We start from the raw sequence: 57,295 nt of genomic DNA on the forward strand, positions 1-57,295 counted from the left end.
GGTCGAAGCTGAATTTGAGCAAATCTGGGCTCAACTGCAGCAGGAAGCCGCTAAGGAAGAAGACCCAGAAGCAGCGATCAAAGAGATTGAAGCTGAGAAGGACGACTATAAGACCATCGCTGAACGCCGCGTGCGTTTGGGCCTTTTGCTTTCCGAAATCGGTCAGGCAAACGGCGTCGAAGTCACCCAGCAAGAGATGCAAATGCTGGTCCAGCAAGCAGCGCAACAATATCGCGAAGAAGATCGCGAGCGCTTCATGCAGTACATTCAGCAAGAGCCAATGGCAGCAGCTCAACTGCGCGCACCGCTTTATGAAGACAAGGTTGTCGACTTCCTGTTCGACAAAGCCGAAGTCACGGAACGTGAAGTGACCTTGGAAGAACTCCAAGCGGCTATTGAAGCGGACGAAGAGGCCGAGGCTGAAAAGGCCAAGGCTGCTCCGAAGAAGAAAGCCGCAGCGAAAAAGCCTGCTGCGAAAAAGGCACCTGCGAAAAAGGCTCCGGCCAAGAAAGCAGCGGCTAAGGACGCGGACGAAAAGCCAGCAGCCAAGAAAGCGCCTGCCAAGAAGTCTCCAGCAAAGGAGCCTGCTGCTAAAACGGCTGAAAAGAAGCCAGCGGCGAAAAAAGCTCCTGCCAAAAAGGCACCAGCGAAAAAGGCTCCGGCTAAGAAGCCAGCTGCCAAGAAGTAATCATTCGGGACCAGTGCCCAGAAATTCAAAGCCCCGCTTGGATTCAGGCGGGGCTTTTTCGTTTTAGCCTTCGGGTGACCAGCGCTTAAAGCTTGGTGTCGGCAACTCAGCGGTGCGAGCCCGTTCGTAAGCCGCGCCTACTTTTAAAACGTCATGGTCCGCCCATTTCGCGCCGAAAAAGCTGATGCCAACGGGTAGGCGCTCCACCGCGCCCATTGGTACGGTGAGATGCGGATAGCCCGCAATCGCTGCCGGTGAACCAAACCCGATGGAGCCGTTGAACTGGTCGCCAAGCACAAGGTCGCTCATCCACGCAGGTCCGCGCGTCGGAGCAACAAGGAAGGCGACGTCATGCTCTTCCATGAGGGCATCGAGCGTTTCTTCGCCCGCGATCCGCACCGCTGTCTCGCGCGCTTTTTCGTAAGCTTCGCGGTCGGTGGTGCTTTCGGCTAGTTCAAACAAGCTTTGATCAAACCACCGCATTTCGGTCGTGGCATTTTCCTTGTTGAACGCAATCAAATCGGCAAGCGAGCGCGGCGCGACGTCGCTATCGGTTTCGCCTCGGCCTCCTGCAATCGCTGGAATGCCTTCCAGATATTTGCCCATTTCTTCGCGCAGCTCGTACATCAGCACAGTAAAGCTGTTGCCGTACATCTCGTCGTTCACTTCGTGCTCGATATCGACAATGACCGCGCCAGCCGCCTCAAGGTCAGCAAGTGCGGTTTCGAAAACTTCGGCAACCTGCGCATTGTCCCCGATCTGCCCTCGCATAACGCCAATGCGCACGCCTTGGAGCGAATAGTCAGAAAGCCCTGCGGTGTAATCGTTCACCCGAATTGCATCCAATGTGGCGCTATCGGCGGGGTCTTCGCCAGCGATGGCTGTAAGCAGCAAAGCGGTGTCATAGACTGTCTTTGTCATTGGCCCCGCGGTATCCTGCGTGCTTGAGATCGGCACGACATGGGTACGGCTGACAATGCCGACGCTGGGCTTAAAACCTACAACGCCGTTGATCGCGGCAGGGCAGGTGATCGAGCCATTGGTCTCTGTCCCGATCGCGCCCCATGCAAAGCCAGCGGCGACCGCTGATCCGCTGCCCGAGGATGAGCCGCAAGAATTGCGGTCAATTGCATGAGGGTTGCGGGTAAGGCCGCCAATCGCGCTCCACCCGCTGGTAGAGTTGTTACTGCGGATGTTTGCCCATTCCGACAGATTCGCTTTACCCAGAACCACGCCGCCGTTTCTACGCATATTGGCGACCAAGGGCGCATCGCGGCGGGTAAAATTGTTTTTGAGGGCAAGGCTTCCCGCAGTGGTCGCAAATTCCTCTGTTTCGATATTGTCCTTCACCAACACTGTACGCCCTCGCAAAATGCCGATGTCGGACATTTCGCGCGCCTTGAAACCGGCAGTGTGGGAATAGGTAATGACCGCATTCAGGCCGTCTTCTCCATCATTGTACCGTTTGATGCGCTCAACCTGCTCACCGGCCGCATCGACCGCTTCGTAATCCTCAGGGGTTTCCTCAGCGCTGAGCGTCACAGGTCCAAGCGCAAGCGAAAACGCAAATAGCGAAACAAGTGATTTTTTCATGGGAGAGAACCTCGCACTTTTCGCCCTTTTGCCCAAGAGCAAAGTTAACGCCCTTGAACATTGCGAACATCCGCCCGACATAGGACGCCGCCCCTTGGGGTATTGGTATTCTGAATGAGGAAATAACTCGATGATCGATCTGTTCGGCAATTCTGGCGAAACCTATGGCGCTCAAGGGCAGTTTGGGCACGACCCCGTAACCGGCGCTCTGGTTCCAACCGTGGTCGAGCAATCGAGCCGGGGTGAGCGCGCTTTTGACATCTTCTCTCGCCTTTTGCGCGAACGGATTGTGTTCGTGACGGGTCAGGTTGAGGACAATATGGCCTCTCTGATTGTGGCTCAGCTATTGTTCCTTGAGAGCGAAAACCCGTCCAAGCCGATTTCAATGTATATCAACTCGCCCGGCGGTGTTGTGACCGCTGGCATGGCGATCCATGACACGATGCAGTACATCAAACCGCGCGTTTCAACCGTGTGTATTGGTCAGGCCGCTTCCATGGGCTCGTTCCTGCTCGCAGCCGGTGAGCCGGGCATGCGCGTCGCGCTTCCAAACGCGCGGATCATGGTGCACCAGCCATCAGGCGGCGCGCGCGGTATGGCATCGGACATCGAAATCCAGGCCCGCGAAATCCTGCGCATTCGCACCCGTTTGAACGACCTTTATGTGAAATACACCGGCCAAAGCCTCGACGATATCGAAACGGCGATGGACCGTGACACTTTCCTTGAAGCAGAAGAAGCCAGGAAGTTTGGCCTCGTCGACAAGGTCTTTGAAACCCGCCCAGAGGCAGGTGATGAAGCGAGCGAAGGCTCAGATGAAAAGGGATCAGGCGGCGCGCCTGAATAAGAAGTAAGGTGAACGCGTCCCTTCGCCCCATTGCGGGACGAGGGGGCTCGTCGCTTAAGGCCATGTCCACTATTTGCCCGGTATTATCGGCATAGCGGACCAAAAATGCACGTCCATGAGTTGATTCATATGGGCAGCTAGATACACTCTGCGAATCCGCTGGCGTCTTTTCAGAGATGATTGCCCCGGATTCGAGGAACTTTAGGAATGACCAAATTGAGCGGATCTGACAGCAAAAGCACCCTCTACTGCAGCTTCTGCGGTAAGTCGCAGCATGAGGTGCGCAAGCTTATCGCTGGGCCCACTGTGTTCATTTGCGATGAATGTGTTGAACTTTGCAACGACATCATTCGCGAAGAAACCAAGGCTGGAATTGCCGGTAAGAAAGAGGGCGAGGTTCCAACCCCGTCTGAAATCTTTGCAACGCTCAACGATTATGTGATCGGTCAAACCAGTGCCAAGCGCAATCTCTCGGTCGCTGTGCACAATCACTACAAGCGTTTGAAGCACTCCGGGAAAGCTGGCGAGGTTGAGCTTGCCAAGTCCAACATCCTGCTCGTAGGCCCAACCGGCACGGGTAAGACCTTGCTTGCGCAAACTCTGGCGCGCACTTTCGATGTGCCGTTCACAATGGCGGATGCAACGACCCTGACCGAAGCGGGTTATGTGGGCGAAGATGTCGAGAACATCATCCTCAAACTGCTTCAGGCATCCGATTACAATGTGGAGAAAGCTCAGCACGGCATCGTTTACATCGATGAGATCGACAAGATCACCCGTAAGGCCGAAAACCCTTCTATCACCCGCGACGTGTCGGGTGAGGGCGTACAGCAGGCTCTGCTCAAGCTGATGGAAGGCACCACAGCCTCTGTGCCTCCACAAGGTGGCCGTAAGCACCCACAACAGGAATTCCTGCAGGTGGACACGACCAACATCCTGTTCATCTGCGGCGGCGCGTTTGCGGGTCTTGATAAGATCATCGCTGACCGTTTGGAAAAACGCTCCATCGGGTTTGGCGCGCATGTTGCCGACCCTGAAAAGCGCCGGATTGGTGAGCTCCTTGAAAAGAGTGAGCCTGAAGATCTGCTCAAGTTTGGTCTGATCCCGGAATTCGTGGGCCGTTTGCCAGTGATTGCGACCTTGCACGACCTTGATGTCGATGCGCTGGTGACGATCCTTGGGGAACCAAAGAACGCTTTGGCGAAGCAGTATAAGAAGCTCTTCGAACTCGAAGACGTGGAACTGACCTTTACCGACGAAGCTCTGAGAGCCATCGCCGAACGCGCGATCAAGCGTAAGACGGGTGCTCGCGGTCTTCGCTCAATCGTGGAAGGCATCTTGCTCGATACGATGTTCGACCTTCCCGATATGGAAGGCGTGACCGAAATCGTGATCGATGAAGACGTTGTTGGCGGCAAGAAAGACCCCGTCCGCGTCCACGGCAGCGATGAGGCGAAGGAAGAGGCGGCCTGATACGGCGAGCCGCGCAGCTTTGGCTGAGCAGCAATTCTTTGCAGCGGCGGTTTTTGCCATCCTCGGCTGGTTGGCGACTTGCGCGCTTGCTATAATTCGGTCCAAAACCCTCGTCTCAGACAGCTCGAAAACACTGTGCTGGTTTGTCCCAGCTATCGGCCTGCCCTTCATTATCTATCTAGTTTATGAAGGCCTCTACGGTCCGGCTGGCGGCTTCCGGTATTTTGCGATGAGTGTAGTTGGCATCGCCTTTTATGCCCTTTGCATTCTTCTGCCATTCCTCCAGCTTCTGGTCGGGCTTATTGCAAAGGCGATTGACCAAAGCGGCGAGTGAGTCTCCCACTCGTGGGACGCTCGTGAGGGAAGCGAAGCGATGAAAACCATCGGCATTATCGGCGGAATGAGCTGGGAAAGCTCGGCGCAATATTACGCATTGATCAATCGCGGGGTGAGGGATCAGTTGGGGCCGGCTCATTCGGCACAGATCCTCATGCATAGTCTCGACTTTGGGCCCATCGCTGATGCGCAAAGCGCAGGGGACTGGGATCAGCTTGCAGAGGTGCTGGCAGAGAGCGCACGTTCGCTTGAGGTGGGCGGGGCGGACTGCGTGCTCCTTGCCACCAACACGATGCACAAGCTTGCAGACGTGGTGGAAGAGGCAACAGACCTCCCGTTCCTTCATATCGCCGATTGTGCAGCGGACGCGGTGTGCGACGCTGGGATCACTCGGGTCGCCCTGCTTGGCACGGCTTTCACCATGGAAGGACCATTCTACCGCGAGCGATTGGACGAGCACCACGGCCTTGATGTCATTGTGCCAGAGGCCGAGGACCGTGCCGAAGTGCACCGGATCATCTATGAGGAACTCATCGCGGGGCAAATAATCGAAGAATCGCGCGAAGCTTACCGAGACATCATTGCGAAGCTTGTGGGTGAGGGTGCAAAGGGGATCATCCTGGGCTGCACCGAAATCGGCCTGCTCATCGACCAGTCCGACAGCACGGTGCCCCTGTTCGACACCACACAATTGCACGCGCAGGCAGCTGTCGACTTTGCTTTGAGCTAGCGCGCTTTTGCACAACTCTCAAAAAGAAAACCCCGCCTGGCTCGGGGGGAGAGCCAGGCGGGGCAGATGCCAGCGCCTCTTCGATTTTGGGAGGGGGAACGGTGAAGAGCCGCTTGCAGGTGTTGATGGCTTTTACGCGGGCAGGAACACGCCGTCCGTCACGTGGATGACGCCGTTCGAGGTTTGCACGTCCGCAGTCGTTACGGCTGTCGCACGGCCTTTGGCATCGGTGATGATGATATTGTCGCCTGAAAGGCGTGCAGTAAGGTTTTGGCCTGCGAGTGTTTCAATGGTCGCTTCGCCGCCATGTTTGTTGATGAGCTTAATCAGATCAGCCGAGGTGACCGAGCCTGATACGGCGTGATAGACGAGGACGTTGGTAAGCGTGCCCTTGTTTTCCGGGCGAAGCAGTGTGCTCACCGTGCCTTCGGGAAGCTTGGCGAATGCGGTGTCGGTTGGGGCGAACACGGTGAAGGGGCCTGGGTTAGACAATGTACTTGCCAGATCAGCCGCCGTAACCGCTGCGACAAGTGTGTTGTGAACGCCGGTGCTTTGGGCGGTCTCGACGATGTTGGGGGCTGCGGCCTCCTTGTGCTCGTGCGCGGCCAGCGGTGTTGCGCCAACTGCAATAATACCAGTCGTGGCAGCGACAGCGGCGAGGATTACAGTACGGAAGGTCTTGAAATTCTTGGACATAGGGGGTCTCCAGTTGATGCAAGTTCTCCCGGACTTGCATTGAAAATTACGCAAGGCTTTTGCTAGCGGATGCGCTGGGGACCAAACTTTTTTCACAAATTTCACCAAAGACACTATTTTTGGAAGGTTTTTCGTCGTCCAGCCGCGATGGGTTAAACCTGCGAGAACGTACCTTGAGCCACTACAGGGCCCGCATCTTGGCCCTCAGGCTTACCGCCAATCGGTTCGCGAGTAAGCACAAGGGTTACCCCGTCGCCCATATTGGCAGTGATTTCTCGCGAAAGCTCTTGGCTCAAAACCTCGCCGGGTACCACAACGCCCAAGGATTGCAGCGCACTCCCATCTTCCGGGACAAGCCACAATTCATGGTCGTGCACACCGTCGGCAGTAAGGCCAATCGCACCGACCAAAAGCTTTTCGCTTTCAGGAATATAGGTCACGTCCAAACGCAGACCCGTGTTACCAATCGGGACTTGCGCTACCAGCGGATCGGCGGCTGCAAAGACGGGGCTATCAGGCGCAGGCGCAATCGAACCGGGCTCAGTCCCGGGGCTAAACACCATAACCGCAAGCACTATGGCAGCGGCCGCTGATGTGATCGCGGCAGTCCACTGCCAACGCTTAAGTCGCGCCGTTAGGTCAATGACATTGCTGTTGTCCACGTTAGCGGCAGAGCTGACGTTTGACGCATTGATCTGAGCGCTGATGCGCGCCCACACGGCATCGCTTGGCTGAGCGCCAGCGACTTCGTCACTCCACGGAACGAACCAATTGTCCCACCATTCCTTGCGCGCAGCATAGTCTGGATCGCTTGCAAGTTTCCCGCGTGAAGCAAGCAATTCCTCGCCTTCAAGAAGGCCAAGAGCGTGTTCGGCAGCCTTCATCGCATCGTCACGCTCGCCATCGTCGAAGGGTGTTTTTTCACTGCTCATGAGGCCTCGCTCGCCTCCAAACACACGCGCAGTTTTTGCAAACCACGTCGGATCCAGCTTTTCATCGTACCAAGTGGAACATCAGCGCGCGCTGCCAGCTCGGCATAGGTGAAGCCGTCGAAAAAGGCGCTGCGGATATGTTCGCGGGTGCGTTCATCAAGCCCCTGAATACAAATGTGTATCTGTGCGGAACGTTCTGCATCCACCATAAGCGCATCAGCCAGAGGGGTGTTGTCGGGAAGAGGCAAGGCTTCTTCGACAGGAACAGCGCCGCCGCGCACTTTCCCGGTACGCAGACGGTCGATCGCCCGATTGCGCGCAAAGGTCGCAAGCCACGAAATGGGGCTCGCTCGTTCCGGATCGTACCGGTCGGCTTTTTGCCAAAGGTTGATGTAAACGTCTTGCAATGCGTCTTCTGCTTCTTTTGTATCACCCAAGATACGCAGACAAATTCCAAAAAGCTTCACCCTCGTTGATTGGTATATTTCCTCTAGCGCTGCGCTATCGCCATCAGCCAAGCGTATCATCGCCTGTTTCAAACGTTCGCGCGCGGCATTTGCCGCAAGATCAGAGCGACTATCGGCCATCAGAGCGAGCGCCTCGCACCCGCTTGAAAGGCGGCACAGCGAAGATTGGCTTCTGACAAAATCGGCTTATATCGCACGGTGTAACTGTTCCTCACTGCGCGCCCCTTTGAGCGCTAGGATGCTCGAGCAAGGAAATGCTTGAGCACCGGGACAAGGCTAGGTCAATCCTTGCATCAATTGCAATGGGGACGCGCAGCAAAACAAAAGGTTCCTAGTCAAAGACACAGGCGGCAAGACCGCCTTGTTTTACGTCCGCAATGCTACGTTCGATCCGGTTGCCATGGCGCAGGAGCCAGCCGCCGGGGTTCACGACAGCGCGCTTTTTAGGCTGCGGGAGGGCAACGGCGATCCGGCTCGCCTCATCGGGTGAAAGCCGCGCGGCTGAATGACCAAAATACCGCTGTGCACCAGCCTCTGCACCGTAAGTGCCAATGCCGGTTTCTGCGACATTAAGGTACACTTCCATGATGCGTTCCTTGCCCCAAACCGCCTCGATCCAGAAGGTAAACCACGCCTCTAGGCCTTTGCGAAAATAACCTCCGCCTTGCCACAGGAACACGTTCTTTGCCGTTTGCTGGCTGATGGTTGAACCGCCTTTGATCCGCCCGCCTTTGGCATTGTCTAGTGCAGCTTTTTCGATGGCCTGAGCGTCAAACCCCCAGTGTTCACAGAACTTTGCATCTTCTGCCGCGATCACGGCATAGGCAAGGTTGGGGTCGATATTCTCAAGCGCCTCCCAATCCTTTGTGACGGAGTTTTCATCCATGATCATGGTGGCGGTGATGGGCACCGGGACCCATTTGAATGCAATCACCAACAGGAGGCTCACCCCCACGAACCAGAGGATGATCTGTGCCAAAATACGTAAGGTGAAAATACCAATGCGCTTCATCGTTCGGTGCATTTAGTGCGCGCGCGGTCAAGGTGCAATTGCGCTTGGAGCTTGCGCACAGATGATGGGCATGCTTTTTGGCAAAAAAATGATCGCAGGAGACGCTTCCATGAATATTTTCCGCACTGCCGCTGCAACGATTGCCCTGACGCTCGCGACATCGCCAGCGATTATTCTGGCAGACAATCACGCGGTTGATCATGATGCGATCAAAGCGGCGGTTGAGGCCGACTACGATAGCTATCTTGCGCCGCTATTCGTGCATTTCCACGAAAATCCCGAGCTGTCCTTCCTTGAGAATGAAACCGCTGCGCGCATGGCTGAAGAACTTCGCCAGGCTGGCGTCACGGTGACGCAAGGCGTGGGCGGCACTGGCGTTGTCGGGATGCTCGAGAATGGCGAAGGGCCACTGATCCTTGTCCGTGCGGATATGGACGGGCTTCCCGTGGTTGAAAAATCGGGCCTCGAATACGCTTCTACGGCCACGCAGGTGGGTCAAGACGGCAAGGAATATCCCGTCATGCACGCGTGCGGACACGATGTGCACATCACCTCGCTTGTGGGAACAGCGCGTAAGCTGGTTGAGATGAAGGACAAGTGGTCGGGCACGATCATGTTCATCGTCCAGCCCGCCGAAGAGCGCGTTGGCGGAGCAAAAGCGATGCTCGCCGATGGCCTTTACGAACGCTTTGGCAAGCCCGACTATGCGCTTGCCTTCCACGTTGCCTCGGTCCTGCCCACGGGCAAGGTGTCCGCGGCAGAAGGCATCCAATATTCCAGCGCGGACAGCGTTGACATCAAAGTGCCCGGCATCGGCGCACACGGTGCAAGCCCTCACGCAGGACGTGATCCCGTTTATATCGCGTCACAGATTGTAACCGGACTTCAATCCATTATCAGCCGCGAGGTTCAACCCTTGCAGCCTGCGGTCATCACTGTGGGTTCATTCCATTCCGGCTCCAAGCACAATATCATTTCAGATCTGGCTGAACTCCAACTCACCGTCCGGGCCAATGATGAAAAAGTGCGAGCGCAATTGCTGGATGCGATCAAGCGGATCGCCGTCAACACAGGCAAAGCGCATGGGCTTCCCGATGATATGCCGGTCGAAGTGGTTGTCAGCGAGGGCACTCCTGTGACCTACAACAACGTGGCGTTGGCCAAGCGTTTGAACGGTGTGATGAAGCGCGACCTTGGTGAAGAGAGCTTCCTCGAATTTCGTCAACAGGGCATGGGCGCCGAAGATTTCTCATACTTCGTGGCGGAAGATATGGGCGTCCCCGGATATTATTTTGCAGTGGGTGGAACCCCGCAGGAAGCGTTTGACGCGGCAGAAAATGGCGGGCCTGCTGTGCCAAGCCACCATTCGCCATTGTTCAAAGTTGCTCCGCGGCCCAGCGTGACACTGGGCACGCGCGCGATGATTGCAGCGGTGCTTGATCTGGCACCTGCGGACTAGGGATTAGCTGCCAATTGTGCCCAGGCCACCCGGCGTAAGGGTCCGGGTGTGCTTGAGCCGAAGGGGTAGCATGTGGTGAGCGCCAAGAGGCCACCATCACCGATGCTGCGTCCATCATGCGGATGGGTAAATTCGTCCCAGCGCACCGTCTCCAGATGGGTGATGCGATAGGCGGTACGCGTGCCGTCCAGCCGCTCCATCTTCACCAGATCGCCGGGCACCAAATCCTGGACGAACTCAAAATGCGTATCCCTGTGCGCTGCCAGGATCGTGAGCGCGCGCGCCGGATCATCGACCAGAGCGGTCGGCCCAAATGCCATCGCCTCGCCTGACCCGCCTGAAAGTACCACTTCGCTTTTGCCAAGTCGTGGAACCGTGATGCGGGCAATGGGCGCGGTGTCGGCCCAGCTCCACGGCTTGACCGGACGGCCGCTTTCGACACTGACGTTAAAAGCGCGGGTTAGCATGACCTGTGCCACTTGGGCCTTGACCGGGATGTAAAGCGCCTTTGCGGTCACCGCAGCGCCGCTCAAAAGGAGCCCTACGATGACCAACAAGGGAAGAGCGCGCATGAATGCTCCTTTCCGATGCGCGCGCTCTTCACGGGTGACCGGATATCGGGCGAAAACGGTCTGCATCAGTGGGCCGCCAGCTGGAGGCCGTGGCCGCCCGTCCGATTGCTACCTGTCCGATAGGCAAACCTTTCCCGCCGCCACCACACCGCGCCAGCCATCCCTGAGAGTAGCAAGGTCAGGCCAATCGCGAGGGTGAGTTGATATCCGGTGAAGGTGTTGGGCAGTTGCAACTGTTGGCGTTCTTCAGAGTCGCGTGTGGGCACATCGCGGGCGGCTCCTGAAAGTTGCGCACCGAACAGTTGGTCAAAGTCCCAACCCGCAGGCAAGAGCAGCGGCAGCTCTTCGCGAACCAAGCGCGCACCGTCCGGACGGCTGGGCGTTTCATCAACCGCGATCAGGCTGGTGCGGCTGGTGACAAGGTGAAAGTCCATCCCCAGCTCCTCGATCGAGGCATCGGCGCGTTCGTATGATGTTTCGCCCGAATATCGTTCCGCCTCAACCTCGGCGATCCGGCGACGCGCCCAAAGCTTGGCAACAGCATCACTTTGGCTTGCCTCGGAAAGGTCGACTTGCTGGCTCCAGGGCTTGCCCGCAATCGTGCCGCTGACGGTGAGAGTGCCTGCAAGGTTCTTTGTCCGGCCAAGCAGGACGAGCGGCTCGCCAGCATAAAGGTCAGGCAGATCGCGCGGGGCAAGATCAAGATTGCCGCCTGACACACTTGCGGTCAGATTGGTCGCAATCGGCTTGCTCAAGCGGTCGAGGAGGCGCTGCATTTGCGGCTCTGCCTCATCGCCATACCCCACGTTGGTGAAGGTCCCGCGCCCTGCCTCTGCCATACGCCGCATCAGGTAGTTGTTGGGAGCCGACCCAATGCCAACCATGAACACACGGCTGCGACCGCGGCTTTGGGTGATCTCGCGCATCATATCGGCCTCGTTTGAGAGAGAGCCATCGGTGAGGAAGATGATCTGGCGAAGGTGCGTCTCGCTTGCGCGCGCGCTCAAAGCGGCTTGCAAAGCGGGGAGCATCTCGGTGCCGCCATCGGCTTCTAACCCGTGGGTGAAGCTCTTGCCGATTGCGATGTTTTCATCCGTGGCCGGAACCGCGCCAACGAACAACTCGTCCATGGTGTGGTCGAACCGAATGATGTTGAACCTGTCCTGCGGGCGCAGTGTTTCAAGCGCGTAGAGCAGGCTGCGGCGGGCAGCTGGCATGGAGTCCCCTGCCATGGAACCCGAATTGTCGATCACAAAGATCATTTCGCGCGGGGGCACCACGGGATCCGAAGGCTCGGTGCTTGGCGGGGTAATGGTGGCCATCACATATTCGAGCGTCCCGTGGGCCTGTTTGAACAATCCCAATTGAGGTGCCGCATCGCCTGCGCTCCAACGCAGTTCAAAATCGCGGTTGGCAGGCACCGCCCCGTCTTTAAGCGTGATCGTGCGCTTCTCCCCTTTGCCGGCAACATTGACCGCGTGATAGGGGCTGGAGATATCTTGGGCCGTAAAACCTGGGTCAAGGTTCACCGTGATCGAGACAGGGTTAAGGCCGCTGCCAGCCTTCGCCACCATGTCGGGTTCAGCGGTGGGCGCAAGGATATCGCTGGAACCTGCAAGGAGCGCTGCTCTGGTGAGCGAGCCGCCTGCATTGGCGGTGCCAGCCACATAGCGCGGGCCCACGACCAGCGGCATTCTCAATGAATAATCGCCCTGGATCTGCTGGATCGGCGCCTGAAATTCTATCTGGACGAGAACAGTCTCGCCCGGTCCGACATTGGCAATCGAATTGCGGAACATATTGGGGCGGTGCTGCTCGACAAGGCCTGCTTTCTGGCCGTTGGCCTTTGCTTCCTCGTAAATCTGCTTTGCCTCTTCCTTTGGCTTGATCTTGCCAGAGAAGATCCGGTCACCGACCACCATTTGCAGGGTATCGACCGCGCCATTTTCTGGGAGGGGATAGAGATATGTCGCCTCCATCCATTCATCCGACGTATTGCGGAACGCCTGCGTCACCGTAACCCGCGCAGTCTGACCCGACACATCAGCGACAATATCGGTGCCGAGGCGCACGGCTGGCACGCTGGCCGCGACGCCTTTGCCGTCCGATGAGCGCAGCATCAGCCCGCCATCTGACGAAGTCTGAGTGAAGTTTGCGCGTTCAGCTTGCGGAGTTGTCGGGGCCGGCATCGTGCTTGCATTGTATTGGGCAGCAGAGGAGTTGGCAGCCGGACCTGCCACCGCGCGTGAGCTCAACGATATTACAGTCAGCGAAAAAAGGGCGAGCACCCCTAAAACGCCCATAAGGATCAGTACCTCTCGGTTCGAGTGTGCTGCAATTCGTCGCATGTAAGCCTCCATTCATCGGTGAACTGTACCTCAGTAGCGACGAATTGAGCCGTGCCACCACAGCCAATTCCAGCCAATTTCTGCCGGTTTGGCGCACAGCCATCTGGCAAACGGCAAAAATGTGAGGGTTTGTGCGGATATGTCCGGCAAAAACGCGACGAGAGCGAGACAAGGTCAAGACATGGGAGGATGTGATGGGGTATGAGTTTGGAATTGGAGGGGTGATGAGCGATTTTGACGATGCGAGTGTGGCGGCGCGCCTGCGTGAAGAGATCGCGCGGCAAAGGCTGTCGCGCGCCGGTTTGGCGCAGTCCGCGCGGCTCTCTGTGTCGACGCTGGAAAAGGCATTGTCTGGTCGCAGACGCTTTACTCTTGCGACGATTGTGCGGCTTGAAGAAGCTCTGGGCGCGTCTCTGCGGGGGAGTTTGGCCGCAGAACCTGCCGTTTCGCCGCCTGCGTCCATGCACGCGCCGGAGCACATGGGTTCTTACTCGCGTCCCGCTGTCCGCTGGATCGAAGGCGAATACCTTACCTTGCGCGCAAGCTTTGGCGAGGACGGCGCGGTCTATGCGTACCGCACGGTCATTGTCTGGGATGATGCGAAGGGTCACCTTGTCTTCTCGGAAAGCGACCGTCTGGATGCAGAGTTCGAGCAGGGCGGCTTTGTCTCCATGCCGCATTTGTCGGGTCACACCTATCTGATGACGAGCGAGGAGGGCCAGTACCGCATGATTATGCTGGGAAGAGCCACCCGCGAGGCGCGAATGTTTGGCCTGCTCTCGACCCTGCAAGTGGGGCAGGGCTCACAATTGGTGCCGGTGTCATGTCCCGTCGCTTTTGTGCCATTGGAACAGATCGCAGAGCCGGTTTTCGGCTTTGTGGGAGAGGATGCGGTGAGGTTCGCAGAATACCGCACAGTGCTCAACACCGCTATGGGCGATGACTTTTGCCGATTGAGGCAGTGAAGACAAGCAGAGCAGCCGTCATCCTGAACTTGTTTCAGGATAACTGCCGCAAGCGCTTACCTAGGTCGATAGGTTTATCCCGGATCAAGTCGGGGATGACGTGTGGGGTTAGGCAGAACGAAAAAAGGGCGACCACTCGGGCCGCCCTCTTCAATCTCGTGTTCGTTAAGCCTTACGCCACCCCAGGCAGCAGCCGCTCGCCAGCAATCCGCTGCATCGCTTTCTGCAGCTTCTCAAAAGCGCGCACTTCGATCTGGCGGATACGCTCACGGCTTACGTCGTAAACCTGTGAGAGCTCTTCCAATGTCTGTGGGCTTTCCGTCAGGCGGCGCTCGGTCAGGATGTGCTGCTCACGCTCGTTCAGGCTATCCATCGCCTCGACCAGCATTTCGTGGCGCACGTTGGCTTCTTCAGCATCGGCAACCGTCTCGTCCTGAAGCGGACGATCATCGGTCAGCCAATCCTGCCATTCACCGGCACCCTCTTCACCATTGCGCATCGGAGTGTTGAGCGAGCCATCGCCGCCCATCATCATCCGGCGGTTCATATTGACGACTTCCTGTTCTGGCACGCCCAGATCGGTCGCGATTTTCGCAACGTCATCAGGGTGCAGATCGGAATCGTCGTAGGCTTCGAGTTGCTTTTTCATCCGACGAAGGTTGAAGAACAGCTTTTTCTGAGCCGCGGTGGTGCCCATTTTGACAAGGCTCCACGAACGCAGGATGTATTCCTGAATGCTCGCCTTGATCCACCACATCGCGTAAGTCGCGAGGCGGAAGCCGCGGTCGGGTTCGAATTTCTTGACGCCCTGCATCAGGCCCACGTTCCCTTCGGAAATCAGGTCCGAGACGGGCAGGCCATAACCGCGATAGCCCATAGCGATTTTCGCCACGAGACGAAGGTGCGAGGAAACCAGCTGCGAGGCGGCCTCAGGATCTTCGTGTTCGGCGTAACGCTTGGCGAGCATATATTCCTGCTCGGCGGTCAATACGGGGTATTTCTTGATTTCCGACAGATAGCGGTTGAGGCTTTGCTCGCCGCTGAGTGCCGGAACTTTTGCTTTAGTGCTCACGTAATTTCCAACCTTTCTTGCGTCGACCTCGACTTTTCGGACCCCTGATGGGCATCCGGAGTTACGGGCCACATGGTTACATATATGCGAGTTTCTCTCGTTTTGCAGTGCATTTCATCGATTAGAACGGCCAAGTTCGTCGATTAGTTCCCTCATATCGGGCGGTAAATCCGCAGAAAACCTTAGTTCTTGCCCCAAAACGGGATGGTGGAAACCCAATTCAGCCGCATGAAGCGCCTGCCGTGCGAATCCAAGCTCTGTAAGGAGCGGCTTAAGGGCTTTCGGCGTTTTACCGTAGAGTTGGTCTCCTAATAACGCATGGCCGATTGATGCACAGTGAACGCGCACCTGATGCGTTCGGCCAGTTTCCAAACGGCACTCGATCAATGAACTCGATGAGAGCCTCTGAAGCGTATTATAATGGGTAATGGCGTGTTTTCCGCGTGAGGAATTCTTGTCCAGCACAGCCATTTTCTTTCGGTTGTGGTCCGAGCGGCCCAATCTCTCATCAATCGTACCCGATGAAGGGGTAGGGTGCCCGGCGCAGACTGCCAAATAGCGGCGGTGAACCGAATGTTCGGCAAATTGCGCGGCAAGGCCTTCGTGTGCGGCATCTGACTTGGCGACCACCAGCAGACCCGAGGTGTCTTTATCGATCCGGTGGACGATACCAGGGCGTGCGACACCGCCAATGCCAGAAAGGCTGCCGTCACAGTGATGGAGAAGCGCGTTCACCAAAGTCCCATCCGGATTGCCGGCAGCCGGATGCACCACCATGCCAGCAGGTTTGTTGACGATGATGAGGTGTTCGTCCTCAAACGCGACATCAAGGGGGATATCCTGCGGGCGCGCCTTTGCCTCGGTCGCGGCTGGCACGGCAATACGAAACGCGGCCCCTTGCGCGACCTTGGCGTTGGTAGAGGAGGCGGGCTTGCCGTCTACTTCGACACAGCCTTCGCTGATGAGTGCTTGCACCCGCGCCCGCGACAAATCGGTCGCCTCTGCCAAAGCCTTGTCGAGCCGGGCAGATATTGTGATGGTGCCTTTGATGACTTCTTTGTCGGACATGAGTAAACCCATGGGCTATGACTATTGAGGTGACAAGAGAAGTGCTTGATGCGTTGGGCAAAGCCTCATTGCGCGCTTATCCCAGGGAAGCCTGCGGCATATTGCTGGGCGAGGGGGCGCGGATCATGCGGTTCGTGGAGGCCGCCAATGTGCACCAGGCACCAGAAACGCACTTTGAAGTGGACCCGCAAACTCTTATCGACGCGCACCGATCCGCACGCAAGGGCGACCTGCGAGTGCTAGGCTATTTCCACTCTCACCCCAAGGGGCCAGCAAAGCCTTCAAAAACCGATCAGCGATCAGCGGCAGGAGATGGCAAAATCTGGGCCATTGCAGGCGAGGGAGAAGAAGGAGGCAGGGTTACGTTCTGGCGTGATCAGGCGGGCGGGTTCGAGCCGCTTTCCCACGCCCCGATTGATGGGTAATAAAAGCCACACACAGCGCGCACCCGTTCATTTTTTGAGCCGCTTTGGTGGAACTTTCGAACCCGCCTGTGGCCTGATACATTTTTTGGCTTTAGACAGTGTGCCAAACGTGCCAAACTTTCCACGGACAAGGGCCTAAATGACTTCACAAACCGATCTCGCCGCGCTTTTGTGTTCGCGCCTGTGCCATGATTTATTGTCGCCAGTAGGAGCGCTTTCCAACGGGATTGAACTTCTGGCAGATGAAACCGATCCGGAAATGCAAAAACGCTGTATGGAATTGCTTGAACAAAGCGCCAAGACCAGCACGGACAAGCTCAAATTCTTCCGCCTCGCCTTTGGCGCCGCTGGCGGATTTGGCGAATATGTCCCTGTCGAAGAAGCGCAGGAAGTGATCGGATCATTGGCTGCCGATGCAAAACGGGTTGAGCTCAATTGGGCGATCTCCGATGCGAAACTGCCCAAGGCCGCGATCAAGGTCATGCTCAACCTTGCCCAGATCGCGCTGGACGCTTTGGTGCGGGGCGGCACATTGGACATCGGGGCAGAGCGGACCGGCGGCAATGTTGAAATCGTCGCGCGGGCAACGGCTGAAAAACTCGCCTTTGATGAAACCATCGGACAGGCCTTGCAGGGCGAACTCCCCGATGCCGACATCTCGAGCCGCACTGCGGCCGCTCACATGATTGCCTTGCTGGCCAAAGAAATGGGTGGCGGGCTGCAATTCGCAATGGCGGACGGCGCGCTTGTTCTGGGCGCGGTTCTGCCGGAGCCCGAGGGGATGATTGGGTGAGCGATAGGCTCCCTGCTGTCCCGCCACTGGGCAAGAAACCCAAGGGCGAATGGCGCGATATGGAGGTGAGCGAACTTGTTCACCGGGTTCAGCCATCGCCCAATTTCGGTGAGCGCGGGTTGCCGATCACCATGTTGGTGATCCATTACACCGAGATGAAGCCGGTCGAAACCGCGCTTAACCGGTTGACTGATCCCGAAGCGGGCGTTTCTGCGCATTACCTCATCACCGAAGAGGGCGAGGTTATCCAATTGGTGAGTGAGGCAAAGCGCGCCTGGCATGCTGGCGCGTCGTACTGGCGGGGCATCAAGGATGTAAATTCGGCCAGCATCGGGATTGAGCTTGACCATCCCGGCCATGACCCGGCGAACGGCGGCTATCGCGGCTTTGCGGAAAGCCAGTTCGAAGCGCTCCTGCCTCTAGTCGCGCGGATCATCAAAGACCACGATATCGCACGCGCCAATGTGGTGGGGCACTCAGACGTTGCCCCCATGCGCAAATTGGACCCCGGCGAGCTCTTCCCGTGGGAGCGATTGTCAGAATACGGCCTGTGCCTGCCGACACCCGCGAGATTTGAGAAAGGCGATCCCTTCGATAATGATGGGGCCTTCCTTCTCGCGTTGGAGCGTTTTGGATACGATATCACTGAAGGGATCAAGGCGATTGAGGCGTTTGAGCGGCGTTGGCGCCCGGAACGCATTGAGGGCAAGCCTGATGCGCAATTGGGCGCGATTCTTTGGCAATTGCTGCTTGAGCGGGATCAGGGGCTGACGCGATAGTCCGAAAAAGGACGGGTGTCAGACCGATTTGGGGGAGGATAAAATGAGATCGATTTCTGCATTGCTTGGCGCGTGTGCATTGTTGTCCTTGGTGGGCAACGCTCCTCCACCTCAAGGTGTCGCAAGTGAGCAAACTGCCTCTCACAATTCAAGCGTTGCGCAACGCTTGCCGCTGACCAGTGATGAGGATTTCAAGAACGCTCGCCGTGGTCTTTTGGCTCAGCTTGAGGGGGACATCCTCAATGACGATGGTACCACTGCCTGGGCCATCCCTGATTTCGACTTCCTGAATTCTGAGTCCCCCTCAACAGTCAATCCATCGCTTTGGCGGCAAAGCCAGCTGACCGCGATCCACGGCCTGTTTGAAGTAGTGCCCGGCATCTATCAGATACGCGGCTATGACCTCTCGGTAATGACCTTGATCGCAGGGGAAAGCGGCTGGATCGTGATTGACCCGCTGCTTACCCCGGCACCCGCAAAGGCAGGGCTTGCTCTTGCAAATGCAACCTTGGGGGAGCGTCCCGTTGTTGCCGTGCTTTACACCCACAGCCATGCTGACCATTTCGGCGGCGTTTTGGGCGTAACTTCGCGCGAAGCTCTTGCTGCTGGCGAGGTTGAGATCATCGCGCCCGCCGGCTTTACAGCCGAGACCGTCGGCGAAAGCGTCCTTGCAGGCGCTGCGATGGGACGCCGCGCGCAATATCAATTTGGCGCAAACATTCCGGTGGGTGCGCAAGGTGTTGTTGGCGTGGGGCTTGGCCCAAAGCTTTCAACCGGTCCGATCGGCCTGCTCCCTCCCACGCGCGAGCTTGGTACCCAAAATGAGCGGCTTGAGCTTGACGGCGTTGTGTTCGAATTCCTCGATGCTGGCGGGACCGAGGCGCCATCTGAGTTCGTGTTCTACCTCCCGCAATATGGCGCGCTTCATGTTGCCGAAGTTGCCACCCGCAATTTTCACAATATCCTGACACCGCGCGGCGCTCTGGTGCGAGACAGCCTTAAATGGAGCCGCACGCTCGATGATATCCTGATGCAGTTTGGCACGGGATCGAAAGTCATGCTTGCCTCGCACCACTGGCCCATATGGGGCAGCGAACAGGTGCGCGAGGCGTTGCGCAATCAGCGCGATATGTATCGCTTTACCCACGACCAGACGCTGCGCCTTGCAAACCAAGGGGCAACGATGGACGAGATCGCCGATGCTATTGGCGAACCGGATTTTGCCCGCAATGACTTTGGCACGCGCGGCTATTACGGCACCTACGAACACAATTCTCGAGCTGTTTATCAACGGTATTTTGGTTGGTGGAACGCGGTTCCTGCTGATTACAACCCGCTGCCAAAGGCTGAAGAGGCGAGCAAATGGGTCGAGGCCATTGGCGGGAGTGATGCGGCTCTTGCAAAAGGGCAGGAAGCGTTTGAGGCGGGCGATTACCGCTGGGGCGCGCGCCTGTTGCAAAACTTGGTCTTTGCCGATCCTGAAAATGAAGCGGCCCGTTTGTGGCTTGCGGCGACTTACGAGCAGCTTGGTTTCCAATCCGAAGGCGGGACGTGGCGCAATATCTATCTGTCAGCTGCGGATGAACTGCGAAAGCCAAGAGCCAATGCCGACATCACAACGGCGGGCGTAGGCGTGCTGGCTTCTGTGCCCACAATCGATCTGTTTGATGCGCTTGCCACACGGTTCAATCCGGCAAAGATGCGCGGGGAACCTGCTCTTCTGCAATTCAGCTTCTCCGATACGCAGGAGACCATAACTGTCGATATGCGCCGCAGCGTAATGTATCCGCGTAAGGGCGAGGCTCTGGATGAGGGCCAAGGTCAGGGCGCAGCCGCTGTGCTCACCATTGCGCGTAGCGATTTCAATCGCCTGCTTGCACAAGAGGTGGATGTCCAGTCGCTTCTTGCAAGCGGTGCTGCGACGATTGAGGGCAATCCGATGGCCCTGTTGACCTTGTTCCAAGCGTTCGACCGGCCTGATCCCCAGTTTGATATCGTCATTCCCTAGAGCGGCTTTTGACTTTCATACCCTTGCGCGATCCTGTATGGCGCATCGCATCAGGGGGCTGAGGCAGCCGCGTGTGCTTTAGGGTGCGCGAGGAAAGTCCGGGCTCCACGAAACATGGGTGGCGGGTAACGCCCGCCGAGTGGTGGCCTTCGGGTCAGCGCCTAGGGAAAGTGCCACAGAAAGCATACCGCCGATGGCTCCATTGGAGAACAGGCAAGGATGAAAGGGTGCGGTAAGAGCGCACCGGGGTTCTGGTAACAGCGCCCGCATGGCAAACCCCACCCGGAGCAAGGCCAAATAGGGGTCTCGCGCTCACCGCAAGGTAGGGCAGGGGTGTTTCGCCCTGAGGAGACCCGGGTTGGCTGCTTGAGCGCACTTGGCAACAGGTCGCCCAGATGAATGGTTGCCGCCGCGGAAGCTGGTCACCGAGGAAACGAGGTCGATACCGTCCGTGGATACAGAACCCGGCTTATGACGCCCCCTGATATTTTTAGCGCACCGGTGACGGATGACCGGTCCATTCCCGAAACCCAAAGCAAAACGCCGGGCCTTACCAAGTGGCAAGGCCCGGCGCTTGTTAGAGCGGGAAAAGCTCTAGTGTAGGCTTAGAAGCGCCAGCTCAGCGAAGCCTGCGCCTGGTCGTTCGAGAGAACGCCGCGGCCCATGTCTGAGGTGACAGAGACAGATGCTGAGAAGTTGTTGCCCAGCAGCATCTCGGCGCCAGCATTGACGCTCACCCATTGTGGGTCGAGCGCGTTTGAGATCTCAAACGGCGTGTCTGAAGCGCCGAAGAAGTGTGCAACCACTGTGTCCTCGGTATCGGCCAGTTCGCGGGCATAAGCCACCGAACCAAAGGCACGAAGCGAGCTCTTCTCGGTTGCCATGATGTCCACGCTAGCCATCGCACCAACCTTTGCCCCTACCGAGGTGAAGGTACGGTCAGCAACGGAGAGACCAAAAGCACCAGCACCGGTCTCATCAAAGCCACCGATACGGTTGCTGAGATAATCCATGCTGACCACTGGACCCACTTCGAGACCTTGCGCAAGATCGAAAGCGTAGCCAAGGCGAACGCCGCCGAAGACTTGATCACCATCAGATTGACCCACAGATGAGTCAAACGCATTCAGGAACTCGCCAGATGACTGACGGGTAGAGCCCAGACGTTGATCCGCGGTACCGGCATAACCATCAGCGAAGAGGCCACCGTCGCTGTAAGTCGCGTAAATTGCGACCGAGCGGCTGATGTCTTCTTGCGGTTGGTTACCGGCAAGCGCCAGCTGGCTGTTGCGGATGTTGGACACCGCGACGCCGAAGCTGAAGTCTTCTGACAGACGAAGGTCTGCACCAACGGTGATCTCACCGGCTTGGTTCAAAGATGCCTGTTCAAAGGCATTTGCGCCAATCTCGCCAGTGCTCAGACCGTTGACACCAAAAGCGCCAAAGCCAGAGGTGCCATTGCCAGAAACGCTCTGCTGGAGCTGGCCACCGTTACGGTAGATGCCAGATGCGGTACCGAAGACGCCGACCTTACCGATTTCAGCAGGTGCACCGCCAGCAATCGCATAGCTCGCATTGCCAGCAGCGGTGAAGCCGCCTGCAGCCCGCGATCCGTCACGCAGAGCCAGAGTGCGCTGAGCAATCTGACCTGTGAAACGGTGCGAGAACGAGTTCGCCGTGAAGGTCTGGTTGAACGCGCTCACTGGCGTGATGGCGGTCAACGTGCTGCCAAGCGTGTCGAAGCTTGCGCTATCGACAAAGTCGAACAGACCGGCAAATTCAGTGAAGCGTGATGCACGAAGGTTATCAAGCGCTCCGCCCAGCGATTCCATCTGGCTGCCACGGCTCAGTGTGCGAAGGCTGCGAGCGGTGATCTCTACGATCACTTCGCCGCCTTCTACCCGGCTTTCAGCCTGCAGTGTTGCAGAGTTGCTGAGAAGAACGGTGCTGTCGAAGGTACCATCAATCGCGCCAGCGGTAAGAGCGGTATATTCTGTACCAAAGCGAGGACGACGATCTTCAGTGCTTACCAACAGTGTACCACCAAGGAAGGCTGTGCCGGTAATGTCGTACACGTCCGAGCTGACTGCCCCGCGACGACCACGGCTGAATTCCGAAAGGATGAAGCCGGCAGACGTTTGGAGGAAATCACCATTGACGGTCATGTCGCCAAACGCCCCAAAACCACCAGCATTCAGCAGGCCGTTGCCATTCAGAAGGGCATTGGTGTTGATTGTACCACCGTTACCGGCAAGCTCACCGCTAACGAGAAGGTAGAACGGCGTGTTCACCGTGCCGTCAACTTCGACCAAGCCACCGAATTGTTCGATGTCCTGAATAATGGTCAACGCAAATGGCGAGTCCACGAAGAGTTCAGCGTCTGATGCGTTAACGACCAGCTTGTCGATCTCAACGTCGAGATCAACGGTGGTGCGTCCTGCATTGTTCATATGAACTTCGAAGTACTGTGCCGGGTTTGCGAATGCGACGCCAATAGTACCGTCGGTGTTCTGAGGAACAAAGCCGGTCGAACCTGGGCCAAGCAGAACCGAGCTTTCAGGAACGGTGGTATCAATGCCTTCGAAGCCAGGAGTGATATCGGTTGGGAAGCCGGAGATATCCTGACCCAAGATCGAACCGAAGTTCCCGCCGGATGCAGTAATGCCTGGCTCGGGCCCCGTTGGAATACCGTTGACGATATTGCCATTTGCGTCCTGGATAAAGAAGCCCGGATCGAGATCCTGCGTCCAGTGTGTTGCATCTGACCAGTTGCCGTCACCAGCATTGGCAGAAACATACTTATAAGGCGTGTTCTCGGTGATGAACTCAAAGAACGGATAGAGCGGGTTGTAGAAGCTTACATCTGAGTAAGTGCCGCCGAGGCCGAAGAAGTCAAACCCGCCCGAAAGAACGCCGATTGCAAGCGGGAAGCCCGCAAGCTGGTCAGCAACCAGTGGAGAGCCCGAATCGCCCGGACCCGTGCCTGCTTCACCAGGAAGAGCATCGCCATCGAAGAAGTCTATGCCAAGCACGTTGTCAATCGTGCCACAGCTGATGTTGGAGCCGGTGAAGTCACAACCAGCTACTTCTTCAGGTGTACGATCAGGGTTGTCGAAATCGGTCCAGTAGTAGTTCTGGCTCTCGAACCCGAGCGTCTGCGTTGCAGGAGCGAAGTCCGGGAATACCCCATCAATAAAGTCACTGGTGCTGCCCAGAAGGCCGAGCATGTTTTCACCGACACGGCGAAGGAAGCGGCTGCCCGCGTTCGTACCGCCGGTAAGGCCGGTGCCGTTGGTGCCGTAACCGACTTGAAGAACGTGAGTCACTTCGGAGAGCGGTGTGAGCAAGATCGACAAAGACGGCACGTCCGTGATCGGCGCATCGACTGCGATCAAAGCAACGTCGGCCCATGGGAAACCAAGGCCGATGTTATCAGGATTGCCAGTTGGGTGGATAATGACATCGGTGCTCGAAGCAACGCCACCATCGGCATATCCTGCACCGTTACCAATGTAGGTAAACACACGGTCGGCGCTGCTCTGACCCGTCGCAACCAGAACCGTGGTCGCTGCGCCAGAGCCTGGCAGGCCGTAGCTTTCCGATGAAATCGTCGCAATCGGACCCTCGCTGCCGTTGAGGCAGTGAGCGGCGGTCAGGATCGTACGCGGGTTGATCACACTGCCTGTGCAGTTGAAGAACACGCCGCCATCAGAGTTGCGTTGCTGGAACAGGTGAACCGCATAAGGAGCAATGTTGTCCGGATCGCCAAAATCGACGCCCACGTCGTCGCGAACGAGGAGTCTCTGGTCTGGATCAACGATCGAACCAATAAAGCCACCATCGGTGCGCGATGTACGGAAGTCCGCAATCGTTGCAACGTCAGGCTGAAATTCGAACGCGTCAATTCCTTGGAATGTGTTGAGCGGCGACATTGCCGCGCGGACGCTCGATGTGTCACTGTCAGTTTCATTATCCGCTTCCAGACGGAACGAAACTTCATCGGTTGGGCCTTCGCCGCCTGCTGTTGCTGCGTCACCGCCGGAGGCGTGAGCAGGTGCAGTGGCTAGAGCTCCAGCAAGAGCCATGCAGCCCGCACTAGAGAGTAGGATACGATTTTTCATGTATTGCCCCTTTGCATAGGTGTTTCCCCTGCGAGAGACGCTACATAGCTAAGGGCTGATTCCCAAGTTAATTTTTACACAAAATTTACTTTTGCGCCGTCCAATACTGGGACTCTATCGTTAACGGAAAGCTTAGTAAAATATCCTTGCGCGAAGGCGCCTATTCGCGTCCAATACTTGCGTACGTGAATCCACGAGAGCGCACGTCTTCAGGCGAATAGATGTTCCGCAGGTCAACAAGGACAGGAGCATTGGCCAAATCAGCGACTCGAGAAAGATCGAGCGCGCGAAACGCATCCCATTCGGTGACGATGACAGTGGCATCCGCCCCTTTGATTGCTTCATAGGGGTCATCACACATTTTCACTTCGGGCATGAGAGGCTGCGCAAGATCCATGCCTTCGGGATCATATGCGGACACCTCGACCCCCGCATCGGTCAGTGTTTGCGCGACCGCAATCGCAGGGGAGTCGCGCATATCATCAGTGTTGGGTTTGAAGGTCAGGCCCAGAAGCGCTGCTTTCTTCCCGCGCGCTTCGTCTACACCGCCCAATGCATCGAGCACTTTGCGGCCCATGGCCCGCTTGCGGCTCTCATTGACCTTGACGACCGCTTCTACAATGCGCGTTGGACTGTCGTAGTCCTCGGCAGTTTTAAGAAGGGCAAGGGTGTCTTTGGGAAAGCACGAACCGCCATAGCCGGGGCCTGCGTGCAGGAACTTGGGGCCAATGCGGTTGTCCATGCCAATGCCGCGGCTCACGTCCTGGACGTTGGCGCCTACTTTCTCGCACAGATCGGCCATTTCGTTGATGAAAGTGATCTTGGTCGCAAGGAAAGCGTTGGCGGCGTATTTGATTAGCTCGCTGGTGCGGCGCGAGGTGAAGAGAATGGGCGACTCGTTCAGGAACAGCGGGCGGTAAACCTCGCTCATAATGTCGCGGCCAAATTCGTCTTCTGCACCGATCACAATGCGATCTGGGCGCTTGAAGTCACCAATTGCAGCGCCTTCGCGAAGAAATTCAGGGTTGGAGACAACGGCAAAGCGATGCTGGGTCCCGCTGTCTGCGAGAATGCGCTCAACCTCATCACCAGTGCCAACCGGCACAGTTGATTTGGTGACGATCACCGCTTCATTTGCAAGGCTCTCGCCAATCTCTTCGGCCACGGCATAAACGAACGAAAGATCAGCATGGCCATCACCCCGGCGACTGGGAGTGCCAACCGCGATAAAGATTGCCGATGCATCCTTGATGCCTTCGGCAAGCGAGGTCGTGAAGGAAAGTCGGCCTGCCTTCACATTGGTGTCCACCAAAGCGTCGAGCCCGGGTTCATAGATTGGCATGATGCCGTCGTGCAGACGGTCGATCTTGCCTTGATCTTTATCGATGCAGACCACCTCGTGGCCAAAATCTGCAAAACACGCACCAGATACGAGCCCAACATAGCCCGAACCCACCATTGCAATTTTCATCGTCTATGTCCCTTGGGTCAAAACGTCATTCAAGCCGTTCAAACGAACGCTAGCGGCCCGCTGAACTCCGGCGAAACGCGAAGGGCATTTTAGTGCCCGCGTTCCCCGTGAAATATCTCTACTGGATCATCACCGTTCTGGATCGTTTGAATGATCCGTCGCTGGTCCCCTTCCAGTACGAGCGCGCTAAGCACACCTGAACGAAAAGCGCCAGTGTCAATCCCGATCCGGTTGCCGCAATCCATCACCTTGTTGAAGATTGTGTGACCATGGACGATCACTTTATCCAACGGACCCTCGTGGTTAAGGAAGCGATCGCGGATCCACAGAAGGTCTGCGCGCTTTTGTTCATCGATCGGCAGGGCAGGGTCGATCCCTGCGTGAACAAACATGTAGTCGCCTGCGATAATATACTCTTCAAAAGAGGCGATGTAGTCGCGCTCGGACTGAGAGATGAGCTGCGGCAGAGCGGTATATAGCTCGTCCAATGTCATGGCATTGAATTGCTTCTTGTTAAGGCCGTAAGACATGATCGTTTCGCGCCCACCATGTTTCAAGAAATGGCGCAAAATCTCGGGCTTTTTGAAAGCGTCGAGCATCATCTGCTCGTGATTGCCCGCCAGCACGCGCACTGCGCGCCGGCTTTGCCATTGACGGGCAAGGGCAACAACTCCGGCGCTATCGGGCCCCCGGTCCACGAGATCGCCTAGCAGGACGACCTGAGTGTTCGCGTTGCCGCGTGAGGCATCATCGTCTTCAATCGCTGCAACCATCGCTTCAAACAGGTCGAGGCGACCGTGAATGTCACCGATCAGATAATAGCGCTCACCGTTCGGCACGCTGGGCAGCGGTGCCTGAGAGCGCGGTTTAAAAAAGGATCGAATGGCGTTTAGCATGTTTTTGATCACGCGCCCTTGTTCGGGCAAAGATGTTTGGGTGAGCCTGTCTGGTTAGAACCGGTGCATCGCTATGCACTCCACTCTCTAGGCGGGGCGAGGATTAACGGCAACTGATCCTGATGCGATTGTGCCACGAATGTCCCGGGCTTGGGCTGACCTTGCGATAAAACGGTGGTGCACAAACTCCACAATGGACCATGTTTTTGGCCAGCTTTGACCGTTTTGCGCAATTTCTCTTGTGCTATGCAGCATGAATGTGCACGATTGTGTCGCGATCGGATGAGACTGCATTTAAAAAATAGCAGCCGGCGACCGTGCAGGTGGGACGAAGCAACAACAATAACAAAGGAAGTTGTAATGCTCACGTCCATCCGCGGCCTTTCGGCCGCAACCCTCTCTGTTGGTCTGTTTCTTTCTGCAGCGCCAGCTCTTGCCGAAGACGCCCCTGATGGCGAAGGCACTTCTATTGACCAAGCCAATGAAGTGGCGGCGGTCACGCCCGAGCTTATTGCGGCGTCTGCAGCTCTTGAAGCTGGGCAGGGACTTTCCACAAGTTCGCCGGCCATCCAACCCATTGACGAAACCCTTGCCAGCAAAATGGCAGGCGACACCGGGCTGACTTTTTCGGCCAATGTCGCATTTGCAACCGAGTACCGGTTCCGCGGAGTTAATCTCTCCGATGGTGAATTCGCTGTTCAAGGTGGTTTCGATGTAAGCCATTCGTCGGGCCTTTATGTCGGCACCTGGGCGTCCAATATCGATGAGCAGACCGTTGGTTATGGCTCAACCGAAGTCGACCTTTACGGCGGCTGGAGCGGCGGCCTTGGTGAAGGTGTGTCAGCCGACGTTGGTGTCATCTATTATCTGTATCCTGATGCTCCTTTTGCATCTGGCGACACAGATTATGTCGAGTTTTATGGTTCATTGAGCTTTTCGCTTGCGTCTGTCTCGGTCACCCCGGGCATTGCATATGCGCCTGACCAAAACTCGCTCGGAAACACCGACAACCTTTATCTCTACACTGATTTGAGCGTTGGCATTCCAGACACTCCGGTCAGCCTGAACGGTCACATCGGTTATACCGATGGTTTCCTGACCTTCACCAATGACAGCAAGGCATGGGACTGGTCGGTCAGCGCAGATTACGCGCTTAACGACACTTTCACTCTCAGCGCGGCTTACATTGGCGTTGAAGGCGATGCCGCCAACGACCTTATTCAGCCTGATGGCGACCTCGTCTTTACCGGCGACGCATTTGTCGCAACACTCTCAGCGAGCTTCTAAGCGTCACACACCAAATATAGCCCGCAGCTAAGCGGGAGGAACGAGGGGCGCAGGGCTGAAAGGTCTTGCGCCCTTTTCCTTGCCCGTGTTCAAGGCCGTGTTGAATATAGCGCGCGCCCGAGGGGGCGAAAGGAAAGCTGAAATGGTCAAATATCTACACTCAATGATCCGCGTTACCGATCCGGATGCGGCGGTTGCGTTCTTTGAACTCATCGGAGTGAAAGAGGTGCGGCGATTTGATGTGCAGGCCGGGCGTTTTACTCTGATCTTCCTTGCCGCACCGGGCCAGGAAGGCATTGCCGAGGTTGAATTGACCTACAACTGGCCACCTGAAGATGGGAGTGAACCCGAACGGTATGATGGCGGACGGAGCTTCGGGCATCTCGCCTTCAGGGTCGATGACATCTACGAAACCTGCGCCCGGCTTGCCGAGGCTGGCCATACAATCCACCGTCCCCCGCGCGATGGTCACATGGCTTTCGTCAAAACACCCGACGGTATCTCGATTGAACTACTGCAAGAGGGCAATCTGGAACCCAAGGAGCCTTGGGCCAGCATGGAAAATACCGGCAGTTGGTGAGGCCAGGGGGCGCGACTTCAGGCTTCGCTTGGCTGCTGGCCCTGATCATCGCATTCCTCCGGTGTGTGCTTTGTGGTCATCATTAAAACGATGAAGCCAAGCACCGCCGAAATCGCAGAGCCTGTGAGAATTCCGATCTTCGCTTCCTCGACCAATATCGGTTGATCCGGGAATGCAAGACCGCCGATAAACAGGCTCATCGTAAAGCCGATCCCGCACAAGATTGAGACGCCCCAGATCTCCGGCCAGCTTGCATTGTCTGGACGCGGCGCAAAACCGGTTTTGTCGGCGAGCCATACGGTTGTGAAAATCCCAACTTGCTTGCCAATCACAAGGCCTGCAGCAATCGCGACCGGCAGTGGGTCAAGCAAAGCGCTAACCCCAAGCCCCTGAAGCGACACGCCCGCATTGGCAAAACCAAAGATAGGTACGATCAGATAGGCGCTCCACGGTGCAAGGCCGTGCTCAAGCTTTTCGAGCATGGAATTGCCGTCGCTGCGTTTGAGCGGGATGGTGAGCGCTGCCACAACCCCGGCGATGGTTGCGTGAACGCCCGTGTTCAAAACGCAGTACCAAAGCACCACTGAAAGCAGGATGTAGGGCCAGAAAACGGAAACCCTAAACCGGTTCAGTGCAATCATCGCTGCGAGCACGCCGGTCGCCGCCAAAAGCCAGGTGAGATAGATCGTCGGCGTGTAGAAAATCGCAATGACAAGCACGGCGCCAATGTCATCGACAATCGCAACCGTAAGGAGAAACAAGCGCAATGAGGCAGGAACCCGGCTGCCCAAGAGGCCCAACACGCCCATTGCAAAAGCGATGTCGGTTGCCGCGGGAATGGCCCAACCGCTGGTAAATTGGCCGCCGCCAGAGACACTGATGTAAACGATGGCGGGTGCGACCATACCCGCAAAAGCGGCAAGCATGGGAAGCCGCCGGGCAGCAGGATCGGAAAGCGAGCCTGCAATCATGTGACGTTTTACTTCCAGTCCAACGACGAAGAAGAAGATCGCCATCAAGCCATCATTGATCCAATAATGGAGGTCTTTGAGTTTTGCGATCGGGGTCCAGGCAAGTTTCCCGTAAAACAGCTCCCTGTACTCATCGGAAAACGCCGAGTTAGCCGCAAGCATCGCAGCGCCAGCAACCAATATCAGCAATATTCCAGCAGACGCATCGCCCACAAATAGAGCCCGCACAGGCGCAAAAACGCGGCGTAATGGGCTGGAAGTACTGGAAATATTGTCAGACATTAATTTAAGTCCATTTTGGATGTATTTGTTGTGGTTGCTATGTCTTTAGGGGGGTGTTAATCAATTAGTAGTTCAAGGATATCGGGGGCCTTGAATTGTATGGTATCTGATATTTGGCAATTTCTGGCTCTATTACAGTACGAACTGCTTCTGTTCGCAGGGGTTTTCTTTCTAATGGGTGCTATCGATGACTTTGCTGTCGATTTAGCATGGCTATGGCTGAAACTGACCGGACGGGCAAGGACCGCAAAGGTTGATCGTAGCCAATTGCAGTCCAAAACGCTTGATGGCCGCGCTGCTGTTTTCATTCCTGCTTGGCAAGAAGCCGAAGTGATATCCGACACAATCCGCCATTTGCTTGGTGTTTGGCCCCAAGACACCTTGAGGCTCTATATCGGGGTATATCGAAATGATCCGGCAACCCTAAAGGCCGCGATGCGCGCAGCACAAGGGGATGTGCGCTTGCGGTTGGTCGTTCATGATCGTGATGGTCCATCCACAAAAGCGGACTGCCTAAACCGACTTTACGAAGCGATGAGCGACGATGAACGGCGTTCGTCTTCGCGCTTTTCTTATGTGTTGTTTCACGATGCTGAGGACATGGTCGATCCAGCTGGGCTTGGTCTTTTGGATTGGGCGATATCTGATGGCGCTGATTTTGCGCAATTGCCGGTCGAGCCGCTTCCGCAGGCGTCCCGCGATTGGCTTGGCAGTCACTATTGCGAAGAATTTGCTGAGGCGCATGGCAAGGCGATGGTCGTGCGAAGTGCCGTTGGCGCTGCATTGCCTGCCGCTGGCGTGGGCTGCGCAATGGCGCGCGGTGCGCTTGAGAAATTGGCTGCAGAAAGCAGCGAAGGTGTGCCGTTTGATCCTGCGTCACTTACCGAAGATTATGAGCTGGGTCTTGCCATCGCCGAGCAGGGCGGGCGATGCCGTTTTGTAAGAGCGCGGGGCGAGGATGATCGACTGATTGCAACACGCGCGTTTTTCCCGTCCAAACTTTCTGAAATTGTGCGTCAGAAGACGCGCTGGGTCCATGGGATCGCACTTCAAGGGTGGGACCGAACGGGCTGGAGCGGGGGCGCTGCTGAAACGTGGATGCGCGCACGCGACAGGCGCGGGCCTTTAACTGCGCTTGTTCTGGCGCTGGGATACTTCCTCTTGGCGCTCACGCTCATTATTTCGGTGGCGAGCGCTTTTGGCATGACTCCGCCAATGGTTGTTTCGCCTTTGATGTTCACGCTTATCACCGCGAATTTGTGCTTCTTTATCTGGCGTATCGTGTGGCGTTTCCTCTTTACCGCCCGCAATTACGGCGTTGCAGAAGGTATTTTTGCCATTGTCCGATTGCCGATGACCAACATCATCGCGATCATGGCAGGGCGCCGCGCTATCCTTGCATATTGGCGCACATTCTTTGGACGAGGCATCGTTTGGGACAAAACGGCGCACAGCCGCCATCCTGCTAAACCGAGCTTGAGCCACGAACAGCCGGTACAAAGGCAGATCCATGTGCCCGCAGCCAGATACCGGCGGAACCGGCAAGCTGTGCCGAGGCAAGCGCGCAGATGAAGGCAAGCAAGACGATCGGTAAGCGAGGAACCCCGCTTGCGATGCTTGCTGTTTTGCTCGGCGCGTGGGTGTGCGTGCGCGTGGTCACTTGGGACAGTCCGTTTGCGTACACCGCGATGGCAAAAGCGCCAGATCCGGCGGTCCTCGGATCCCAATCAGATAGGCCGGTCGGAAAAACCGCTGTAGCTTCAATGATGCCAGCGCCCCATTCAATCGCATATCCGCAGTTCAATCGATATCTGCCTTATCCGCCCGTCCCTTTTCTGCCTGCCCCGTACCTTTCGCCACAAGGTTATGTCCTGTACCCGCCACCTGGATATTACGCGTATCCGCCAGCTTATCTTCAGCCACCACCACAAATGTACGGGCCTGCTGTGCGCCCGGGGCGTCAAACGATGCCTTACCCGGAAAGGGCCGCCGCTTTTCCGCTCGCGCCTCGCATGAATGGTGACAGACACCCTTCGGCACAGCAACGCTTGCTGCTCGATTGGAGTTTGCACGGTGCGCACAACGGCAATGCAGCTCTTGCTAAGCGCGAGGGGCAATACCTTGATGCAAGGGAGGCTTCTCCTGCGCCATTTCCCGCGCAGCCAGGCTACGCCATCCAGGCTTCATCTGATCGATGGATGCTCGATGCATTTGGCTTCTTCCGGCAAGGGTCAAATGCGGTTACGATACCGCAAGGCCGGCGCCCCATTTATGGCGCGAGCCAGGTCGCCGCGAACCTTCAATGGCGCGCGCGTCCATCCTCTAGCCATGATCCGCGGGTCTATGCCCGCGCCTATCATGCACTGGTGACCGGAGGCGAGACGGAGCTTGCAGCGGGCGTCTCAGCTTTGCCCCTTGGGAGTGTGCCAGTGCGATTGTATGGCGAGCTTCGGGCGACCCGCAATCCTCAGCTCTCGAACGGAGCTATCTCGGCTCAAACGAACCTGCGCCCGGCCGCCTATGCCGCGACCGAACTCCCACCTCAAAAATTGCCCCTTGCGCTTTCACTCGAAGCCTATGGTGCAGGCGGATATGTTGGAGGCAATGCCGACACATATTTTATCGATGGGCAAGCGGCCGTTACGCGCAGGCTATTGCAGCTGGGAAAATCGGGGTCTCCTTCGGCCTCTGTAAGCCTTGGCGCAGGCGTATGGGGCGGGGCGCAAAAGGATGCTCGGCGCGTTGATATTGGCCCCACTCTGCGGTTCGATGTTGATATAGGGAATTTGCCTGCACGCGTCTCGGTCGATTACCGTGAGCAGGTTGCAGGAGATGCAGAGCCCGATTCAGGCGTCGCAGCCACGGTTTCGACCCGCTTCTGAGGTTTCATATTGGAGATCAATGGGGGTAGGGGGCAAACGCGCCTTCCCACGCCAGCGCCGCTGGGGTAGTCGCTTGAGAATGGATGTATACCTGCCCATTGCGAATCTCTCGGTGAATGGCCTGTTCATCGTATGCCTGGGATTTCTGACCGGAATTTTGTCCGGCCTTTTTGGTGTGGGCGGCGGGTTCCTGACAACGCCATTGCTTATCTTTTACGGCATCCCGCCAACGGTCGCCGCAGCATCGGCCGCCACTCAGGTAACCGGAGCCAGCATTTCTGGTGTGATCGCTCATGGAAGGCGAAAGGGTGTCGACTACCGAATGGGCGCGGTCATGGTCGGAGGAGGGATAATCGGAGCCCTGTTTGGCGCAGCGCTTTTCAGACTGCTTCAAGCCCTTGGTCAGATCGATGTGGTCATCAACATCCTTTATGTTGTCATGCTCGGCTCTATCGGCACCTTGATGATGCGAGAAGCGTTTGAGTCGCTTTCTGCATCCAAGGGACAAAAAGACGCAGCACCCCGGAAAAGGCGCCACCATCCTCTTGTCGCAGGCCTCCCCTTCCGCACGCGGTTTTATGCCTCGGGCCTTTATATCTCACCCATTGCACCGCTCGTTTTGGGAGTGATTGTGGGTGTTTTGACCATGCTCATGGGAGTTGGCGGAGGCTTTATCCTGGTGCCTGCAATGCTCTATATCCTGGGGATGAGCGGCAATGTGGTGGTTGGCACATCGCTCTTTCAAATCCTGTTTGTGACGATGGTCACGACAATGACCCACGCCCTTACAACGAAGGCGGTGGACATCATTCTGGCCGGTTTGCTCCTCCTTGGTTCTGTTATGGGCGCACAGTTCGGTACGCAGATCGCGCTTAAAGCCCGGCCAGAGGTTTTGCGCATTGTGCTGGCAGCGATTGTGATCGCGGTTGCATTGCGGATGCTGTATGGACTGGGCGTACAACCTGACGAGATTTACACGGTCAGCCCGCTATGACCGCCCGGACACGATCCATTCTGTCGGCCATTTCCCTGCTTGTGGCGGCGCCATTTCTTATGGGTCAGTCAGAGCCTGTCCTTGTCCCAGAGGTCAGCCAGTCACGGATCGAAGTGCGCCAGGGTTTTACCGGGGCAAACCTCCTCCTTTATGGTGCTGTGATCGACCCACGAGGGCCGGCGAACACGCGCGACTATGATATTGCGGTGGTTCTAAAAGGCCCCGCTGAACCCATCCGCCTAAGAGAGAAAGAGCGCATGGCTGGCATTTGGATGAATGCAGGCGCGAATGATTTTCGCTCTGCACCGTCCTTTTTCGCTGTCGCTTCTTCCAAGCCGATCCCCGAAATAGTCGACCCCAGAACGGCTGCAATTTATGAATTGGGGACCGAGTTCATTCAGCTAAGTCCAACTGGGCAAATCGAACCTGAAGAACAAGCCCGTTACGCAAGCGGCCTTGTCGAAATGCGAGAGCGATTGGGCCTTTACAAGCAGAACCCACAAGGCGTCCGGATCAGTGAGGGCGTCCTTTATCAAGCGCGCATCACCTTGCCTTCCAATGTGACCACCGGCCAATACACCGCAGAAACATTTGCGATCGCCAATGGGCGAGTGGTTGCCAGCGCCACCGCCGACATTGAGGTGGTAAAAGTGGGCCTCGAAGGCAGCGTCGTTTACGCATCTCAGCAATGGGCTTTGTTTTACGGCCTTGGGGCGATTGCCCTTTCGCTTGGGATGGGCTGGATCGCCGGGCAAGCCTTCTCCAAGCTTTAACTCGCAAATCAATAGTTTCGCGGTGTGCATTTCGCCTTCTTAAAGGCGTGCGCGTTGACGCGATTTTAACTCTGATCGCGCATTGTAGCCTCAAGAGAAACCGCCAAGCAGAAGTGCGCCAGAGATTTGGGTGCGGTGCTTAAGCTTACACAAGGAAACGCGCATGAACGCGATGGGGAATCAAGGTTTTGAGGCAGTCAATCAAGCGTCAAACCCGCTTGAGCGCGAAGGCGCATCTCAGGATAATGGCAGATTGCCAATCGGCATAGTCCTCGAAATCTCGGGCGCTGGATCGCAAATTGCGCTTGATCTCCAACGCCTTAATGATTGCATGGAGGATGAGGATCGCTCTATCGCTTTGGCGGGCCAGGTGGGCAGCCAGATCAAGATCAGGGTAGGCGATGCGTGGCTTCTCGCCAACGTTCGTGACCAACGCAAGGACAGGCGCGCGGAAAACGGCATCATTGCTCATATCGACTTTCTGGGCGAAGGTTCGGAAGAACGGCTGACCGGGCGTATTCACGGGTTCAAGCGCGGTGTGACGCGTTACCCTGTTCCCGGCGCAATGGTGTATCCTGCGACCACCAAAGACCTCGAACAAATCTATGCCAGCGATGGCCGCGCCAATATCACCATTGGCACAGTGTTCCCGACAAGAGATATTCGGGCAGGGCTATATATCGACGCGATGTTGGGCAAACACTTCGCGCTTCTTGGATCAACGGGTACGGGTAAATCGACCAGCGCCGCACTCATCCTTCACCGGATTTGCGAGCATGCGCCCGAGGGTCACATTGTGATGATCGACCCTCACGGCGAATATTCCGCAGCTTTCCGTCAGACGGGTAAGATCCTCGATGTATCGAATCTGCAAATGCCATACTGGCTGATGAATTTCGAAGAGCATTGCGAAGTGCTCCTGACCAGCGATGGCAATGAACGCCAGGTCGATATGGACATTCTTGCCAAGTGTCTGCTCCATGCGCGCAGCAAGAACCGCCTTGCAGAATCCATGGGCAAGATCACCGTGGATTCGCCCATTCCCTATCTCTTGTCCGACCTCTCGACCAAACTTCAGGACGAGATGGGCAAGCTTGATAAGGCAACATCTTCCGCGCCTTACATGCGGATCAAGGGCAAGCTTGACGAGCTCAAAGCCGATCCGCGCTATCAATTCATGTTCTCAGGCATGCTTGTGGGTGACACGATGACCCACTTCATTTCCAAGGTTTTCCGTATGCCCGGCGAGGGCAAGCCGATTTCGATCATCGATGTGTCAGGCGTGCCTTCCGATATCACATCCACTGTTGTTGCCGTGCTTTCGCGTCTGGTCTTTGATTTTGCGATCTGGGGCAGGGAAGAGAACACTCGTCCCATTCTGCTCGTTTGCGAAGAAGCGCACCGTTACGTGCCCAACGAGAAGAACTCGGACGGTTCCTCTGTTGGTTCGATCCTTAGCCGGATTGCCAAGGAGGGCCGTAAGTACGGGATCAGCCTTGGCCTCATCACTCAGCGTCCTTCCGACCTTGCCGAAGGCGTGCTCTCCCAGTGCGGCACGATCATTTCGATGCGTCTCAACAACGACCGCGACCAAGCCTTTGTCCGCTCCGCCATGCCAGAAGGCTCACGCGGGTTCCTCGATTCCATTCCAGCCTTGCGTAACCGCGAATGTATCGTTTGCGGCGAGGGTGTTGCCATCCCGATCCGTGTGACCTTCGACAATCTCGAAGAACACAAACGCCCTGCGTCTGAAGACCCCAGCTTTAGCGAGCTGTGGAACCGTGGCGGCGGCGAAGAGGAACTGGTCGAACGCACAGTCTTGCGCTGGCGTTCGCAAGGGTAACCCCTCTTCGTTATCGCATCAGCGAGCTCAAATTCCCCACCTCGCGCCATCCCTTGCTGGATGGGTCATAGCTGACATTGTAAAAGCGTTGCAGCCCGCCAGCATCGCCGGTGTTTTGGCCTGTGGAGTTGAAGAAGATCCGCCCCGTGACGCCATTGAAGCTGCGCGAGCGTAGAACTGCGACAAGCGCATCGGCGGTGATTTCGCCTTCGATCTCGCTTGCGGCCTGTTTGACGATTACGCCTGAATCGAACGCCACAGCCTCAAGCCGCCATCGTGGCGAAATCGGGCCAAAAAGGCTTTCGAACTGAGCGATCTCTTCGGGCTTCTCGCCAGTGTATGACGCGCTTTCAAAAACGTCGGTCATATCGATCAGCCGGTCAGTCTGCAGCGCCGTCATTTCCAACAAAGCCTTCACATGATGGCTGTTATTCCAACTTGCGAGGATGGCCTTGCGTTCCGGTTGGTCCATACGAAACTGGCCCTGCGCCAGGTCCTTGAAGTCGTTGCTCAGCCCCATAATCACGATCAGCCTGTTCTCATCAAGGATCGCCTTTTCTTCGGTGGTGGAGAAGGCATCATTGATCTGGCCTCTGGTAAAGGTGCGGGTGGTTACCTTGCCATCAGACTGCCAATTGCTAAGCGTGGCCTCGCCAAGCTCTTGCGTCACACGGTCAAAGAACAATTCGCCGTAGGTTTTCGCATCGCTGCCGGGCACCGTTTCAATCATGAACGTAACACCAATCCCTTGCGCGATGGCACGGTTGGCGAGCTCCTTAAACTGCCTTGCCCGTTCATCGACGCCCGATCCCACGCGGAAGATCGGCAAATCGCTGTCCCTCCATCCAAGGTCGGCGCGGCTTCCCGCTGTGGTCAGGACAATAGCCGGTCGTTGGCCGCTTTCCTTGATCACTTCGAGCACTTGCGGAGTGAATTCGGTGATGGACGGCCCAACAATTGCCACAACATTTCGTTCTGCCAGGAAAGCGCGAAGGTCTTCGATGACTTTGGGGGCATCGCGCTCTTTCATAGCGCTGATTGGCGCGTCCAAGTCCTGCACCATCAAGGCGGGGAAGCCATCGAGCGAGGCCTTCAACCCGTTGCTTTGTTGAATGCCAAAGCTTTCATTGGGATAGATGCCAAGGACAATCGCCTTGTCTTCGGGAACCCCGGCAAGCCGACCATTGCTGCTTGCGCCACCAATGCCGCCCAGTTGGATTGCGAGCAAACCAGCGATAAGAACCACCAAAGCGCCAGCGACCATGCCAATTGGCCGTTTCCAAAAGGGCGTATCTGTCTTTGCATCCTTCGTTGGGGCTTGCCCTTGAGCAGCTGATGAAAGGCCAAAGGCGGCCATTTCTTGCGCCCCTGCTTCCACCCCGTCGCCTTCGCCTGCGATTGTGCGGATGCTTTCGAGGAATACTGGCCAGTTCTTACTCTTGGTGGGATCCGCGCTTGAATCCTGCAATTCAGCGGCTTGGATGCGCCTGAACCCGCGCGGGATTATGATCTCGTCAATGAGTGCCGGGACCAGCTTGTTTTCGACAACGCCGTCTTCAGCTTCTTCCTTGACCCAATTGCTTTTGACAGACGTGTTCGACCACACGACCACAATCGCTTTGGATTGCTTGATGTGTTTATCGATCACATTGTCAAATTCTTCGCCAGCGCGAAGATCGCGGTCCCACCAGACCGAATAGCCTTCGGCCTCGAGCGCCTTAGCCATGAAGTTTACGCGTTCACGGTCCTGCCGCGAATAGGAAATGAATATGTCCACCGTTGTTACCCCCCGAGCCGCATCCTAGGTCCCCCGTGTGTCGCCGTAAAGATGGATGTGCATCCGATCCGACATACGATATCCCTTTTCGAGACACAGTGTAGAAAGCCACATTTGCCGGTCTCTTAATGTAATGGAATCAACGCCTTCCGCCATCAGGAACAGGCGGTCTTTTGGGATCCGGTATTCGCGTTGCAGCGCGTCCACTTCGTCCACGTCGTCGGGGGTGGCCACCACGAATTTGAAGAAGGCCCTTGGATCACTTGCGTAAAAGTCGATTCGTTCAGGGATCAGCGCAAGTTCACCTGCATTGCCCGAATGGGAAAGCTTGGGGCTCACGTTGTATTGATCGACCCGGATATCGACGTGCGCGGATGGACGCACGGTGCCATTGGTTTCGATCTCAACCTCAATATCAGGCAAGATAGCGAGCATATCGGCCAATGGCCCGCACTGCATCAAGGGTTCGCCCCCTGTAATGACCAGCCGCTTTTGCCCCAGCGCCGCCACCTTCGCAGCTGCCTTTTCGGGCGAAAGCTTCACCTGATTGGCGGCTTTTTCATAGGCCACGCCGTCGCGGTGGGGGCGGTTGTCTCCCCCCTGTTCATTGGCAAAACGCCAGGTGTAGGCGGTGTCGCACCATATGCAGGCAAGATTGCAGCGCGACAGGCGGATAAAGGCGACCGGCTTGCCCATGCTGGGCCCTTCGCCCTGAAGCGATGCGAAGATTTCAGCGCCGCCAGCATCATCCGTTGCAAGAACAAGGTCAGCCACGATCAAGTCCCCGTATTTCAACAATTTTCAGGCAGTTTTGACACACTTGACACACTGTCCAGGGTCTAAAATCCATTCGATCAATAAGCTGTGCTTTAATCGACTGAAGCGATTGAAGGGTGGAGGTGAGTATTCGGTTCATTCCGCCCCTATGCCACGCCTTGCCGTGGTAGGAAATCGCCTCAATTTGTGCCTCCACTTCAGGACCACTTCGCCGGATCAAGCGCGAGGAGCTGCGAGAACTGCGCATAAAGCGCTGGCTCGTGCGTTTGCAGCGCGTGGGGCCTTTCGAAAAATGTGACGATGCCTTCTGCAAAAAACTCTTGGTGATTGGTGGCGCCGTATGGGTCGATCAGTGTTGGCTCGCCGCGTTCCACTTTCGCTACATGGGCATCGTAGGCATCAAGCATTGCCGCCTCCCACCCGTCATAGGCTTGGCCTTTGCGCAAGATCGGGATGCCGTTGGTATCGCCGGTCAGGCTGTCCAATTGATGGGCGAATTCATGGATGACGACGTTTTCACCATCATGTGCGCGAAGCCCGCCATAAAGCGCATCGTTCCATGAAAGCACGACCGGCCCGCGCTCCCAGCTTTCGCCCAGAGTTCCGTGGCGGTGTTCGTGCACAAGCCCTTGATCGTGCCACCCGCGCCCGGTGTCAAAGACGGCGGGGTAAAGGAGGACATTGCGGATCGTGTCGTACCACAGCGGGCTATTGACGATGAGAAGACAGGCTTGGGCTGCGATTGAAAGCTCCATCGCTTCAGTGACTTCGACGCCGTTTTTGCCTCTGAAAGTGACTTGGTCGAGGAACAGGTTGATCTTACCCTCATGCGCGGCGCGCAAATCCTTGGGCAGGAGCGTGACCAACGGCACCAGCTGCTCGACGACATGGCGCTGCTTGGGCGAGAGGGGGCTTGCCAGAAGGCGCGCGCGGTTTCGGCGCTTCGCCAGGTGGCGATAGACGAGGGCGGCTGCGATAAGCAGTGGGATAGCAAGGATAAGCCAGGGCGACATACCGGTTAGGTAAGGTCGCCTATGCGGTTTTGTAGATGTGCGCACATTTCAACACGTCATGCCAGCGGAGTCGCAGACGGCCGGAGGCCAACCTGGCATCTCGGGCAATTCTGCAATGCCGCCTGAGACCCCGGCTTTCGCTGGGGTGACGTGCAGATTTTACCCCAACCGCTCAAGCGCCGCTGTCAGCCGTTCGACCTCGCCCTGGTGATGGGCGAAATCGGCTTTGGCTTTCTCGACCGCTTCAGGCTTGGCGCGTTCGACGAAATTAGCGTTGGAGAGCCTTCCTTCGAGCGATTTCGCTTCCTTTTGGGAGGCTGCAAGGGCCTTTTCGAGGCGGGCTTTTTCCTCCGCGATGTCGATGATGCCTTCCAGCGGGATCACGAAGATATCGCCCCCCCCTGAACCGGCTTGCGCCGTCACCTGCATTGCGGGGCCTGAAGGAGCCTCACCGACCGTCACAGGCGTTAAGCGCGCAAGCCGCTCAATCGCGGCGCTGGAGCGTTCGATTGTGCTTTTGGCAAGATCGCTAGCCTGCGGCACGAAGGCCGCGAGTTTCGCACCCGGCGAAATGCCAAGCTCGTTCTTTGCGCTGCGCAGATTGGTGGTGAGGTCGATCACCCAGTCAATCGCGTCGGTCGCCTCTTTGGAGGTTTCCCCGCGCGGGTTCGGCCACTTGGCGGTGATGAGGTCGTAGGAGCGGTCACCTTGTGCGTGCCAAAGCTCTTCGGTGATGAAGGGCATGAAGGGGTGGAGCATGACCAAGATCTGGTCGAGCGCCCAACCGGCAACTTCGCGGGTTTCCTTGGCGGGGAGGGCATCGGGGTCAGATCCTTCCGCAAACACCGGCTTAATCAGTTCAAGATACCAATCGCAGAACTTTGACCATGTGAACTGATAGATCGCATTGGCGGCGGCGTCGAAGCGCAGGTCTTCCATGGCGCTCTCGATCTCAGCGCACACAGCCTGGACTTCGCCGATGATCCATTGATTGGCGGCAAGGCGCGCTTGGGGTGCCTTTACGGTCGTTGATTTGCCGATGCCGTTGGATTGGCAAAAACGCGTGGCGTTCCAGAGCTTTGTGGCAAAGTTGCGGTATCCCTCGACGCGGCGTTCATCCATTTTGATGTCGCGGCCCTGGCTTTCCATCGCGGCCATGAAGAAGCGCAGCGCGTCCGCGCCGTATTGGTCGATCAGGCCCAGCGGATCGACAACATTGCCTTTGGATTTGCTCATCTTCGCGCCGTCTGCTGCGCGCACAAGGCCATGGAGATAGAGCTTAGGCCATGGAGCCTCGCCCATATTGTAATTGCCCATCATCATCATCCGCGCATCCCAGAAGAACAGGATGTCAAAGCCGGAGATGAGGAGCGAATTGGGGAAGTGTTTTTCAAGCAGCGAGGGCGCGTCTTCGGGCCAGCCCAGCGTGGCGAATGGCCAGAGCGCGCTGGAGAACCACGTGTCGAGCACGTCGGGGTCGCGCGTTAGAGTTACGCCAGTTTCGGCACCCTCAGGCCGATGCTGTGCGACGATTTTGCCGTCTTCCACAAGGCTGATGACAACATCACCAGGATAGTATTTCTGAGCTTGAGTAAGCACTTCCTCAAGCGACACACCGACAAAGGGTTTGGTGGGGTAATCGACCTGCACGGTGGCCAAGTCGGGGAGAACTTCGAATGTCGCGCCGGAAGGCAGCCCATCCTCTTTCAAGACCGGACCAAACCAAGCAGGAATACGGTGACCCCACCATAGCTGACGCGAGACGCACCACGGCTGAATGTTTTCCATCCAGTTGAAGAAGGTCTTCTCCCACGACTTGGGGACAATTTCGACCGTGCCATCGCGCACTTGCTCAAGCGGTTTTTCGGCCAATTTCGCCGCATCGACATACCATTGATCGGTCAGCCACGGCTCGATCACCACGCCGCCGCGATCGCCGAAAGGCGTCGCGATCTGGCGCGGTTCGGAATCCGAGACGATTTCCTCACCCTTTTTGTTCTTCGAAACCTGCGGAATGAGGCAATCGACGTCAGGGCGTTTTAGCCACTCAATCACCAACTCGCGCGCACCGTCAACGCCATCCCGCTTGAAACGGTGAAGGCCGATAAATTCGTCTGGCACCAAGCCATCGCTCGTCTGACAAACGTCGCCATTTCCATCGAGCATATTGAGCATTTGCGCAGCTTCGATCCCTGCGCGCTTGCCCACGTCAAAGTCGTTGAAGTCGTGCCCCGGCGTGATCTTCACAGCCCCCGAACCAAGTTCAGGGTCCGCGTGTTCATCCGCGACAATCCGAATGCGGCGACCCGTGATGGGGAGCACAACGTGATTGCCGACTACGCTGGCATACCGTTCGTCCGAGGGATGAACCGCGACCGCCATATCGGCGAGCATCGTCTCAGGCCTTGTGGTGGCAACTTCGATGTAATCACGCCCATCCGCCAATGTCACACCATCGGCCAGCGGGTACTTGAAATGCCAGAAACCGCCTGCAATCGTCTGCGTTTCCACTTCAAGGTCTGAAATCGCGGTCTTGAGCTTCGGGTCCCAATTCACCAGCCGCTTGTCGCGGTAGATTAGGCCGTCGTTGTAGAGGTTCACAAAGGTCTTGAGCACCGCCTTGGTAAAGTGCGGGTCCATCGTGAACTGTTCTCTGGACCAGTCCATCGAACAGCCCAGCCGGCGCAGCTGGTGCGTGATCTTGCCGCCTGATTCAGCCTTCCATTCCCAAACCTTGTCGATGAATTCTTCGCGTGAGTAATTGCTGCGTTTGTCCTGTTTCGCTTCCATCTGCCGCTCAACCACCATTTGGGTGGCGATCCCGGCGTGGTCTGTGCCCACGACCCACAAAGCGTCTTTCCCGCGCAGCCGCTCATAGCGGATCACAATATCCTGAAGCGTATTGTCGAGCGCGTGGCCAATATGCAGCGAGCCGGTCACATTGGGCGGAGGGTTCACAATGGTGAAAGCTTCCGCATCGGGGCGCTCAGGGCGAAAACCCCCGGTTTCTTCCCAGTGTTTGTACCAGCGCGTTTCAATGTCCGCAGGGTTAAAGGTGGTCGGTAGGCTCATCTATATATCGCTTCGCTATCGTTCGGGGGCCGCGCCTCCCGCTCTTTCCCCTTCCATGCCAAGGCATTGGGTGCAGTGCAACAACTGTGACAAATTCACCCCAAAAGCGCGTCGATTTCGGCATTGGCAGATGCGCGAAGTTGCCGTTTGCAATCGCGAAATGCGGGCTGAGCGGCGAGGCTTTCAGCGCGGGCAAGGGCGCTTTCGATAAGCGCATCTGCGGGCACCACTTCGTCCACCATCCCGGTAGCAACCGCCTCTTGCGGCCCGAACAATTGCGATGTGAGCGCCAGGCGCCTGCGCCATACAGGATCAAGCCAATGGTCGATAATCGCTTGGGGAACGGGCGGAAACGCAAGGCCAGCTTTCGCTTCGGGAAGGCCGATCTTATAATCGCCTTGGGCTGCAATTACCCAATCCGCGCACAAAGCGACAATGCCCCCTGCGCCAATCGTATGACCATTAAGCGCGCACACAAAGGCGCACGGCAGGCGATGGAGCTGAGCGCAAAATGTGTTCACAGCTGCTTTGGCACGCGCGGTGCCTTTTGCGTCAAGCGAGGCTGCAATTTTCACATCCATGCCGCGCGTGAAATTAGCACCAGCCCCGGTAAGGACAATCGCCGAGGTGTCAGGGGCGCTCCCTAAAGCTGCCAAACGCGCTGCCCCTGCCTCAAGCATCTGGGCAAACACCGCATTGTAAGGCGGGTTATCGAGCGTCACGAGATGCACGCTTCCGCTCGCGCCATTATGCGTCTCAATGCGAAAACAATCGCCCCCTTGTGTCATCGCATATCGCTCCTGAATTGTTGTATTTTTTCATCCCCACAGTGACCGTTTTGTATAACTCTTCAAGAGTTAGCTTGTGATGCGACCAAAATCCTCGCATATCTCGCGGCACGATGTTCGGGGTGGTCACTTACTGTTTGGAAGACAACGCGACTGGCGGGTCGCGGCTGGTGCTTGCTGGCCAAATGCTCGTTTCATCGGTGGGCCTGTTTGAAAAGGAAATCCGCACGCTCAGCGGGCAATTTTCCGAGATTGATATCAGCGGCATCGAAGAAATGGACACCACCGGCGCGTGGGTCGTCTCAAACCTTGCCGCGCAGCACGATTGCCCGATCACCGGAGCAAGCGAGAAGGCCAAACACCTTTTAGAAGCCGTGGCTGTTGCGGTTGGCGAAGGCGAACTTTCCCCGCCTGTGGTGCCGGTGTGGGAACGTGTCCCGCTCTCATTGGGCGAGAAGGTTTACGACGCGCGCGGCGGCATAATAGGGGTCGTCAGCTTCCTTGGCGCGGTTCTTATGAGTTTTGGCACGATGATCCGTCGCCCCTCGCGAATTCCGATGCGCGCGGTTGTGAAACAGATGGAGATGGTGGGGGTGTCTGCGCTTCCGATCATTGGCCTTATGAGCTTTCTCATCGGGATCGTGATCGCTCAGCAAGGCGCAGTGCAGCTTCAGCAATTTGGCGCAGAGACGCTCACTGTGAACCTTGTCGGGCGTATCACTTTGCGCGAATTGGGCGTCTTGATGACGGCAATCATGGTCGCAGGCCGTTCGGGAAGCGCGTTTGCGGCGCAAATCGGGACGATGAAGCTGACCGAAGAAGTGGACGCGATGCGCACCATTGGGCTCTCTCCAATTGAACGATTGGTCATCCCGCGCATTGTGGCTTGCACCTTTATGATGATCCTCTTGGGATTTTACTCCTCGATCGTCGGGATCATCGGCGGCGCGGTTATCGGGCAATTTGCGCTTGGCATTCCGTTCTTTACATTCCTTGAACGTATTCAAGAAGTTGTGCCCATTCACGACGTTTGGGTCGGCCTTGTCAAAGCGCCCGTTTTTGGCCTGATCGTGGCATTGGCGGGGTGTTATCACGGGATGCAGGTCAAAGGGAATTCGGAAGAGGTCGGCATCCGCACCACCATGGCCGTGGTCTCCGCGATCTTTGCGGTCATCGTGATCGACGCTTTCTTCGCGGTGTTCTTCACAGAAGTCGGGTGGGGGTAAGCCATGCCCTATACTGAACCCGAAGCGCCCCACGAACGCTTTTGTCCAGATCCGCCCATTGTGGTGAGCGGGCTTGTTAATCGGTTTGGCGATTTTACCGTCCACGATGGCCTTGATCTTGAGGTGCGGCGCGGCGAGATTATCGGCGTGGTTGGCGGGTCCGGCACAGGCAAATCGGTGCTGATGCGTTCGATCATTGGCCTTCAAAGACCAACCGCTGGCGATATTGATGTGCTGGGCCGCAGGATCACTGACACAGACCTTGATCAAAGGGTGGGTGTGCGGCGGCGCTGGGGCGTTTTGTTCCAGGGGGGCGCGCTGTTTTCAACCCTCACCGTGGGTGAAAACGTCGAGGTGCCGTTGAAGGAATTCTACCCCGAGATCAGCCCCAAACTGCGCCGTGAGATCGCGCGCTACAAGGTGCTGCTCTCTGGCCTGCCAGAAGAGGCGGTGCTCAAATATCCCAATGAATTATCGGGCGGGATGAAGAAACGCGCTGGCCTTGCGCGCGCTCTTGCGCTTGATCCTGAATTGTTGTTCCTTGATGAACCCACCGCCGGGCTTGACCCGATTGGCGCGGCAGCGTTTGACCGACAGACGCGCGATCTTAAGGAAACCTTGGGTCTTACGGTTTTTCTCATCACTCACGACCTCGACACTTTGTACGAGATTTGTGACCGGGTCGCGGTTTTGGCGGACAAGAAAGTGATCGCGGTCGGCACGATCCCCGAATTGCTGGAAACGCGCCATCCGTGGATCGATGAATATTTCAACGGGCCGCGTGGTCGGTCAGCTTTAGCGGCACGACGGGCTTGAGCGATATGGACAGGCGTGCTCACTTGAGCGCATAGGGAAGATACATGGAAACAAGAGCCAATCATCTCTGGGTAGGCGCGGTTACGCTGGGGCTGTTGATCGCGCTCGCGGCGTTTATCGTCTGGATTGCCCGCCTGAACCAGGGCGCGTCGAACGAATACGATATCTTTTACAAGCAATCGGTTGCCGGTCTCGCCAATGGCAGCCAGGTTTCCTACGCGGGCGTTCCGGTGGGTCAGGTGCGCGAAATTGCACTGTCGAGCGAGGACCCTGAATTTGTCCGCGTGCGGGTTCAAATCCGCGATGAAGTGCCGATCCTTGTGGGGACAGAAGCAACCATTCAGGCAAGCTTTACTGGTGTCTCTACCATCCTTCTGGATGGCGCGCGCAAGGATGCGCCCGCGATCAGTTGCGAGACAACCGCGTGCCCCGAAGGGCGCCCGGTGATCCCTCCGGGCCGGGGCGGTTTTGGTGAAATTGTCGCCAATGCGCCGCTCTTGCTGGAGCGTTTGGCGACCCTCACCGAACAGTTGAATATCATCTTGGGCCCTGAAAATCAGGAAGAGATATCGGGTATTCTCGCCAATTCCAACCGGCTGACGCGCGAACTTGCCAATGCAGCGCCGCAATTGGAAGGCACGATGGCAGAGCTACAGGTGACGATTAAAGAGGCGGGCGAAGCGCTTGATGCGTTTGAGAAAGTCACTCTTACCACCGACGAGCTTCTGGGTCAGGAAGGCCCGCAATTGGCTAAGGAATTGAGCGCGACGCTGGCTTCCGCCAACGAAGCGGCCGCTTCGCTTTCTGCGATGCTCGAAGATGCGCGGCCTGCGACAAGGGCGCTTAGTGAAACGACATTGCCAACGGTGGAGGCGACCTTGCAGGACCTTCGCACCACCAGCCGCTCTTTGCGCGCGATCACCGATCGGCTCGAGGCCGAAGGGGCAGGTTCGCTCCTGGGTGGTCGACCGCTTCCGGAATATGAACCTTAATGGCGGAGTATGAGCCATGATGAAAATGCGTAGCGCTGCAGCGCTTATCGCCGCCAGCCTTGTTTTGACCGGATGCGTCAGCTTTGGCGGGGCAAGCGAAACGCCTGAAAGCCTTCTCACTTTGACGCCCAGCGCAAGTTCGCCTGTGGGCTCTGGCGTGACGTCCGGTGTTGAGGGGAGTGCAGGCTCGATCGCGGTGCTCACTCCCGAAGTGCCTGCAAAGCTTGATGTGTTGCGAGTGCCTGTGAACGTGTCGAACAGCGAAGTTGCCTATTTGCAAAACGCGGTTTGGATCCAAAAGCCAGCGCGCCTTTTCCGCAGCTTGCTCGGCGAGACCTTGCGCACTGCGTCGGGTGATACGCCCGCGCTGCTTGTGCTTGATACGTCCGATACGCCGCTGCGCCCAACACAGACCTTGCGCGGGACATTGATCGATATGGGCTATGACCCGGCGAGTTCGTCTGTGGTTGTCCGCTTTGAGGCCGTGCACACGATGGACGATGGCCGGGTGACATCGCGCCGCTTCGAAGCGCGCGAAGACGGCGTCTTGCCAGAGGCAGCATCGGTTGGCCCTGCGCTTAATGTGGCGGCGAACACTGTCGCAAAAGACGTGGCCGCTTGGGTGCTCGCCGCTGAATAACGGCGCTTTGCCCGCGCGTTACCTTTGCACCAATTCCCAAAATTCGCGCGCTTTTAGAAAATCGCGCGTGCGTTTTTCGCGGCGGTCTTCGGCTTCCTCGTCGCGGCCCCATTGCTCGATTTGCCAGTCTTCTTCGAGGTTTGCCGCGTTCCAGAGCGCCAACGTGTCCGCCTCAGGCTCACTTGCGCTAAGCCCTGTGATGAGCGATGCGGCAAGGTGGGTCATCATCTCAATTGCGGCAAGGGCAAAGGGGCTTTGCCCGGTTAATGCCCCGCGCAATACGTCCAAGGTCGCATCGCTTTGGGGCCGATGGATAACGCCGGAAATGCGGATAAACTGCGCGCCGAGCCGTGCTTCAAAGGCGGTTACAATCGGTTCCCACACTTCTTGCTGGCGGGAATAAAGCGGCTCTTCCGGATCAGCGCGGTAAAGCAGCGTGTCAGTATCGCCATAAGGCACGGTCTTTTCGACCAGCGCCAGCGGGTCTGGGCTCACCATGTCGATGGCATAATCGGCCATATCGCGCAGCGGCATGGTGGCCGGGTCAATCTTCTCGCCTTGCCGGTCCCATTCTGCCGCGAGCGCATCGGCCAAGGCGTTCGTTGGCACGACTTGCGCAAGCCCGCCGACTGTTTTTATCGTGCGCGTATCCAGCATGACCTGAAAGCCGCCGTCTGCCGGCTGGATCGAAACGTCTTTGTAAAACCGCCTCATTTCTCGCCCCGGTTACTGATATCGCGGTTACTCATTTCGCGGTCGCCTGCCTTCCAGCGTTTCGCCAATGTGACTGGCAAAAAGAAGAACGTGACCAATCCTGCAAGCGCCAGGCCCACGCCCAGCGCGTAAGGCAATGCAATCACATCGCGTGCAATCGCAATGCCAAGGCCCACCGCCACGATCGCGCCCAGGCGCACAAGGTTCATCACCATATATCGTTTGGCGGCAATGGCTTCTTCGGGCGTTGGTGCAGGGGCGTTGCTCATGCAAATCGGTCCAATTCTTCGCGCAAATCCCCCATGGTATGCGCCACAAAATCGGCGCCCGTCGCGGTCAGATCGTCGGGAGAATGATAGCCCCACGAAACGCCCACCGCGCGCACCCGCGCAGCGCTTGCCATCTGCATATCGAAACTGGTGTCGCCGATCATCACGGCGTCTGCCGGCTGCGCGCCTGCTTCGAATAAAGCGGCTTCCAACATCGCCGGATGCGGTTTTGATGGGTGACGGTCTGCCGTCTGGAGCGAGACGAATAGGTCGGTAAGGCCGTGCCCTGTAAGGCAAGCGGCAAGGCCCCGGTCTGACTTGCCGGTCGCCACCGCAAGGCTCCACCCTTTGGCATGAAGGTCGCGCAAAAGCTCGGCGATGCCATCATAGAGCGGCTCATGCAAAAGCCCCTCTTCGCGCCGCTTTCGAAAGGCGGTTTTGTAGTTTTCGGTTATCTCGACCTGCTGATGATGCTTTGCCTCTGGCGCAAGCTCGCGGATCGCGACGGGCAGGCTAAGGCCCACCAAACGGCGCACCTCGCTCGGATCAGGCGAAGGCATTTGGGCAAGCTCAAACGCACGGTTCATGGCCCACAGCACATCGGCCTGGCCATCAACCAGCGTCCCATCGCAATCAAAAACGGCCAGTTTTGTCATTCGCTGACCTCACGCATCCACCGGGCAAGCTCTGGTTTCACCCCCGCTGTGATCCGCGCGCGTTCATCCGCGTTTTTCCTTTGGCTGAGTTTGAACGTGGGCCGCCGCTCTTCAACCTTGAGTGAAAAACCGGCGATCCCTTTGAACAGGCCCGACCACACCGTTTCGCTCGATTCCGATGCGAGCCACGGCTCCCCTTCAAGGCATCCCTCAAAAGTGGTGATGACATCGTGGAGCAAAGTCTCAAGCGCCTCATCGCTAAGCCGCTCGACCGTGCCTTCCAATTCCAGCGCGGCATAATCCCACGTGGGGACCGTGTCGCGGTTGTCGTACCAGCGCGGGGAGACATAACCGTCCGGCCCATTGATCGTGATGAGCGCACGCGCTCCTTCAAGATGCGGGGTAAGCGCATTGGTGCGCGCCAGATGAAAGCGCAGATCGTCATGTCCATAAGCCAGCACCGGCACATGGCTTGCGCGCGGGCCATCTGGTGTCGTCAGGAAAACGGTGCCGAAAGCGACCTCGCTGATCAGCTTTTCGTGCAGCGCCTGGTCATTGTGGCGATAGGCTGGGTTCGGGTGCACTTAGCGTTTGCCCTTTGGGTTGCCGCCTGATTTTGAGCCTGATTTTGGGCCTGATTTTCCGGCTGCCCGCTTAGGCGCTTTGCCCTTCGACTTGGCTGCAGCTTTCGCCTGTTTCTTTGCCGTGTTGGCTGACGTTGTTCGCCCGCGCCGTTCACCCCGGCGGTCCTTGCGATACTGTTTCGCATGGCGGCGCGCGGCCTGTTTCTTTTCAGCAGGCGTGCGCTCGGGCGCTTCATCGCGGACGGGCGAGGCATCGCTCAAGCTTTCATCAAAGCCAAGCGCTTCCATACTTGCCGCAAAATGGTCAGGCAGGGGGGCTGTGACATCAAGCTTGCTGCCCCCTGTCTTGGCAGCCGTTTCGCTCGCTGCCTTGCGTTCGGGCGTTCCGATGATGAGGCGGCGTGCGTGAAGGTGCATCTTGCGGCTGATCGCGCCTGTCAGGAACGCATCTTGCCCGCCATATTTGCCATCGCCCACAATTGGATTGCCGATCGCTGCCATGTGCACGCGCAATTGGTGGGTGCGCCCGGTCAACGGCTCCAACTCCACCCATGCCGCCCGCGTTCCCGCGCGCTCCACCACGCGGTAACGGGTTTTGGCGACTTGACCGTTTTCCTCATCGACGTGCATTTTTTCGCCGCCAGTGCCCGGCTGTTTGGCAAGCGGCGCATCGATGGTACCTTCGCGGACCTCGGGAATGCCAACGACCAGAGCCCAATAGATCTTGCGCGCGCTGCGCCCGGAAAAACGCTTGGAATATGACGCCGCGCTGCCCGGTGTTTTGGCGATAAGGAGCACGCCCGATGTATCTTTATCCAGTCGGTGAACGAGCCTTGGGCGGGGCTGATCTTCGCTTTCCACAAACGCATCGAGCAAACCATCAACGTGCTTCGTCGTCTTGCTGCCGCCTTGGGTGGCAAGGCCGGGAGGCTTGTTCAGCACGATTGCAGATGGCGTCTCGCGGATCACCATATCGCGGGCCTGCGAAATTTCTTCTTCGGTCAAAGGACGGCGCGATTTTGGCCCCTTGTGCTTGGCCTCGCCGCCAGGAGGTACGCGCAAAATCTGGCCCGTTTGAAGGCGGTCTTCAGGTTTTACCCGGCCGCCATCGACCCGGATTTGCCCCGTGCGCGACCAGCGCGAAACGGTTGCAAAAGGGATTTCGGGAAGATTGCGTTTGAACCACCGATCCACGCGGATGCCGTCATCATCATCATTGATGGTGAACTGGCGCACTTGCGCTTTGGATTTATCAGAAGCCGAATTGTCAGAAAGGTTGGTCATGCCGCGCTCTGCGCTCCTACAAGGCCGATCAAGAACGCGGCCATTCCTGCAATCACCGACGCGCTGCCATAGCCGAGCGCCTGGACAATAAAGCCGCGATGGACCAGCGTCACCATCTCCGCGCTGAAAGCGCTGAACGTGGTAAAGCCGCCAAGCAAGCCAATGCCAAGGGCAAGCCGCAAGCTTTCACTGGTTTGCGCCGCCAATGATGAGCGCGCAAGCCAGCCAAGCAGGACACCCATAGCAAGGCTGCCAGCGATATTAATCCCAAGCGTTCCCCATGGGAAAGTTGTGTTCGGGCCGGTCACATGAACGGCCGCGCGCCCAATGTGATAGCGCAGCACAGCACCGACCCCGCCGCCAACTGCGACGTAGAGGGATGCCATAAAAGGAGAAAGTGAGGTGGTGGTCATTGTGCAAAGCGCTTTAGCGGTGGTCTCTCTCGATGCATAGCGCAGTGATCGCATATAATGGCAAATCGCACTTTCGGGCGGGTTGCGGGTTGCCAATTTGCGCGCCCGGCGCTAATGGGGCGGCTGTGATTGCGCGAGCCCGTTTGGATTCGCGCCTTTTTTAGCGTCAGATTATAACGCACTCCCGCGGCCAACCATATCGCGGGCTCAGGCGTATTTTTGAAATAGAGGTAGTTGCCGTTTATGCAAATCATGGTTCGCGATAACAATGTCGATCAAGCCCTGCGCGCGCTCAAGAAGAAGCTGCAGCGTGAAGGTGTTTATCGCGAAATGAAATTGCGTCGGCACTATGAAAAGCCAAGCGAAAAGCGCGCTCGCGAAAAGGCAGCAGCCGTTCGCCGCGCCCGCAAGCTTGAGCGTAAGCGCATGGAGCGCGACGGCATCAAGTAAGCTTGTTGGGCGTTTAGGTGGGGCAACCCCTCGCGAAACGCTTGAACAAGTTTGCGCAATACGCCATCAGGGCGCGGGACAAACCTGCGCCCTTTTTGCTGCGCGCTTTATGCGCAGCGGCGCAGTTCAACCATTGGGTTTAATCACTGGGATCACACATGACCGAAGTCACCCGCGTACCAATTCAGCCCATCGCGAAGGGCTCGCTGACCAAGATCTGGCTCGGCGTACTTATTGCCATCCTTTTGGGCGCAGGCCTTGCCTGGGCGGCGGTTCCCAAGGGTTTGAGCATCGACACCCTTGTCGCTGGTGAAGGGCCAACCCCTCAAGAAGGCGACATGGTCTTCGTGAAATATAAGGGATCGCTTGCATCCAACGGCGAGGTCTTCGACGAATCGCAGGATATCCCGCTCCCCATCGAAGGCATTTTTCCCGAAGGCAGCCCGTTTCCAGTAGAGCCGGGTGCCACGATCGAGGGATTTTACCAAGGGCTTCAGCAAATGCAGAAGGGCGGCAAATACGAGCTCTTCATCCCGTCGGACTTAGCCTATGGCGCAGAGCCTCCCCAAGGCGCGCCCATTCCGCCTGATGCAGACCTCGTGTTTGAAATTGAAGTGGTCGATTTTATGGACCGTGAGACGTTTGATCGTAACCTTTCGATCCTTCAACAGGCGATGCAGCAAGCAGGTCCCGGCGGCCCGGGTGGACCCCAACAAGGTGCGCCACAAGATGCGCCACAGGGTGCACCACAGGGTGCTCCTCAGCCGGGTCAATAAATCGCGAATCCCGCGGCCTGTTTTATTAACGGTTCGCCTTTCATTGCAGGTTCAACTGGGTTAGATCATCCCTGCCTTATGGGAGGGATCATTGGCCGAAAATCAAAGCTTTGACCACGACGCGCAGGCTGTCGAGGAATGGCGCGAGCGCCCGTGGGTGCTCGCAGCGCTCCTCGCTGTTGCGGGGCTGCTTGTTCATGTCTTCACCGATGGTGCATCGGATGAACCCTGGCGCGCGGCATTTGCGGCTTTCGCGGTGTTCGGACCCCTCGCGGCGGCTTTCACGCTCAGCAAAGAACGCTGGCAGCCCTCGATCATCTTTGCGGTTATTGTCGGCCTGGTGATGGCCGGAATAGCGTGGCGTGCAACGGCTGCAGGTGACCGGTATTCGGACGAGGAATTCTGGGTCGCAGCAGGCGTCTTGGCGAGCCTTTTGTCTTTGCCCCTGTTTCAGGCAGGCTTTCACAAACACCGGTTGCAAACGAGCTATAAGGCCACTCACTTCCATGTCTGGACCGACGCGATCACAGCAGGCGGAGCGCTGGCGTTTGTGGGCCTTTCATGGGCATTGATTGCCATTTTGGCAGAGCTGTTCTCGGCTATTCAGATCGACCTTCTAAAGGACCTCCTCGACGAGGGGGCGTTTGGCTGGATGTTCTCTGGTGCGGCCTTTGGCGCGGCGCTGGGAGTGCTTCGCAACCAGTTAAAGATCATCGGCACTTTGCAAAATGTGGTCCTGCTGGTGCTGTCCATCCTCGCTGTCCCTTTGGCTGTCGCGCTTGTCATTTTCCTGCTCGCAGTGCTGGTCTCCGGGATCGACGTTTTGTGGGAGGCCACAAAAAGCGCGACCCCGCTGCTGCTCTCGGTTGCGGTGGGTTGCTTTGTTCTCGCCAATGCGGTGGTGCGCGATGACGATGAAGAAGCCAGCAAATCGCAGGTTCTTCGCATCGCTGGCTTTGTTCTGGCGCTCGGCATCTTGCCTTTGTCCGCCATGGCGGCGGTTTCGATGGGAACCCGCATCGCTCAGCACGGGCTTAGTCCCGAGCGTATATGGGCGCTTATCGCGATTGCAGTGGCCGTGGCATATGGCGTTGCTTACTTCGCCTCCGCCCTTCGTGGTAGGTTCGGGGGACGGCGCGAGGGGTGGCGGGGTTTCCTGCGCCAATCGAACCTTCATCTGGCGGTCATGACAGCGGGAATCGCCCTTTTGCTGGCGATGCCGATTTTCAATTTCGGCGCGATCTCGACCTCGAACCAGTTGGCCCGTCTGCAATCGGGCGCGGTGAGCGTGGAAGAATTCGACTATGCCGCCTTGCGCTGGGACTTTGGCGAGGCCGGGCGCGAGGCTTTGGCTGAGCTTACCCAGAGCGACGACGCGAAAGTCGCGGAACTTGCCCTTGCGGTGCAGAATGCGGAAAACCGTTACGATTCCAGGCGCACAGAAAATGTGGCGGCCATCAATCAGGCGTCCATCGAGATCGAAGATGATGAGGTTCGCCTGGCGGCAAGGACCTATCTGCAAAACAACTCGTACAGGTGCAGCGAAAAATGCCGAGTGGTTGAGCTAGGCGAGCTTGAGGGCAAGCCGCTTATGGTGTTTTTGGCTGAGCGCTACGACCCTGAATTCATCGTCTATGACAAAGGCACCAAGAAGGTTGAGCGGGCGGACATTCGCCATGGTCAAATGGGCCGCGAAGCGCCTTACACTGTCCTTGATTTTGATGACCATTCAAACGTGGAACTGCGCCCCTTTGAAGGCCAACAACTCTACATTGACGGCAAGCCTGCAAGCGGTGCGTTTGAATGACGCCTTCGCACCTGCAAAAAACTTGAGCACCTAGCGCTAACTCGTGCTTGAAGCGCCCCCATTGCTTGGCTAAGCGGACGCTATGTCTGTAGATAAACAAACCGTGGCGAAAATCGCTGGCCTTGCGCGCATCAAGATGGGCGATGAAGAGCTTGAGCGGATGGTGCCCGAGCTTAACAATATCCTCAACTGGGTCGAGCAATTGGGCGAGGTCGATGTGACCGGTGTCGAGCCCATGTCGGCGGTGATCCCCAACACGCTTCGCCTGCGCGATGATGTGGTGGATGCAGACCCGCTGACCGGCGGTGGCAAGCGCGACGATGTGATCGCCAATGCGCCTGCGGCAGAGCACGGCTTTTTCGGCGTGCCCAAGGTGATCGAATAGGGCCTCTGCGCCTTCAAAGCCAATACCGCTCGTAGCTTTGCATGGCGATGCACGGGCAGTCTCAGGACGAACGGAATTACTGTGAGCGAAGACCTTACCAACCTAGGCGTAAAAGCAATCCGGGACGGCGTTGCGGCCGGCGATTTCACCGCGCGTGAAGTCGCAGAGCAGTTCAACGCGGCTGTTGCGGGTGCTGCTGAACTCAACGCCTTTATCGTGACCACGCCTGAAGCAGCGCTTGATGCAGCCGACAGGACCGACGCCAAACGCGCGGCGGGCGAGGATTTGGGCGCAATGGGCGGCGTGCCGATTGGCATGAAAGACCTGTTTGCAACCCACGATGTACAGACCACGGCAGCCAGCCACATCCTCGAAGGGTTCAAGCCCCAGTATGAAAGCACTGTTTCGCAGAACCTGTGGAATGCTGGTGCGGGGATGTTGGGCAAGCTCAACCTTGACCAGTTTGCGATGGGTTCCTCGAACGAGACGTCGTATTTCGGCAATGTCAGCTCGCCTTGGCGTAAGGAAGGCAGCAATGCCGCGATGTCGCCCGGCGGTTCGTCTGGCGGGTCTTCGTCTGCTGTGGCGGCGCGCATTGCTCCTGCGGCAACCGGCACCGACACCGGCGGTTCGATCCGTCAGCCCGCCGCCTTCACCGGCATTTGCGGGATCAAGCCCACCTATGGCCGCTGTTCGCGCTGGGGCGTGGTGGCGTTTGCCTCTTCGCTTGACCAGGCAGGCCCAATGGCGCGTTCGGTCGAGGACTGTGCGATTATGCTGGGCGCGATGGCCGGATTTGACCCCAAGGACGCGACTAGTCTCCAGATGGACGTCCCCGATTGGGAAGCGGCCCTATCGTCTGACCTCAGTGGCAAGCGCGTGGGCATCCCCACCGAATACCGGATGGAAGGCACCGATCAGGATATCCTTGATTCGTGGGAGCAGGGCAAGGCGTGGCTGAAAGACGCAGGCGCCGAGATCGTCGATATTTCCCTGCCGCACACGAAGTATGCTCTTCCCGCCTATTACATCATCGCGCCTGCCGAGGCGTCTTCGAACCTCGCTCGCTATGACGGCGTGCGGTATGGTCTGCGCGATCTGCCCGAGGGGGCAGGCTTGCAGGATATGTATGCGCAGACCCGCGCGAGCGGCTTTGGCGATGAGGTGAAGCGGCGCATTCTGATCGGTACCTATGTGCTGTCCGCCGGCTTCTATGATGCCTATTACACGCAGGCGCAAAAGGTTCGTGCGCTGGTTTCTCAAGATTATGAAAAGGCTTGGGCGAAATGCGACCTGATCCTTGCGCCCACAACGCCGACCGCGTCCTTCCCATTGGGCTCGCTCAATGAAGACCCGCTGACCATGTATTTGAACGACGTCTTTGCGGTGCCTGCTTCGCTTGCTGGTTTGCCGGCGATGAGCGTTCCGGCGGGCCTTAACCCCGACGGCCTGCCGCTGGGTCTGCAATTGGTGGGCAAGGCGTTTGACGAGCAAACCGTTCTGAACGCAGGTCTTGCGATCCAGGAACGCGCCGGGTTTGACCACGCGCCGGAGCGTTGGTGGTGACCACCTTCGAGGCGGCCATAATCGCTATCCTCGCCGTGGGCTTTGTCATCCCGGCGTGGGTGATGGCGCTCTCGTTTCGTGAACGTGCAAAGGCCATGCGGGTGGAAGAGCCCAACAAGCGCTACTTCGCCTACGCAGCGCTCCTGCAAAGCCTGCATGCGCAGCTTGATCCGCAATCCAAGACTGTCCGCAATGGTCCGCTGTTCGCCGCCACTGTGCGCGAGCTTGCGAATTATCCCGAGTACCGCTCGTTCAGTGTGCTGTTCCTCGAAGAGATAACCATCACCGGTACGCGCAAGTTTGATCAGGTCGTTCGGGCAGAGCTGAAGGCGGTGGAAGCGCAGCTTCTCGATATCAAGGAGCCGGCTTAGCCCCGGATGAAAACGGTCTCATAAGGATGTGCAGGCCGAGGCTCATCCGCCTTGGTCAGCTCGAAACCATTTGGCTTTTCGAGATAGGCATCGCGCGAATAATCATTGCGCAAGAAAGCCACCTCGCATCTGGCAGCTTTGAACCGCTCAAGTATGCTCTCTTCCTCCTCGAGCAGTTCGACAACAATAGTTGCCGTCGCTTCAGGGTGCGTCAACAGCCAATCGGCGAGCTCATCCAGAACAGGTCCTTCTGCACCTTCAATGTCGATCTTGAAGACATTGTCCGCTTTGGGATCGAGCTCAACCAGATTACGCAGCGGTGCCGCAGGCACCTTTGCGTGGATCACCGCGTTTTCCGGTTTGTTGATCGTGCGGCTGCCGGTATTTGTTGGGCCTGAACGATCATAAAGAGTGAGTTCGCCGACTTCGGCTGCGAGTGCCACATTGTGGATCATCCCACGCAATCCGGCTTTTTCAAGATTGGCCTTGGCTGTCGCTGCCATTTGCGGCGAGGCTTCGAATCCAACCACATCTGCCCCGCGGCTGGCTGCGAGCA

Annotated in this window: 53 protein-coding genes and 1 other RNA gene (2 of these 54 running past the window's edge); 29 read left to right on the forward strand and 25 right to left on the reverse strand. The window is 57.3% G+C overall.

Translation table 11 applies throughout. The annotated features are described in order from the left end of the window. Nucleotides 1-688: the 3' portion of a trigger factor gene (tig, locus tag EH31_RS08565; RefSeq protein WP_034959738.1), read on the forward strand. It extends 920 nt beyond the left edge of the window; only the last 688 of its 1,608 coding nucleotides appear in the window; the start codon falls outside the window, past its left edge; it ends in the stop codon at nt 686-688. 63 nt (nt 689-751) lie between these two features. Here tig and EH31_RS08570 read toward each other — a convergent pair whose 3' ends face one another. After that, nucleotides 752-2,281, reverse strand: a complete 1,530-nt coding sequence (locus EH31_RS08570) for an amidase (RefSeq protein WP_034959739.1) — start codon at nt 2,279-2,281, stop codon at nt 752-754. 130 nt (nt 2,282-2,411) lie between these two features. Between EH31_RS08570 and EH31_RS08575 the strand changes: the two genes are divergently transcribed. The 4 genes from EH31_RS08575 to EH31_RS08590 all read left to right on the forward strand — a co-directional run bounded on the left by EH31_RS08575 (nt 2,412) and on the right by EH31_RS08590 (nt 5,667). Continuing rightward, nucleotides 2,412-3,128, forward strand: coding sequence for an ATP-dependent Clp protease proteolytic subunit (locus EH31_RS08575; RefSeq protein ID WP_034959740.1), 717 nt, complete (start codon nt 2,412-2,414; stop codon nt 3,126-3,128). A gap of 207 nt (nt 3,129-3,335) precedes the next feature. Continuing rightward, nucleotides 3,336-4,601 (forward strand): ATP-dependent Clp protease ATP-binding subunit ClpX, encoded by a 1,266-nt coding sequence (gene clpX / locus EH31_RS08580; RefSeq protein ID WP_034959741.1) that lies wholly within the window; start codon nt 3,336-3,338, stop codon nt 4,599-4,601. Beyond that, nucleotides 4,576-4,935 carry a hypothetical protein gene (locus EH31_RS08585; protein WP_206742019.1) on the forward strand — a complete coding sequence of 120 codons (360 nt, stop codon included), beginning with the start codon at nt 4,576-4,578 and terminating at the stop codon, nt 4,933-4,935. Before clpX ends, EH31_RS08585 begins: the two co-directional genes overlap by 26 nt. Before the next feature lie 39 nt (nt 4,936-4,974). After that, the gene (locus tag EH31_RS08590; RefSeq protein WP_034959744.1) at nt 4,975-5,667 is read left to right on the forward strand and encodes an aspartate/glutamate racemase family protein; all 693 of its coding nucleotides are present in this window, start codon (nt 4,975-4,977) and stop codon (nt 5,665-5,667) included. Nucleotides 5,668-5,799: 132 nt separating this feature from the next. On the opposite strand, the gene EH31_RS08595 is transcribed toward EH31_RS08590, so the two are convergent. From EH31_RS08595 to mtgA, 4 genes are all read right to left on the reverse strand, one after another. Then, nucleotides 5,800-6,363: a fasciclin domain-containing protein gene (locus EH31_RS08595; protein ID WP_034959745.1), complete on the reverse strand. Its 564-nt coding sequence runs from the start codon at nt 6,361-6,363 to the stop codon at nt 5,800-5,802. Between the two features lie 152 nt (nt 6,364-6,515). After that, entirely contained in the window at nt 6,516-7,295 is a 780-nt protein-coding gene (locus EH31_RS08600) for an anti-sigma factor (protein ID WP_034959746.1), read from the reverse strand. Continuing rightward, nucleotides 7,292-7,882: a sigma-70 family RNA polymerase sigma factor gene (locus EH31_RS08605; RefSeq protein ID WP_034959747.1), complete on the reverse strand. Its 591-nt coding sequence runs from the start codon at nt 7,880-7,882 to the stop codon at nt 7,292-7,294. The genes EH31_RS08600 and EH31_RS08605 overlap by 4 nt, the downstream gene beginning before the upstream one ends. A 211-nt stretch (nt 7,883-8,093) precedes the next feature. Further along, a complete protein-coding gene (mtgA, locus tag EH31_RS08610) occupies nt 8,094-8,786 on the reverse strand; it encodes a monofunctional biosynthetic peptidoglycan transglycosylase (RefSeq protein ID WP_081853313.1) in 693 nt (230 codons plus the stop codon). Nucleotides 8,787-8,883: 97 nt separating this feature from the next. Between mtgA and EH31_RS08615 the strand changes: the two genes are divergently transcribed. After that, nucleotides 8,884-10,233, forward strand: coding sequence for an amidohydrolase (locus EH31_RS08615; RefSeq protein ID WP_034960114.1), 1,350 nt, complete (start codon nt 8,884-8,886; stop codon nt 10,231-10,233). Here the strand turns inward: EH31_RS08615 and EH31_RS08620 are convergent. Further along, a complete protein-coding gene (locus EH31_RS08620) occupies nt 10,230-10,805 on the reverse strand; it encodes a sortase domain-containing protein (RefSeq protein WP_081853342.1) in 576 nt (191 codons plus the stop codon). The genes EH31_RS08615 and EH31_RS08620 overlap by 4 nt on opposite strands. A 65-nt stretch (nt 10,806-10,870) precedes the next feature. Continuing rightward, nucleotides 10,871-13,153, reverse strand: a complete 2,283-nt coding sequence (locus EH31_RS08625; protein WP_241765875.1) for a marine proteobacterial sortase target protein — start codon at nt 13,151-13,153, stop codon at nt 10,871-10,873. A gap of 224 nt (nt 13,154-13,377) precedes the next feature. On the opposite strand from EH31_RS08625, the gene EH31_RS08630 reads away from it, so the two are divergent. Continuing rightward, complete coding sequence (locus EH31_RS08630; RefSeq protein WP_034960116.1) at nt 13,378-14,118, forward strand: helix-turn-helix domain-containing protein; 741 nt, start codon at nt 13,378-13,380, stop codon at nt 14,116-14,118. A 172-nt stretch (nt 14,119-14,290) separates the two neighbouring features. On the opposite strand, the gene rpoH is transcribed toward EH31_RS08630, so the two are convergent. After that, nucleotides 14,291-15,190 (reverse strand): RNA polymerase sigma factor RpoH, encoded by a 900-nt coding sequence (gene rpoH / locus EH31_RS08635; protein ID WP_081853314.1) that lies wholly within the window; start codon nt 15,188-15,190, stop codon nt 14,291-14,293. Between the two features lie 114 nt (nt 15,191-15,304). Beyond that, nucleotides 15,305-16,258: an RluA family pseudouridine synthase gene (locus EH31_RS08640; RefSeq protein ID WP_199797009.1), complete on the reverse strand. Its 954-nt coding sequence runs from the start codon at nt 16,256-16,258 to the stop codon at nt 15,305-15,307. A gap of 17 nt (nt 16,259-16,275) precedes the next feature. Here EH31_RS08640 and EH31_RS08645 point away from each other — a divergent pair, with 17 nt between their 5' ends. The 5 genes from EH31_RS08645 (at nt 16,276) to rnpB (ending at nt 20,751) form a co-directional block, all read left to right on the forward strand. After that, complete coding sequence (locus EH31_RS08645) at nt 16,276-16,683, forward strand: M67 family metallopeptidase (RefSeq protein WP_034959751.1); 408 nt, start codon at nt 16,276-16,278, stop codon at nt 16,681-16,683. 139 nt (nt 16,684-16,822) lie between these two features. Further along, complete coding sequence (locus EH31_RS08650; RefSeq protein WP_034959752.1) at nt 16,823-17,476, forward strand: histidine phosphotransferase family protein; 654 nt, start codon at nt 16,823-16,825, stop codon at nt 17,474-17,476. Between the two features lie 59 nt (nt 17,477-17,535). Continuing rightward, nucleotides 17,536-18,255: an N-acetylmuramoyl-L-alanine amidase gene (locus tag EH31_RS08655; RefSeq protein ID WP_034959753.1), complete on the forward strand. Its 720-nt coding sequence runs from the start codon at nt 17,536-17,538 to the stop codon at nt 18,253-18,255. Nucleotides 18,256-18,298: 43 nt separating this feature from the next. Beyond that, entirely contained in the window at nt 18,299-20,263 is a 1,965-nt protein-coding gene (locus EH31_RS08660; RefSeq protein WP_034959754.1) for an alkyl/aryl-sulfatase, read from the forward strand. Nucleotides 20,264-20,314: 51 nt separating this feature from the next. Next, nucleotides 20,315-20,751, forward strand: an RNA gene (rnpB, locus tag EH31_RS16945) — RNase P RNA component class A. A gap of 117 nt (nt 20,752-20,868) precedes the next feature. On the opposite strand, the gene EH31_RS08665 is transcribed toward rnpB, so the two are convergent. From EH31_RS08665 to EH31_RS08675, 3 genes are all read right to left on the reverse strand, one after another. After that, nucleotides 20,869-24,384, reverse strand: a complete 3,516-nt coding sequence (locus tag EH31_RS08665; protein WP_081853315.1) for an autotransporter domain-containing protein — start codon at nt 24,382-24,384, stop codon at nt 20,869-20,871. A gap of 160 nt (nt 24,385-24,544) precedes the next feature. Then, nucleotides 24,545-25,855, reverse strand: a complete 1,311-nt coding sequence (locus EH31_RS08670) for a UDP-glucose dehydrogenase family protein (protein WP_034959756.1) — start codon at nt 25,853-25,855, stop codon at nt 24,545-24,547. Between the two features lie 89 nt (nt 25,856-25,944). Next, nucleotides 25,945-26,751, reverse strand: coding sequence for a metallophosphoesterase family protein (locus tag EH31_RS08675; protein WP_034960118.1), 807 nt, complete (start codon nt 26,749-26,751; stop codon nt 25,945-25,947). Between the two features lie 360 nt (nt 26,752-27,111). On the opposite strand from EH31_RS08675, the gene EH31_RS08680 reads away from it, so the two are divergent. Beyond that, nucleotides 27,112-28,038: a TorF family putative porin gene (locus tag EH31_RS08680; RefSeq protein WP_034959757.1), complete on the forward strand. Its 927-nt coding sequence runs from the start codon at nt 27,112-27,114 to the stop codon at nt 28,036-28,038. Nucleotides 28,039-28,180: 142 nt separating this feature from the next. Continuing rightward, on the forward strand, nt 28,181-28,618 hold the full coding sequence (locus tag EH31_RS08685; protein WP_034959758.1) for a VOC family protein: 438 nt from the start codon (nt 28,181-28,183) through the stop codon (nt 28,616-28,618). A gap of 17 nt (nt 28,619-28,635) precedes the next feature. Here EH31_RS08685 and nhaA read toward each other — a convergent pair whose 3' ends face one another. Then, nucleotides 28,636-29,871, reverse strand: a complete 1,236-nt coding sequence (gene nhaA / locus EH31_RS08690) for a Na+/H+ antiporter NhaA (protein ID WP_034959759.1) — start codon at nt 29,869-29,871, stop codon at nt 28,636-28,638. A gap of 99 nt (nt 29,872-29,970) precedes the next feature. On the opposite strand from nhaA, the gene EH31_RS08695 reads away from it, so the two are divergent. From EH31_RS08695 to EH31_RS08715, 5 genes are all read left to right on the forward strand, one after another. Beyond that, a complete protein-coding gene (locus EH31_RS08695) occupies nt 29,971-31,443 on the forward strand; it encodes a glycosyl transferase family protein (RefSeq protein WP_081853316.1) in 1,473 nt (490 codons plus the stop codon). A gap of 440 nt (nt 31,444-31,883) precedes the next feature. Beyond that, nucleotides 31,884-32,753: a hypothetical protein gene (locus tag EH31_RS16885; protein ID WP_152553517.1), complete on the forward strand. Its 870-nt coding sequence runs from the start codon at nt 31,884-31,886 to the stop codon at nt 32,751-32,753. A 79-nt stretch (nt 32,754-32,832) separates the two neighbouring features. Next, nucleotides 32,833-33,747, forward strand: a complete 915-nt coding sequence (locus EH31_RS08705; RefSeq protein WP_034959760.1) for a sulfite exporter TauE/SafE family protein — start codon at nt 32,833-32,835, stop codon at nt 33,745-33,747. Further along, nucleotides 33,744-34,520 carry a TIGR02186 family protein gene (locus EH31_RS08710; protein WP_034959762.1) on the forward strand — a complete coding sequence of 259 codons (777 nt, stop codon included), beginning with the start codon at nt 33,744-33,746 and terminating at the stop codon, nt 34,518-34,520. Before EH31_RS08705 ends, EH31_RS08710 begins: the two co-directional genes overlap by 4 nt. Before the next feature lie 163 nt (nt 34,521-34,683). Beyond that, nucleotides 34,684-36,363, forward strand: coding sequence for an ATP-binding protein (locus tag EH31_RS08715; protein WP_034959763.1), 1,680 nt, complete (start codon nt 34,684-34,686; stop codon nt 36,361-36,363). Nucleotides 36,364-36,373: 10 nt separating this feature from the next. Here EH31_RS08715 and EH31_RS16890 read toward each other — a convergent pair whose 3' ends face one another. The 5 genes from EH31_RS16890 to EH31_RS08740 all read right to left on the reverse strand — a co-directional run bounded on the left by EH31_RS16890 (nt 36,374) and on the right by EH31_RS08740 (nt 43,790). Continuing rightward, on the reverse strand, nt 36,374-38,140 hold the full coding sequence (locus tag EH31_RS16890) for a toll/interleukin-1 receptor domain-containing protein (RefSeq protein ID WP_152553518.1): 1,767 nt from the start codon (nt 38,138-38,140) through the stop codon (nt 36,374-36,376). Nucleotides 38,141-38,164: 24 nt separating this feature from the next. Beyond that, on the reverse strand, nt 38,165-38,914 hold the full coding sequence (locus EH31_RS08725) for a 7-carboxy-7-deazaguanine synthase QueE (RefSeq protein WP_034960123.1): 750 nt from the start codon (nt 38,912-38,914) through the stop codon (nt 38,165-38,167). A gap of 200 nt (nt 38,915-39,114) precedes the next feature. Beyond that, on the reverse strand, nt 39,115-39,930 hold the full coding sequence (locus EH31_RS08730) for a M90 family metallopeptidase (RefSeq protein ID WP_034959764.1): 816 nt from the start codon (nt 39,928-39,930) through the stop codon (nt 39,115-39,117). A gap of 159 nt (nt 39,931-40,089) precedes the next feature. Further along, on the reverse strand, nt 40,090-43,002 hold the full coding sequence (locus EH31_RS08735) for a valine--tRNA ligase (RefSeq protein ID WP_034959765.1): 2,913 nt from the start codon (nt 43,000-43,002) through the stop codon (nt 40,090-40,092). 95 nt (nt 43,003-43,097) lie between these two features. Continuing rightward, nucleotides 43,098-43,790 carry an enoyl-CoA hydratase/isomerase family protein gene (locus EH31_RS08740; RefSeq protein ID WP_034959766.1) on the reverse strand — a complete coding sequence of 231 codons (693 nt, stop codon included), beginning with the start codon at nt 43,788-43,790 and terminating at the stop codon, nt 43,098-43,100. A gap of 113 nt (nt 43,791-43,903) precedes the next feature. Here EH31_RS08740 and EH31_RS08745 point away from each other — a divergent pair, with 113 nt between their 5' ends. From EH31_RS08745 to EH31_RS08760, 4 genes are read left to right on the forward strand one after another with little or no spacing between them, the layout of a single operon-like run. Further along, a complete protein-coding gene (locus EH31_RS08745; protein ID WP_034959767.1) occupies nt 43,904-45,016 on the forward strand; it encodes an ABC transporter permease in 1,113 nt (370 codons plus the stop codon). 3 nt (nt 45,017-45,019) lie between these two features. After that, a complete protein-coding gene (locus EH31_RS08750; RefSeq protein WP_034959768.1) occupies nt 45,020-45,832 on the forward strand; it encodes an ABC transporter ATP-binding protein in 813 nt (270 codons plus the stop codon). A 44-nt stretch (nt 45,833-45,876) separates the two neighbouring features. Then, entirely contained in the window at nt 45,877-46,824 is a 948-nt protein-coding gene (locus EH31_RS08755) for an MlaD family protein (protein ID WP_034959770.1), read from the forward strand. A 25-nt stretch (nt 46,825-46,849) separates the two neighbouring features. Next, nucleotides 46,850-47,464: an ABC-type transport auxiliary lipoprotein family protein gene (locus EH31_RS08760; RefSeq protein WP_241765876.1), complete on the forward strand. Its 615-nt coding sequence runs from the start codon at nt 46,850-46,852 to the stop codon at nt 47,462-47,464. Nucleotides 47,465-47,482: 18 nt separating this feature from the next. Here the strand turns inward: EH31_RS08760 and EH31_RS08765 are convergent, their stop codons facing one another. Genes EH31_RS08765 through crcB form a run of 6 tightly spaced genes read right to left on the reverse strand, consistent with a single transcriptional unit; the run spans nt 47,483 to nt 51,357 of the window. Next, the gene (locus tag EH31_RS08765) at nt 47,483-48,178 is read right to left on the reverse strand and encodes an ATP12 family chaperone protein (protein WP_034959773.1); all 696 of its coding nucleotides are present in this window, start codon (nt 48,176-48,178) and stop codon (nt 47,483-47,485) included. After that, a complete protein-coding gene (locus EH31_RS08770; RefSeq protein WP_034959774.1) occupies nt 48,175-48,447 on the reverse strand; it encodes a hypothetical protein in 273 nt (90 codons plus the stop codon). The genes EH31_RS08765 and EH31_RS08770 overlap by 4 nt, the downstream gene beginning before the upstream one ends. Beyond that, nucleotides 48,444-49,103: an HAD-IA family hydrolase gene (locus tag EH31_RS08775; RefSeq protein ID WP_034959775.1), complete on the reverse strand. Its 660-nt coding sequence runs from the start codon at nt 49,101-49,103 to the stop codon at nt 48,444-48,446. The genes EH31_RS08770 and EH31_RS08775 overlap by 4 nt, the downstream gene beginning before the upstream one ends. After that, a complete protein-coding gene (locus EH31_RS08780) occupies nt 49,100-49,687 on the reverse strand; it encodes an FMN-binding negative transcriptional regulator (RefSeq protein WP_034959776.1) in 588 nt (195 codons plus the stop codon). The genes EH31_RS08775 and EH31_RS08780 overlap by 4 nt, the downstream gene beginning before the upstream one ends. After that, nucleotides 49,688-50,971, reverse strand: a complete 1,284-nt coding sequence (locus tag EH31_RS08785) for an RluA family pseudouridine synthase (protein ID WP_051699089.1) — start codon at nt 50,969-50,971, stop codon at nt 49,688-49,690. Next, nucleotides 50,968-51,357, reverse strand: a complete 390-nt coding sequence (crcB, locus tag EH31_RS08790) for a fluoride efflux transporter CrcB (RefSeq protein ID WP_034960126.1) — start codon at nt 51,355-51,357, stop codon at nt 50,968-50,970. Before crcB ends, EH31_RS08785 begins: the two co-directional genes overlap by 4 nt. 270 nt (nt 51,358-51,627) lie before the next feature. Here crcB and rpsU point away from each other — a divergent pair, with 270 nt between their 5' ends. The 6 genes from rpsU to EH31_RS08820 all read left to right on the forward strand — a co-directional run bounded on the left by rpsU (nt 51,628) and on the right by EH31_RS08820 (nt 56,739). Beyond that, a complete protein-coding gene (rpsU, locus tag EH31_RS08795; protein ID WP_006834591.1) occupies nt 51,628-51,834 on the forward strand; it encodes a 30S ribosomal protein S21 in 207 nt (68 codons plus the stop codon). A gap of 158 nt (nt 51,835-51,992) precedes the next feature. Continuing rightward, on the forward strand, nt 51,993-52,610 hold the full coding sequence (locus EH31_RS08800; protein ID WP_034959777.1) for an FKBP-type peptidyl-prolyl cis-trans isomerase: 618 nt from the start codon (nt 51,993-51,995) through the stop codon (nt 52,608-52,610). 91 nt (nt 52,611-52,701) lie between these two features. After that, a complete protein-coding gene (locus tag EH31_RS08805; protein ID WP_051699091.1) occupies nt 52,702-54,417 on the forward strand; it encodes a DUF4153 domain-containing protein in 1,716 nt (571 codons plus the stop codon). Between the two features lie 82 nt (nt 54,418-54,499). Then, the gene (gene gatC / locus EH31_RS08810; protein WP_034959780.1) at nt 54,500-54,802 is read left to right on the forward strand and encodes an Asp-tRNA(Asn)/Glu-tRNA(Gln) amidotransferase subunit GatC; all 303 of its coding nucleotides are present in this window, start codon (nt 54,500-54,502) and stop codon (nt 54,800-54,802) included. Nucleotides 54,803-54,883: 81 nt separating this feature from the next. Continuing rightward, complete coding sequence (gene gatA, locus EH31_RS08815; protein WP_034959781.1) at nt 54,884-56,368, forward strand: Asp-tRNA(Asn)/Glu-tRNA(Gln) amidotransferase subunit GatA; 1,485 nt, start codon at nt 54,884-54,886, stop codon at nt 56,366-56,368. Further along, nucleotides 56,365-56,739, forward strand: coding sequence for a hypothetical protein (locus tag EH31_RS08820; RefSeq protein WP_152553519.1), 375 nt, complete (start codon nt 56,365-56,367; stop codon nt 56,737-56,739). Before gatA ends, EH31_RS08820 begins: the two co-directional genes overlap by 4 nt. On the opposite strand, the gene EH31_RS08825 is transcribed toward EH31_RS08820, so the two are convergent. Beyond that, nucleotides 56,736-57,295, reverse strand: the 3' portion of a protein-coding gene (locus tag EH31_RS08825) for an FkbM family methyltransferase (RefSeq protein ID WP_081853317.1). 238 nt of this gene lie beyond the right edge of the window; 560 of the gene's 798 nt are visible here — the last part of the coding sequence; its start codon lies off the right edge, out of view — the gene reads right to left on this strand; the stop codon is at nt 56,736-56,738. The two genes, EH31_RS08820 and EH31_RS08825, sit on opposite strands and share 4 nt — an antisense overlap.

The sequence above is a fragment of the Erythrobacter longus genome (genome assembly GCF_000715015.1).
GTDB classification, from domain to species: Bacteria; Pseudomonadota; Alphaproteobacteria; order Sphingomonadales; family Sphingomonadaceae; genus Erythrobacter; species Erythrobacter longus.

Bases quoted from the DNA above. Each gene is read 5' to 3' on its own strand.
- EH31_RS08695 (WP_081853316.1), top strand. From the start codon at position 29,971: ATGGTATCTGATATTTGGCAATTTCTGGCTCTATTACAGTACGAACTG.
- clpX (WP_034959741.1), top strand. From the start codon at position 3,336: ATGACCAAATTGAGCGGATCTGACAGCAAAAGCACCCTCTACTGCAGC.
- EH31_RS08630 (WP_034960116.1), top strand. From the start codon at position 13,378: ATGAGCGATTTTGACGATGCGAGTGTGGCGGCGCGCCTGCGTGAAGAG.
- EH31_RS08675 (WP_034960118.1), bottom strand. From the start codon at position 26,751: ATGCTAAACGCCATTCGATCCTTTTTTAAACCGCGCTCTCAGGCACCG.
- EH31_RS08575 (WP_034959740.1), top strand. From the start codon at position 2,412: ATGATCGATCTGTTCGGCAATTCTGGCGAAACCTATGGCGCTCAAGGG.
- EH31_RS08770 (WP_034959774.1), bottom strand. From the start codon at position 48,447: ATGAGCAACGCCCCTGCACCAACGCCCGAAGAAGCCATTGCCGCCAAA.
- EH31_RS08685 (WP_034959758.1), top strand. From the start codon at position 28,181: ATGGTCAAATATCTACACTCAATGATCCGCGTTACCGATCCGGATGCG.
- EH31_RS08785 (WP_051699089.1), bottom strand. From the start codon at position 50,971: ATGACCAACCTTTCTGACAATTCGGCTTCTGATAAATCCAAAGCGCAA.
- EH31_RS08570 (WP_034959739.1), bottom strand. From the start codon at position 2,281: ATGAAAAAATCACTTGTTTCGCTATTTGCGTTTTCGCTTGCGCTTGGA.
- EH31_RS08665 (WP_081853315.1), bottom strand. From the start codon at position 24,384: ATGAAAAATCGTATCCTACTCTCTAGTGCGGGCTGCATGGCTCTTGCT.
- EH31_RS08765 (WP_034959773.1), bottom strand. From the start codon at position 48,178: ATGAGGCGGTTTTACAAAGACGTTTCGATCCAGCCGGCAGACGGCGGC.
- EH31_RS08800 (WP_034959777.1), top strand. From the start codon at position 51,993: ATGACCGAAGTCACCCGCGTACCAATTCAGCCCATCGCGAAGGGCTCG.
- EH31_RS08670 (WP_034959756.1), bottom strand. From the start codon at position 25,855: ATGAAAATTGCAATGGTGGGTTCGGGCTATGTTGGGCTCGTATCTGGT.
- EH31_RS08660 (WP_034959754.1), top strand. From the start codon at position 18,299: ATGAGATCGATTTCTGCATTGCTTGGCGCGTGTGCATTGTTGTCCTTG.
- EH31_RS08735 (WP_034959765.1), bottom strand. From the start codon at position 43,002: ATGAGCCTACCGACCACCTTTAACCCTGCGGACATTGAAACGCGCTGG.
- EH31_RS08760 (WP_241765876.1), top strand. From the start codon at position 46,850: ATGCGTAGCGCTGCAGCGCTTATCGCCGCCAGCCTTGTTTTGACCGGA.
- EH31_RS08775 (WP_034959775.1), bottom strand. From the start codon at position 49,103: ATGACAAAACTGGCCGTTTTTGATTGCGATGGGACGCTGGTTGATGGC.
- EH31_RS08715 (WP_034959763.1), top strand. From the start codon at position 34,684: ATGAACGCGATGGGGAATCAAGGTTTTGAGGCAGTCAATCAAGCGTCA.
- EH31_RS16885 (WP_152553517.1), top strand. From the start codon at position 31,884: ATGAATGGTGACAGACACCCTTCGGCACAGCAACGCTTGCTGCTCGAT.
- EH31_RS08615 (WP_034960114.1), top strand. From the start codon at position 8,884: ATGAATATTTTCCGCACTGCCGCTGCAACGATTGCCCTGACGCTCGCG.
- EH31_RS08650 (WP_034959752.1), top strand. From the start codon at position 16,823: ATGACTTCACAAACCGATCTCGCCGCGCTTTTGTGTTCGCGCCTGTGC.
- gatC (WP_034959780.1), top strand. From the start codon at position 54,500: ATGTCTGTAGATAAACAAACCGTGGCGAAAATCGCTGGCCTTGCGCGC.
- EH31_RS08655 (WP_034959753.1), top strand. From the start codon at position 17,536: ATGGAGGTGAGCGAACTTGTTCACCGGGTTCAGCCATCGCCCAATTTC.
- EH31_RS08680 (WP_034959757.1), top strand. From the start codon at position 27,112: ATGCTCACGTCCATCCGCGGCCTTTCGGCCGCAACCCTCTCTGTTGGT.
- EH31_RS08750 (WP_034959768.1), top strand. From the start codon at position 45,020: ATGCCCTATACTGAACCCGAAGCGCCCCACGAACGCTTTTGTCCAGAT.
- EH31_RS08745 (WP_034959767.1), top strand. From the start codon at position 43,904: ATGTTCGGGGTGGTCACTTACTGTTTGGAAGACAACGCGACTGGCGGG.
- EH31_RS08600 (WP_034959746.1), bottom strand. From the start codon at position 7,295: ATGAGCAGTGAAAAAACACCCTTCGACGATGGCGAGCGTGACGATGCG.
- EH31_RS08730 (WP_034959764.1), bottom strand. From the start codon at position 39,930: ATGTCGCCCTGGCTTATCCTTGCTATCCCACTGCTTATCGCAGCCGCC.
- EH31_RS08645 (WP_034959751.1), top strand. From the start codon at position 16,276: ATGACTATTGAGGTGACAAGAGAAGTGCTTGATGCGTTGGGCAAAGCC.
- EH31_RS08740 (WP_034959766.1), bottom strand. From the start codon at position 43,790: ATGACACAAGGGGGCGATTGTTTTCGCATTGAGACGCATAATGGCGCG.
- EH31_RS08595 (WP_034959745.1), bottom strand. From the start codon at position 6,363: ATGTCCAAGAATTTCAAGACCTTCCGTACTGTAATCCTCGCCGCTGTC.
- EH31_RS08590 (WP_034959744.1), top strand. From the start codon at position 4,975: ATGAAAACCATCGGCATTATCGGCGGAATGAGCTGGGAAAGCTCGGCG.
- mtgA (WP_081853313.1), bottom strand. From the start codon at position 8,786: ATGCACCGAACGATGAAGCGCATTGGTATTTTCACCTTACGTATTTTG.
- EH31_RS08705 (WP_034959760.1), top strand. From the start codon at position 32,833: ATGGATGTATACCTGCCCATTGCGAATCTCTCGGTGAATGGCCTGTTC.
- EH31_RS08710 (WP_034959762.1), top strand. From the start codon at position 33,744: ATGACCGCCCGGACACGATCCATTCTGTCGGCCATTTCCCTGCTTGTG.
- EH31_RS08640 (WP_199797009.1), bottom strand. From the start codon at position 16,258: ATGTCCGACAAAGAAGTCATCAAAGGCACCATCACAATATCTGCCCGG.
- crcB (WP_034960126.1), bottom strand. From the start codon at position 51,357: ATGGCATCCCTCTACGTCGCAGTTGGCGGCGGGGTCGGTGCTGTGCTG.
- EH31_RS08625 (WP_241765875.1), bottom strand. From the start codon at position 13,153: ATGCGACGAATTGCAGCACACTCGAACCGAGAGGTACTGATCCTTATG.
- rpsU (WP_006834591.1), top strand. From the start codon at position 51,628: ATGCAAATCATGGTTCGCGATAACAATGTCGATCAAGCCCTGCGCGCG.
- EH31_RS08755 (WP_034959770.1), top strand. From the start codon at position 45,877: ATGGAAACAAGAGCCAATCATCTCTGGGTAGGCGCGGTTACGCTGGGG.
- EH31_RS08620 (WP_081853342.1), bottom strand. From the start codon at position 10,805: ATGCGCGCTCTTCCCTTGTTGGTCATCGTAGGGCTCCTTTTGAGCGGC.
- EH31_RS08585 (WP_206742019.1), top strand. From the start codon at position 4,576: ATGAGGCGAAGGAAGAGGCGGCCTGATACGGCGAGCCGCGCAGCTTTG.
- nhaA (WP_034959759.1), bottom strand. From the start codon at position 29,871: ATGTCTGACAATATTTCCAGTACTTCCAGCCCATTACGCCGCGTTTTT.
- EH31_RS08605 (WP_034959747.1), bottom strand. From the start codon at position 7,882: ATGGCCGATAGTCGCTCTGATCTTGCGGCAAATGCCGCGCGCGAACGT.